Source organism: Streptomyces sp. AgN23 (assembly GCF_001598115.1).
GTDB classification, from domain to species: Bacteria; Actinomycetota; Actinomycetes; order Streptomycetales; family Streptomycetaceae; genus Streptomyces; species Streptomyces antimycoticus.
On record NZ_CP007153.1, the window covers coordinates 6,133,779 to 6,187,316 of the forward strand.

At 71.2% G+C, this 53,538-nt stretch carries 61 protein-coding genes and 2 pseudogenes (2 of these 63 running past the window's edge); 50 read left to right on the forward strand and 13 right to left on the reverse strand.

Annotated features, from left to right (window positions below):
- The 28 genes from rpmC to AS97_RS26750 form a co-directional block, all read left to right on the forward strand.
- On the forward strand, window positions 1-138 hold the 3' portion of the coding sequence (gene rpmC, locus AS97_RS26615) for a 50S ribosomal protein L29 (RefSeq protein ID WP_009715874.1). Its footprint begins 87 nt before the window's first position; 138 of the gene's 225 nt are visible here — the last part of the coding sequence; the start codon falls outside the window, past its left edge; it ends in the stop codon at window positions 136-138.
- On the forward strand, window positions 138-425 hold the full coding sequence (rpsQ, locus tag AS97_RS26620) for a 30S ribosomal protein S17 (RefSeq protein WP_014054172.1): 288 nt from the start codon (window positions 138-140) through the stop codon (window positions 423-425). The genes rpmC and rpsQ overlap by 1 nt, the downstream gene beginning before the upstream one ends.
- A 131-nt stretch (window positions 426-556) precedes the next feature.
- Window positions 557-925 (forward strand): 50S ribosomal protein L14, encoded by a 369-nt coding sequence (rplN, locus tag AS97_RS26625; protein ID WP_003998823.1) that lies wholly within the window; start codon window positions 557-559, stop codon window positions 923-925.
- Window positions 926-928: 3 nt separating this feature from the next.
- The gene (gene rplX, locus AS97_RS26630) at window positions 929-1,252 is read left to right on the forward strand and encodes a 50S ribosomal protein L24 (RefSeq protein ID WP_014054173.1); all 324 of its coding nucleotides are present in this window, start codon (window positions 929-931) and stop codon (window positions 1,250-1,252) included.
- A complete protein-coding gene (rplE, locus tag AS97_RS26635; protein WP_014054174.1) occupies window positions 1,252-1,812 on the forward strand; it encodes a 50S ribosomal protein L5 in 561 nt (186 codons plus the stop codon). The genes rplX and rplE overlap by 1 nt, the downstream gene beginning before the upstream one ends.
- A gap of 3 nt (window positions 1,813-1,815) precedes the next feature.
- The gene (locus tag AS97_RS26640; RefSeq protein WP_003948630.1) at window positions 1,816-2,001 is read left to right on the forward strand and encodes a type Z 30S ribosomal protein S14; all 186 of its coding nucleotides are present in this window, start codon (window positions 1,816-1,818) and stop codon (window positions 1,999-2,001) included.
- Between the two features lie 209 nt (window positions 2,002-2,210).
- Entirely contained in the window at window positions 2,211-2,609 is a 399-nt protein-coding gene (gene rpsH, locus AS97_RS26645; protein WP_055556099.1) for a 30S ribosomal protein S8, read from the forward strand.
- Window positions 2,610-2,629: 20 nt separating this feature from the next.
- On the forward strand, window positions 2,630-3,169 hold the full coding sequence (gene rplF / locus AS97_RS26650; RefSeq protein ID WP_059148969.1) for a 50S ribosomal protein L6: 540 nt from the start codon (window positions 2,630-2,632) through the stop codon (window positions 3,167-3,169).
- A gap of 3 nt (window positions 3,170-3,172) precedes the next feature.
- The gene (gene rplR / locus AS97_RS26655; RefSeq protein WP_059148968.1) at window positions 3,173-3,556 is read left to right on the forward strand and encodes a 50S ribosomal protein L18; all 384 of its coding nucleotides are present in this window, start codon (window positions 3,173-3,175) and stop codon (window positions 3,554-3,556) included.
- A 43-nt stretch (window positions 3,557-3,599) separates the two neighbouring features.
- Window positions 3,600-4,205, forward strand: a complete 606-nt coding sequence (gene rpsE / locus AS97_RS26660) for a 30S ribosomal protein S5 (protein WP_030835127.1) — start codon at window positions 3,600-3,602, stop codon at window positions 4,203-4,205.
- 2 nt (window positions 4,206-4,207) lie between these two features.
- Window positions 4,208-4,390 (forward strand): 50S ribosomal protein L30, encoded by a 183-nt coding sequence (rpmD, locus tag AS97_RS26665; RefSeq protein WP_009715866.1) that lies wholly within the window; start codon window positions 4,208-4,210, stop codon window positions 4,388-4,390.
- A gap of 1 nt (window position 4,391) precedes the next feature.
- The gene (gene rplO, locus AS97_RS26670) at window positions 4,392-4,847 is read left to right on the forward strand and encodes a 50S ribosomal protein L15 (RefSeq protein WP_059148967.1); all 456 of its coding nucleotides are present in this window, start codon (window positions 4,392-4,394) and stop codon (window positions 4,845-4,847) included.
- Between the two features lie 204 nt (window positions 4,848-5,051).
- Window positions 5,052-6,365, forward strand: coding sequence for a preprotein translocase subunit SecY (gene secY, locus AS97_RS26675; RefSeq protein ID WP_059148966.1), 1,314 nt, complete (start codon window positions 5,052-5,054; stop codon window positions 6,363-6,365).
- On the forward strand, window positions 6,365-7,021 hold the full coding sequence (locus AS97_RS26680; protein WP_059148965.1) for an adenylate kinase: 657 nt from the start codon (window positions 6,365-6,367) through the stop codon (window positions 7,019-7,021). The genes secY and AS97_RS26680 overlap by 1 nt, the downstream gene beginning before the upstream one ends.
- An 87-nt stretch (window positions 7,022-7,108) precedes the next feature.
- Window positions 7,109-7,945 (forward strand): type I methionyl aminopeptidase, encoded by an 837-nt coding sequence (gene map, locus AS97_RS26685; protein WP_059148964.1) that lies wholly within the window; start codon window positions 7,109-7,111, stop codon window positions 7,943-7,945.
- Between the two features lie 150 nt (window positions 7,946-8,095).
- Complete coding sequence (gene infA, locus AS97_RS26690) at window positions 8,096-8,317, forward strand: translation initiation factor IF-1 (RefSeq protein WP_003956442.1); 222 nt, start codon at window positions 8,096-8,098, stop codon at window positions 8,315-8,317.
- A gap of 27 nt (window positions 8,318-8,344) precedes the next feature.
- Window positions 8,345-8,458 carry a 50S ribosomal protein L36 gene (gene rpmJ / locus AS97_RS26695; protein WP_003956441.1) on the forward strand — a complete coding sequence of 38 codons (114 nt, stop codon included), beginning with the start codon at window positions 8,345-8,347 and terminating at the stop codon, window positions 8,456-8,458.
- Between the two features lie 196 nt (window positions 8,459-8,654).
- Window positions 8,655-9,035 carry a 30S ribosomal protein S13 gene (gene rpsM, locus AS97_RS26700; RefSeq protein ID WP_014054183.1) on the forward strand — a complete coding sequence of 127 codons (381 nt, stop codon included), beginning with the start codon at window positions 8,655-8,657 and terminating at the stop codon, window positions 9,033-9,035.
- Window positions 9,036-9,101: 66 nt separating this feature from the next.
- Window positions 9,102-9,506, forward strand: coding sequence for a 30S ribosomal protein S11 (gene rpsK, locus AS97_RS26705; protein ID WP_009715860.1), 405 nt, complete (start codon window positions 9,102-9,104; stop codon window positions 9,504-9,506).
- 27 nt (window positions 9,507-9,533) lie between these two features.
- Window positions 9,534-10,160, forward strand: coding sequence for a 30S ribosomal protein S4 (gene rpsD, locus AS97_RS26710; RefSeq protein WP_059148963.1), 627 nt, complete (start codon window positions 9,534-9,536; stop codon window positions 10,158-10,160).
- A gap of 107 nt (window positions 10,161-10,267) precedes the next feature.
- Window positions 10,268-11,290 (forward strand): DNA-directed RNA polymerase subunit alpha, encoded by a 1,023-nt coding sequence (locus AS97_RS26715; protein ID WP_009715858.1) that lies wholly within the window; start codon window positions 10,268-10,270, stop codon window positions 11,288-11,290.
- Window positions 11,291-11,403: 113 nt separating this feature from the next.
- Window positions 11,404-11,934, forward strand: coding sequence for a 50S ribosomal protein L17 (rplQ, locus tag AS97_RS26720; RefSeq protein ID WP_059148962.1), 531 nt, complete (start codon window positions 11,404-11,406; stop codon window positions 11,932-11,934).
- 86 nt (window positions 11,935-12,020) lie between these two features.
- Window positions 12,021-12,887, forward strand: a complete 867-nt coding sequence (gene truA, locus AS97_RS26725) for a tRNA pseudouridine(38-40) synthase TruA (RefSeq protein WP_059148961.1) — start codon at window positions 12,021-12,023, stop codon at window positions 12,885-12,887.
- Between the two features lie 174 nt (window positions 12,888-13,061).
- A complete protein-coding gene (locus tag AS97_RS26730) occupies window positions 13,062-13,940 on the forward strand; it encodes an STAS domain-containing protein (RefSeq protein ID WP_059148960.1) in 879 nt (292 codons plus the stop codon).
- Window positions 13,937-14,347, forward strand: a complete 411-nt coding sequence (locus tag AS97_RS26735; protein WP_059148959.1) for an STAS domain-containing protein — start codon at window positions 13,937-13,939, stop codon at window positions 14,345-14,347. The genes AS97_RS26730 and AS97_RS26735 overlap by 4 nt, the downstream gene beginning before the upstream one ends.
- A 79-nt stretch (window positions 14,348-14,426) precedes the next feature.
- Window positions 14,427-14,810, forward strand: a complete 384-nt coding sequence (locus AS97_RS26740; protein ID WP_308696887.1) for an ATP-binding protein — start codon at window positions 14,427-14,429, stop codon at window positions 14,808-14,810.
- On the forward strand, window positions 14,807-15,826 hold the full coding sequence (locus tag AS97_RS26745; protein WP_063805032.1) for a SpoIIE family protein phosphatase: 1,020 nt from the start codon (window positions 14,807-14,809) through the stop codon (window positions 15,824-15,826). The genes AS97_RS26740 and AS97_RS26745 overlap by 4 nt, the downstream gene beginning before the upstream one ends.
- The gene (locus tag AS97_RS26750) at window positions 15,823-17,031 is read left to right on the forward strand and encodes a PP2C family protein-serine/threonine phosphatase (RefSeq protein ID WP_210565784.1); all 1,209 of its coding nucleotides are present in this window, start codon (window positions 15,823-15,825) and stop codon (window positions 17,029-17,031) included. Before AS97_RS26745 ends, AS97_RS26750 begins: the two co-directional genes overlap by 4 nt.
- Here AS97_RS26750 and AS97_RS26755 read toward each other — a convergent pair.
- Complete coding sequence (locus AS97_RS26755) at window positions 17,025-17,570, reverse strand: hypothetical protein (RefSeq protein WP_210565785.1); 546 nt, start codon at window positions 17,568-17,570, stop codon at window positions 17,025-17,027. The two genes, AS97_RS26750 and AS97_RS26755, sit on opposite strands and share 7 nt — an antisense overlap.
- Before the next feature lie 98 nt (window positions 17,571-17,668).
- Window positions 17,669-19,756, reverse strand: coding sequence for a glycosyltransferase family 4 protein (locus tag AS97_RS26760; protein WP_210565786.1), 2,088 nt, complete (start codon window positions 19,754-19,756; stop codon window positions 17,669-17,671).
- A gap of 306 nt (window positions 19,757-20,062) precedes the next feature.
- Between AS97_RS26760 and AS97_RS26765 the strand changes: the two genes are divergently transcribed.
- Window positions 20,063-20,818: a hypothetical protein gene (locus AS97_RS26765; protein WP_210565787.1), complete on the forward strand. Its 756-nt coding sequence runs from the start codon at window positions 20,063-20,065 to the stop codon at window positions 20,816-20,818.
- Window positions 20,819-20,894: 76 nt separating this feature from the next.
- Here the strand turns inward: AS97_RS26765 and AS97_RS26770 are convergent, their stop codons facing one another.
- Window positions 20,895-21,773 carry a hypothetical protein gene (locus tag AS97_RS26770; RefSeq protein ID WP_210565788.1) on the reverse strand — a complete coding sequence of 293 codons (879 nt, stop codon included), beginning with the start codon at window positions 21,771-21,773 and terminating at the stop codon, window positions 20,895-20,897.
- 359 nt (window positions 21,774-22,132) lie between these two features.
- Here AS97_RS26770 and rplM point away from each other — a divergent pair, with 359 nt between their 5' ends.
- The 3 genes from rplM (at window position 22,133) to glmM (ending at window position 24,620) form a co-directional block, all read left to right on the forward strand.
- Entirely contained in the window at window positions 22,133-22,576 is a 444-nt protein-coding gene (gene rplM, locus AS97_RS26775; protein WP_059148951.1) for a 50S ribosomal protein L13, read from the forward strand.
- 41 nt (window positions 22,577-22,617) lie between these two features.
- Window positions 22,618-23,121: a 30S ribosomal protein S9 gene (gene rpsI, locus AS97_RS26780; protein ID WP_059148950.1), complete on the forward strand. Its 504-nt coding sequence runs from the start codon at window positions 22,618-22,620 to the stop codon at window positions 23,119-23,121.
- Window positions 23,122-23,261: 140 nt separating this feature from the next.
- Window positions 23,262-24,620, forward strand: coding sequence for a phosphoglucosamine mutase (gene glmM / locus AS97_RS26785; protein ID WP_086707238.1), 1,359 nt, complete (start codon window positions 23,262-23,264; stop codon window positions 24,618-24,620).
- Window positions 24,621-24,691: 71 nt separating this feature from the next.
- On the opposite strand, the gene AS97_RS26790 is transcribed toward glmM, so the two are convergent.
- The 3 genes from AS97_RS26790 to AS97_RS26800 all read right to left on the reverse strand — a co-directional run bounded on the left by AS97_RS26790 (window position 24,692) and on the right by AS97_RS26800 (window position 27,558).
- Window positions 24,692-25,612, reverse strand: coding sequence for a DUF389 domain-containing protein (locus AS97_RS26790; RefSeq protein ID WP_059148948.1), 921 nt, complete (start codon window positions 25,610-25,612; stop codon window positions 24,692-24,694).
- Between the two features lie 16 nt (window positions 25,613-25,628).
- Window positions 25,629-26,639, reverse strand: a complete 1,011-nt coding sequence (coaA, locus tag AS97_RS26795; protein WP_059148947.1) for a type I pantothenate kinase — start codon at window positions 26,637-26,639, stop codon at window positions 25,629-25,631.
- An 85-nt stretch (window positions 26,640-26,724) separates the two neighbouring features.
- Window positions 26,725-27,558, reverse strand: coding sequence for a hypothetical protein (locus AS97_RS26800; RefSeq protein WP_086710243.1), 834 nt, complete (start codon window positions 27,556-27,558; stop codon window positions 26,725-26,727).
- Between the two features lie 128 nt (window positions 27,559-27,686).
- On the opposite strand from AS97_RS26800, the gene glmS reads away from it, so the two are divergent.
- The 4 genes from glmS to AS97_RS26820 all read left to right on the forward strand — a co-directional run bounded on the left by glmS (window position 27,687) and on the right by AS97_RS26820 (window position 31,684).
- The gene (gene glmS / locus AS97_RS26805) at window positions 27,687-29,534 is read left to right on the forward strand and encodes a glutamine--fructose-6-phosphate transaminase (isomerizing) (RefSeq protein WP_059148945.1); all 1,848 of its coding nucleotides are present in this window, start codon (window positions 27,687-27,689) and stop codon (window positions 29,532-29,534) included.
- A gap of 16 nt (window positions 29,535-29,550) precedes the next feature.
- The gene (locus AS97_RS26810) at window positions 29,551-29,919 is read left to right on the forward strand and encodes a holo-ACP synthase (protein WP_210565789.1); all 369 of its coding nucleotides are present in this window, start codon (window positions 29,551-29,553) and stop codon (window positions 29,917-29,919) included.
- A 345-nt stretch (window positions 29,920-30,264) separates the two neighbouring features.
- Window positions 30,265-30,630 (forward strand): hypothetical protein, encoded by a 366-nt coding sequence (locus AS97_RS26815; RefSeq protein WP_210565790.1) that lies wholly within the window; start codon window positions 30,265-30,267, stop codon window positions 30,628-30,630.
- Window positions 30,631-31,093: 463 nt separating this feature from the next.
- A complete protein-coding gene (locus tag AS97_RS26820; RefSeq protein WP_247204830.1) occupies window positions 31,094-31,684 on the forward strand; it encodes an NUDIX hydrolase in 591 nt (196 codons plus the stop codon).
- Window positions 31,685-31,874: 190 nt separating this feature from the next.
- Here AS97_RS26820 and AS97_RS26825 read toward each other — a convergent pair whose 3' ends face one another.
- Window positions 31,875-32,183, reverse strand: a complete 309-nt coding sequence (locus tag AS97_RS26825; protein ID WP_210565791.1) for a hypothetical protein — start codon at window positions 32,181-32,183, stop codon at window positions 31,875-31,877.
- A gap of 264 nt (window positions 32,184-32,447) precedes the next feature.
- Here AS97_RS26825 and AS97_RS26830 point away from each other — a divergent pair, with 264 nt between their 5' ends.
- The 3 genes from AS97_RS26830 to AS97_RS26840 all read left to right on the forward strand — a co-directional run bounded on the left by AS97_RS26830 (window position 32,448) and on the right by AS97_RS26840 (window position 35,499).
- Window positions 32,448-33,710, forward strand: a complete 1,263-nt coding sequence (locus tag AS97_RS26830; protein ID WP_059149032.1) for a hypothetical protein — start codon at window positions 32,448-32,450, stop codon at window positions 33,708-33,710.
- The gene (locus AS97_RS26835) at window positions 33,710-34,279 is read left to right on the forward strand and encodes a GNAT family N-acetyltransferase (RefSeq protein ID WP_247204495.1); all 570 of its coding nucleotides are present in this window, start codon (window positions 33,710-33,712) and stop codon (window positions 34,277-34,279) included. Before AS97_RS26830 ends, AS97_RS26835 begins: the two co-directional genes overlap by 1 nt.
- Before the next feature lie 251 nt (window positions 34,280-34,530).
- A complete protein-coding gene (locus AS97_RS26840; protein WP_247204496.1) occupies window positions 34,531-35,499 on the forward strand; it encodes a ferritin family protein in 969 nt (322 codons plus the stop codon).
- 91 nt (window positions 35,500-35,590) lie between these two features.
- Here AS97_RS26840 and AS97_RS26845 read toward each other — a convergent pair whose 3' ends face one another.
- From AS97_RS26845 to AS97_RS26855, 3 genes are all read right to left on the reverse strand, one after another.
- A complete protein-coding gene (locus tag AS97_RS26845; protein ID WP_210565792.1) occupies window positions 35,591-36,145 on the reverse strand; it encodes a DUF2231 domain-containing protein in 555 nt (184 codons plus the stop codon).
- Between the two features lie 123 nt (window positions 36,146-36,268).
- On the reverse strand, window positions 36,269-38,596 hold the full coding sequence (locus tag AS97_RS26850; protein ID WP_210565793.1) for a heavy metal translocating P-type ATPase: 2,328 nt from the start codon (window positions 38,594-38,596) through the stop codon (window positions 36,269-36,271).
- Between the two features lie 114 nt (window positions 38,597-38,710).
- A complete protein-coding gene (locus AS97_RS26855) occupies window positions 38,711-40,216 on the reverse strand; it encodes an NAD(P)H-hydrate dehydratase (RefSeq protein WP_210565794.1) in 1,506 nt (501 codons plus the stop codon).
- Between the two features lie 83 nt (window positions 40,217-40,299).
- On the opposite strand from AS97_RS26855, the gene alr reads away from it, so the two are divergent.
- The 4 genes from alr to AS97_RS26875 all read left to right on the forward strand — a co-directional run bounded on the left by alr (window position 40,300) and on the right by AS97_RS26875 (window position 44,112).
- Window positions 40,300-41,454 (forward strand): alanine racemase, encoded by a 1,155-nt coding sequence (gene alr, locus AS97_RS26860; protein ID WP_086710247.1) that lies wholly within the window; start codon window positions 40,300-40,302, stop codon window positions 41,452-41,454.
- A 2-nt stretch (window positions 41,455-41,456) separates the two neighbouring features.
- Window positions 41,457-42,680: an alpha/beta hydrolase gene (locus tag AS97_RS26865; protein WP_059148938.1), complete on the forward strand. Its 1,224-nt coding sequence runs from the start codon at window positions 41,457-41,459 to the stop codon at window positions 42,678-42,680.
- 487 nt (window positions 42,681-43,167) lie between these two features.
- Complete coding sequence (gene tsaE / locus AS97_RS26870) at window positions 43,168-43,686, forward strand: tRNA (adenosine(37)-N6)-threonylcarbamoyltransferase complex ATPase subunit type 1 TsaE (protein WP_086710258.1); 519 nt, start codon at window positions 43,168-43,170, stop codon at window positions 43,684-43,686.
- A gap of 189 nt (window positions 43,687-43,875) precedes the next feature.
- Window positions 43,876-44,112, forward strand: a complete 237-nt coding sequence (locus AS97_RS26875; protein ID WP_125758270.1) for a hypothetical protein — start codon at window positions 43,876-43,878, stop codon at window positions 44,110-44,112.
- Window positions 44,113-44,160: 48 nt separating this feature from the next.
- Here the strand turns inward: AS97_RS26875 and AS97_RS26880 are convergent, their stop codons facing one another.
- Window positions 44,161-44,727: a hypothetical protein gene (locus tag AS97_RS26880; RefSeq protein WP_079059894.1), complete on the reverse strand. Its 567-nt coding sequence runs from the start codon at window positions 44,725-44,727 to the stop codon at window positions 44,161-44,163.
- Between the two features lie 179 nt (window positions 44,728-44,906).
- Between AS97_RS26880 and tsaB the strand changes: the two genes are divergently transcribed.
- The 4 genes and pseudogenes from tsaB (at window position 44,907) to AS97_RS26900 (ending at window position 47,647) form a co-directional block, all read left to right on the forward strand.
- Window positions 44,907-45,575: a tRNA (adenosine(37)-N6)-threonylcarbamoyltransferase complex dimerization subunit type 1 TsaB gene (gene tsaB, locus AS97_RS26885; protein WP_125758268.1), complete on the forward strand. Its 669-nt coding sequence runs from the start codon at window positions 44,907-44,909 to the stop codon at window positions 45,573-45,575.
- Between the two features lie 26 nt (window positions 45,576-45,601).
- A pseudogene (gene rimI, locus AS97_RS26890) lies at window positions 45,602-46,042 on the forward strand (ribosomal protein S18-alanine N-acetyltransferase); the annotation flags it as partial.
- Window positions 46,043-46,268: 226 nt separating this feature from the next.
- A complete protein-coding gene (tsaD, locus tag AS97_RS26895; RefSeq protein ID WP_059148933.1) occupies window positions 46,269-47,387 on the forward strand; it encodes a tRNA (adenosine(37)-N6)-threonylcarbamoyltransferase complex transferase subunit TsaD in 1,119 nt (372 codons plus the stop codon).
- The gene (locus AS97_RS26900; protein WP_059148932.1) at window positions 47,384-47,647 is read left to right on the forward strand and encodes a hypothetical protein; all 264 of its coding nucleotides are present in this window, start codon (window positions 47,384-47,386) and stop codon (window positions 47,645-47,647) included. The genes tsaD and AS97_RS26900 overlap by 4 nt, the downstream gene beginning before the upstream one ends.
- Window positions 47,648-47,970: 323 nt before the next feature.
- On the opposite strand, the gene AS97_RS26905 is transcribed toward AS97_RS26900, so the two are convergent.
- The gene (locus AS97_RS26905; protein ID WP_210565795.1) at window positions 47,971-50,670 is read right to left on the reverse strand and encodes a BTAD domain-containing putative transcriptional regulator; all 2,700 of its coding nucleotides are present in this window, start codon (window positions 50,668-50,670) and stop codon (window positions 47,971-47,973) included.
- Window positions 50,671-50,764: 94 nt separating this feature from the next.
- On the opposite strand from AS97_RS26905, the gene AS97_RS26910 reads away from it, so the two are divergent.
- Both AS97_RS26910 and AS97_RS26915 read left to right on the forward strand, forming a co-directional pair.
- Complete coding sequence (locus AS97_RS26910; protein WP_125758280.1) at window positions 50,765-51,670, forward strand: alpha/beta hydrolase; 906 nt, start codon at window positions 50,765-50,767, stop codon at window positions 51,668-51,670.
- A gap of 27 nt (window positions 51,671-51,697) precedes the next feature.
- Window positions 51,698-51,886: pseudogene (locus AS97_RS26915) on the forward strand (histidine kinase dimerization/phospho-acceptor domain-containing protein); the annotation flags it as partial.
- 69 nt (window positions 51,887-51,955) lie between these two features.
- Here AS97_RS26915 and AS97_RS26920 read toward each other — a convergent pair.
- Complete coding sequence (locus AS97_RS26920; protein WP_210565796.1) at window positions 51,956-52,813, reverse strand: polysaccharide deacetylase family protein; 858 nt, start codon at window positions 52,811-52,813, stop codon at window positions 51,956-51,958.
- A gap of 208 nt (window positions 52,814-53,021) precedes the next feature.
- Between AS97_RS26920 and AS97_RS26925 the strand changes: the two genes are divergently transcribed.
- Window positions 53,022-53,538 carry the 5' portion of a hypothetical protein gene (locus AS97_RS26925; protein ID WP_059148929.1) on the forward strand. The gene runs 194 nt beyond the window's last position, so only the first 517 of its 711 coding nucleotides appear in the window; its start codon is at window positions 53,022-53,024; the stop codon falls past the right edge of the window.

Genomic DNA, 53,538 nt, shown 5'->3' on the forward strand with positions numbered 1-53,538 from the left:
TTCAACCTCCGCTTCCAGGCGGCGACCGGACAGCTTGAGAACCACGGCCGGCTGAAGGCCGTCCGCAAGGACATCGCCCGGATCTACACCCTGATGCGGGAGCGCGAGCTCGGCATCGAGACGGTGGAGAGCGCCTGATGAGCGAGACGAATGTGACTGAGAACGCAACGCAGAACCGCGGCTTCCGCAAGACCCGTGAGGGTCTGGTCGTCAGCGACAAGATGGACAAGACCGTCGTCGTCGCCGTCGAGGACCGCGTCAAGCACGCGCTGTACGGCAAGGTCATCCGCCGTACGAACAAGCTCAAGGCGCACGACGAGCAGAACGCCGCGGGTGTCGGCGACCGTGTCCTCCTGATGGAGACCCGGCCGCTGTCCGCGACCAAGCGCTGGCGCGTCGTCGAGATCCTCGAGAAGGCCAAGTAGGTAATTCCCGTAAGGGAATTCCACGTAATGCAGCCTGCGGGCAATAGTCCGCAGGACAGTTCCGCCAGGCTCGGCAGGGGCTGGGAGTATCCAGCCCCTGCCGGGAACCGGCAGACGATCAGGAGATAGACGTGATCCAGCAGGAGTCGCGACTGCGCGTCGCCGACAACACGGGCGCGAAGGAAATCCTTTGCATCCGTGTTCTCGGTGGCTCCGGTCGCCGCTACGCGGGCATCGGTGACGTCATCGTCGCCACCGTCAAGGATGCGATCCCCGGTGGCAACGTGAAGAAGGGTGACGTCGTCAAGGCGGTCATCGTGCGCACCGTCAAGGAGCGCCGCCGCCCGGACGGTTCGTACATCCGCTTCGACGAGAACGCGGCCGTCATCCTCAAGAACGATGGCGACCCCCGTGGCACCCGTATCTTCGGCCCGGTGGGCCGTGAGCTGCGCGAGAAGAAGTTCATGAAGATCATCTCGCTCGCGCCGGAGGTGCTGTAACCGATGAAGATCAAGAAGGGCGACCTGGTCCAGGTCATCACCGGTAAGGACAAGGGCAAGCAGGGCAAGGTCATCGCGGCCTTCCCGCGCGAGGACCGTGTTCTGGTCGAGGGTGTCAACCGGGTCAAGAAGCACACCAAGGCCGGACAGACCGCTCGTGGTTCGAAGACCGGCGGCATCGTGACGACCGAAGCCCCGATCCACGTGAGCAACGTGCAGCTCGTGGTGGAGAAGGACGGCAACAAGGTCGTCACCCGCGTCGGATACCGCTTCGACGACGAGGGCAACAAGATCCGCGTTGCCAAGCGGACCGGTGAGGACATCTGATGACTGCCACCACCACTGCACCGCGCCTCAAGGCGCGCTACCGCGAAGAGATCCAGGGCAAGCTGCAGGAGCAGTTCTCCTACGAGAACGTCATGCAGATCCCGGGTCTGACCAAGGTCGTGGTCAACATGGGTGTGGGCGACGCCGCCCGCGACTCCAAGCTGATCGAGGGCGCCATCCGCGACCTCTCCACGATCACCGGCCAGAAGCCCGCCGTCACCAAGGCCCGTAAGTCCATCGCGCAGTTCAAGCTGCGTGAGGGCCAGCCGATCGGCGCCCACGTCACCCTCCGCGGTGACCGCATGTGGGAGTTCCTGGACCGACTGGTGTCGCTCGCGCTGCCGCGCATCCGCGACTTCCGCGGTCTGTCGCCGAAGCAGTTCGACGGCCGGGGCAACTACACCTTCGGTCTCACGGAGCAGGTCATGTTCCACGAGATCGACCAGGACAAGATCGACCGCGTCCGGGGTATGGACATCACCGTGGTGACCACGGCGACCAACGACGACGAGGGCCGCGCCCTGCTGCGTCACCTCGGCTTCCCGTTCAAGGAGGCGTGAGCCGTGGCGAAGAAGGCTCTCATTGCCAAGGCCGCCCGCAAGCCCAAGTTCGGCGTGCGTGGATACACGCGCTGCCAGCGTTGCGGACGTCCGCACTCCGTCTACCGCAAGTTCGGCCTGTGCCGCGTGTGCCTTCGTGAGATGGCTCACCGTGGCGAGCTGCCGGGCGTGACCAAGAGCTCCTGGTAATCAACCCTTACGGGTTGATACCGGGCTCTCGGTAAGCAAATGGATGGCGAGCCCCGCCCGTCCACTCCCGTAGAGTGGAACGGTTGGGCGCTCGCCGCCCAGAATCCTTACTACGCCGTAGGTCCCCGCGCCGCACCCGTGCCCGCCTTTGAGCGGGTGAGAGGGATGGCGCATACAGGAAACCCCGGCGAGAGAGGCCGAAGGCCATCATGACCATGACCGATCCGATCGCAGACATGCTGACGCGTCTGCGAAACGCGAACTCGGCGTACCACGACTCCGTCGTGATGCCCCACAGCAAGATCAAGTCGCATATCGCGGAGATCCTCCAGCAGGAGGGCTACATCACCGGCTGGAAGGTCGAGGACGCCGAGGTCGGCAAGAACCTCACCCTCGAGCTGAAGTTCGGCCCGAACCGCGAGCGCTCGATCGCCGGCATCAAGCGGATTTCGAAGCCGGGCCTGCGGGTCTACGCAAAGTCCACCAACCTGCCGAAGGTGCTCGGCGGCCTGGGCGTGGCGATCATCTCCACGTCGCACGGGCTCCTCACCGACAAGCAGGCCGGCAAGAAGGGCGTGGGTGGGGAAGTCCTCGCCTACGTCTGGTAACCAGGGAACGGAGGAAGCACATGTCGCGCATTGGCAAGCTGCCCATCCAGGTTCCCGCTGGTGTGGACGTCACCATCGATGGCCGCACGGTCGCCGTGAAGGGCCCCAAGGGTTCTCTCTCGCACACCGTCGCCGCGCCGATCGATGTCGCCAAGGGTGAGGACAACACGCTCGTTGTCACCCGCCCCAACGACGAGCGTCAGAACAAGGCCCTGCACGGCCTGTCCCGCACGCTGGTGGCGAACATGATCACCGGCGTGACCCAGGGCTACAGCAAGGCGCTCGAGATCAGCGGTGTGGGTTACCGCGTCCAGGCCAAGGGCTCCAACCTGGAGTTCGCCCTGGGCTACAGCCACCCGATCGTGGTCGAGGCCCCCGAGGGCATCACCTTCAAGGTGGAGTCCCCGACCAAGCTGAGCGTCGAGGGCATCGACAAGCAGAAGGTCGGCGAGGTCGCCGCGAACATCCGCAAGCTGCGCAAGCCCGACCCGTACAAGGCCAAGGGCGTGAAGTACGCGGGCGAGGTCATCCGCCGCAAGGTCGGAAAGGCTGGTAAGTAAGCCATGGCATACGGTGTGAAGATCGCCAAGGGCAACGCCCGTAAGGCGGCTGCCGTCAAGCGGCGTCACATCCGCGTCCGCAAGCGGGTCTCCGGCACGCCGGTCCGTCCTCGCCTCGTGGTGACGCGGTCCAACCGGCACATGGTGGCGCAGGTCATCGACGACATCGCGGGCCACACGCTGGCCTCGGCGTCGACGCTGGACAGCGCCATCCGGGCGGCCGAGGGCGACAAGAGCGCCCAGGCGCAGCAGGTCGGCGCGCTGGTGGCCGAGCGGGCGAAGGCCGCGGGTATCGAGGCCGTCGTGTTCGACCGTGGTGGCAACAAGTACGCCGGGCGGATTGCCGCTCTGGCGGACGCCGCCCGCGAGGCCGGGCTGAAGTTCTGAGCCCCGGTTCCAACGCAAAGCGGAAACGAGAGAGGTAAATCCAATGGCTGGACCCCAGCGCCGCGGTGGCGGCGCCGGTGGCGGCGAGCGGCGGGACCGGAAGGACCGGCGGGACGGTGGCGCTGCCGCCGAGAAGACCGCTTACGTCGAGCGTGTTGTCGCGATCAACCGTGTCGCCAAGGTTGTGAAGGGTGGTCGTCGCTTCAGCTTCACCGCGCTGGTCGTGGTGGGCGACGGTGACGGCACCGTGGGTGTCGGTTACGGCAAGGCCAAGGAGGTGCCGGCCGCGATCGCCAAGGGCGTGGAGGAGGCCAAGAAGCACTTCTTCAAGGTCCCCCGGATCGCCGGCACCATCCCGCACCCGATCCAGGGTGAGGAGGCCGCGGGTGTCGTGCTGCTGAAGCCGGCGTCCCCCGGTACCGGTGTGATCGCCGGTGGCCCGGTGCGCGCCGTGCTGGAGTGCGCGGGCATCCACGACGTGCTCAGCAAGTCGCTCGGTTCGTCGAACCCGATCAACATCGTGCACGCCACGGTGGCCGCTCTGCAGGGCCTTCAGCGCCCCGAGGAGATCGCCGCTCGCCGTGGTCTGCCGCTGGAGGACGTCGCCCCCGCCGCTCTGCTGCGGGCGCGTGCCGGGGTGGGTGTGTGAGCATGGCCCGCCTGAAGATCACGCAGACGAAGTCCTACATCGGCAGCAAGCAGAACCACCGCGACACCCTGCGTTCGCTCGGGCTGAAGAAGCTCGGCGACGTGGTTGTCAAGGAGGACCGCCCCGAGTTCCGCGGCATGGCGACCACCGTGCGGCACCTCGTGACGGTCGAGGAGGTCGACTGAGATGGCGGAGAACAACCCGCTGAAGGTCCACAACCTCCGGCCCGCCCCGGGCGCCAAGACCGCCAAGACCCGTGTCGGTCGTGGTGAGGCGTCCAAGGGTAAGACCGCTGGTCGTGGCACCAAGGGCACCAAGGCCCGCTACCAGGTTCCGGAGCGCTTCGAGGGTGGGCAGATGCCCCTCCACATGCGGCTCCCGAAGCTCAAGGGCTTCAAGAACCCGTTCCGCACCGAGTACCAGGTCGTGAACCTGGACAAGCTGGCCGCGCTCTACCCGCAGGGTGGCGAGGTCACGGTGGCCGATCTGGTCGCCAAGGGTGCGGTGCGCAAGAACCAGCTCGTCAAGGTGCTGGGCTCCGGTGAGGTCTCCGTGGCGCTCCAGGTGACGGTCGACGCCGTCTCCGGCTCCGCCAAGGAGAAGATCACCGCTGCCGGTGGCACCGTCACCGAGCTCGTCTGAGCACGGTGCACACCCGACCGGGGATGCTCCAGATACGGGGCATCCCCGGTTGGTCGTTCCAAGCGGGGCCAGGTCGCCGGTAAGGTGGCGTGCGTTGTTACCTTCCGCGCGGTACGCCTCCGCGCGGGTCCTGGCTGATAAGTATTCGTCGATCCTCAAGACCGTCACCTCTCGCGCACGCACGCGGGGGGCGCAGGAGGCACCGTGCTCACCGCGTTCGCCCGGGCGTTCAAGACGCCCGACCTGCGCAAGAAGCTGCTGTTCACGCTGGGCATCATCGTGCTCTTCAGGCTCGGGCAACATATCCCGATCCCGGGCATCGACTACAAGAACGTCCAGACGTGCATGGACCTCGCCAAGGGCCAGCAGGGGCTGTTCGGCCTGGTCAACATGTTCAGTGGTGGCGCACTGCTCCAGATCACCATCTTCGCGCTCGGGATTATGCCGTACATCACGGCGAGCATCATCCTGCAGCTGCTGACCGTGGTGATCCCGCGTCTCGAGGCCCTCAAGAAGGAGGGTCAGGCCGGGCAGTCGAAGATCACGCAGTACACCCGCTATCTGACGATCGCGCTGGCGATTCTGCAGGGCACCGGCCTGGTGGCCACCGCCCGCAGCGGCTCGCTCTTCCAGAGCTGCCCCGTCGGCGGCCAGATCGTCCGGGACGACTCGATCTTCACTACCGCCGTGATGGTCATCACGATGACCGCCGGCACCGCGCTGATCATGTGGCTCGGTGAGCTGGTCACCGACCGCGGCATCGGCAACGGCATGTCGATCCTGATGTTCGTCTCGATCGCCGCCGGTTTCCCGAGCGCGATGTGGAGCATCAAGCAGCAGGGCAAGATCATGGGGGGCTGGCTGGAGTTCGGCCTGGTGATCCTCTGTGGTCTGGCCATGGTCGGCCTGGTGGTCTTCGTCGAGCAGGCCCAGCGCCGGATCCCGGTGCAATACGCCAAGCGCATGATCGGCCGTCGCAGTTACGGCGGTACGTCCACCTACATCCCGATGAAGGTGAACCAGGCGGGTGTGATCCCCGTGATCTTCGCCTCATCGCTGCTGTACATTCCGGCGCTGATCGTCCAGTTCTCCAATTCGAAGGCCGGCTGGGCGACCTGGATCTCGCAGAACTTCGTCAAGGGCGACCACCCGATCTACATCGCCACGTACTTCCTGCTGATCGTCTTCTTCGCATTCTTCTATGTCGCCATCAGCTTCAACCCCGAAGAAGTTGCCGACAACATGAAGAAGTATGGTGGGTTCATCCCGGGTATCCGGGCTGGTCGTCCCACCGCGGAGTACCTGAGCTACGTGCTGAACCGCATCACGTGGCCCGGTGCGCTCTATCTGGGCTTGATCGCCCTGGTGCCCACGGTGGCACTGGTGACGCTCAACGCCAATCAGAACTTCCCGTTCGGCGGCACGAGCATCCTGATCATCGTGGGTGTCGGCCTGGAGACTGTGAAGCAGATCGAGAGCCAGCTTCAGCAGCGACACTACGAAGGGTTCCTCCGCTGATGCGAATCGTCCTCGTCGGGCCTCCGGGAGCCGGCAAGGGTACGCAGGCCGCGTACCTTGCCGAGAAGCTGTCGATCCCGCATATCTCCACAGGCGACCTGTTCCGCGCGAACATCAGCCAGGGCACCCCCCTCGGCAAGCAGGCGCAGGAGTACATGCGGGCCGGACAACTGGTACCGGACGAGGTCACCATCGGCATGGCGGAGGACCGGCTGGGCCAGTCGGACGCGCAGTCGGGCTTCCTGCTGGACGGGTTCCCGAGGAACCAGATCCAGGCCGAGGCCCTGGACACCTACCTGGGCGAGCGCGGTGTCTCGCTGGACGCGGTGCTGGACCTGGAGGTCCCCGAGTCCGAGGTGATCAAGCGCATCGCGGGCCGTCGTACCTGCCGTCAGGACAGCTCGCACACGTTCCACGTGGAGTACAAGCCGCCGAAGGCCGCGGGCGTGTGCGACGCCTGTGGCGGCGAGCTGTACCAGCGCGAGGACGACAGCGAGGAGACGGTTCGCAAACGACTCGAGGTCTACCACCGGGAGACCGAGCCGATCATCGACTACTACAAGGCCAAGGGCCTGGTCGTGACGATCTCGGCGCTCGGCAAGGTGTCCGAGGTCACGCAGCGGGCGATGGACGCCCTGGCGGCCAAGGCGGCCTAGAGAACAGAGCTGATCGGCCGCGATGCCCCGCCCGGGGTGTCGCGGCCGTACTGTTGAGCAGAACCGATGGACGCGGAAGGCTGAGTGATGGTGGAGATCAAGACTCCCGAGCAGATCGCGAAGATGCGTGAGGCGGGACTGGTCGTCGCCGCCATCCACGAGGCGACACGGGCGGCCGCCGTCCCCGGCGCCACCACCAAGGACCTGGACGACGTCGCCCGTAAGGTCATCGCCGACCACGGCGCCAAGTCGAACTTCCTGGGCTACGGCGGCTTCCCCGCCACGATCTGCACCTCGGTGAACGACATCGTGGTGCACGGCATCCCGGACCAGGAGACCGTCCTCAAGGACGGCGACATCATCTCCATCGACGCGGGCGCGATCGTGGACGGCTGGCACGGCGACGCCGCCTTCACCGCCTTCGTGGGCACCGGTCACGCCCCGGAGCTGTACGAGCTCAGCCGGGTGACTGAGGAGTCGATGTGGGCCGGGATCGCGGCGGTCCGCAAGGGGCACCGGCTCATCGACATCTCCAAGGCGATCGAGGGCTACATCCGCCGCCAGCCCCGCCCGGCCTCCGGCAAGTACGGGATCATCGAGGACTACGGCGGCCATGGCATCGGCACCCAGATGCACATGGACCCGCATCTGCTGAACTATGTCTCCAAGAAGCGCGGCAAGGGCCCGAGGCTGGGCCCGGGCTTCTGCATCGCGATCGAGCCCATGGTGAGCCTGGGCACCGCGAAGACGCATGTGCTGTCCGACGACTGGACCGTCAAGACGGACGACGGGACCTGGTCCAGCCACTGGGAGCACTCGGTCGCGCTGACCGAGGAGGGCCCGCTGGTGCTGACCGCCGTCGACGGCGGCAAGGCCAAGCTGGCCGAGCTGGGCGTGGAGGCCGCGCCCGATCCCCTGGCCTGACGATCTCCGTGGGCATAAAGATCTCGATTCCGGGGCATCATGCCCCCGATTCGTGTTTCGGGATGCCCTGACGTAGACTGACACGTCGGCTCACGCATGCCCTCCCGCATGTGGCGGGCCGATCAAGGTAGCCGATCCCGAAAGCAGGACATGGCCAAGAAGCAAGGCGCCATCGAAATCGAGGGCACCGTGATCGAGTCTCTGCCGAACGCGATGTTCAAGGTGGAGCTTCAGAACGGTCACAAGGTCCTCGCGCACATCAGCGGCAAGATGCGCATGCACTACATCCGCATTCTGCCCGATGACCGGGTCGTGGTGGAGTTGTCTCCGTACGACCTCACGCGCGGACGGATCGTCTACCGCTACAAGTAGATCTCACGACCCGGAGAACCTCACACCATGAAGGTCAAGCCGAGCGTCAAGAAGATCTGCGACAAGTGCAAGGTGATCCGCCGCCACGGCCGGGTCATGGTCATTTGCGACAACCTGCGCCACAAGCAGCGCCAGGGCTGACGCACACCGGCCGGATATCCTGCACCACTCGCAGCATCTTCGCGCGACGTCATAACTTTGCGTACATACGCAGTCACCCGTTCCCGCCTCGCGGGGACGACACCCCCGGTCGGAGGCCGGGGACCCGGCAGCCGTGCGAACGGTGGCCGGGAGTGGTGCTGCGGAAGACCTCCGACAACCATCTGGAGCCAGATTCATGGCACGCCTCGCAGGCGTTGATCTCCCGCGCGAAAAGCGCGTCGAGGTCGCCCTCACCTACGTCTTCGGCATCGGTCGCACCCTTGCCCAGCAGACGCTCGCCAACACCGGTGTGAACCCGGACACCCGCGTTCGTGACCTGGGCGAAGAAGACCTGGTCAAGATCCGCGAGTACGTGGACAACAACATCAAGACCGAGGGTGACCTCCGTCGCGAGATCCAGGCCGACATCCGCCGCAAGGTCGAGATCGGCTGCTACCAGGGTCTGCGCCACCGCCGCGGCCTTCCGGTCCACGGCCAGCGCACCAGCACCAACGCCCGCACCCGCAAGGGCCCGCGTCGCGCCATCGCCGGTAAGAAGAAGCCGGGCAAGAAGTAGTCCGCACCGGACGCTGTCAAGCGGTCCGAGCTGTAGGACCGACCACCTCCACGGGAGATTTCAGGAATGCCTCCGAAGAGCAGGACGGCCGGCGCCAAGAAGGTGCGCCGCAAGGAGAAGAAGAACGTCGCCCACGGGCACGCTCACATCAAGAGCACGTTCAACAACACCATCGTCTCGATCACGGACCCGACCGGGAATGTGATCTCTTGGGCCTCTGCCGGCCACGTCGGCTTCAAGGGCTCGCGCAAGTCCACTCCGTTCGCCGCGCAGATGGCCGCCGAGTCGGCCGCCCGCCGCGCGCAGGAGCACGGCATGCGCAAGGTCGACGTGTTCGTCAAGGGTCCGGGCTCCGGCCGTGAGACCGCGATCCGCTCGCTCCAGGCCACCGGCCTGGAGGTGGGTTCGATCCAGGACGTCACTCCGACTCCGCACAATGGATGCCGCCCGCCCAAGCGTCGGCGCGTCTGACCGGCTGAAGTAGGAGACAACAGAAACATGGCGCGTTACACCGGGGCCGACTGCAAGCGTTGCCGTCGGGAGAAGCAGAAGCTCTTCCTCAAGGGGAGCAAGTGCGAGAGCGCGAAGTGCCCGATCGAGATCCGTCCTTACCCCCCGGGTGAGCACGGTCGCGGGCGCACCAAGGACAGCGAGTACCTGCTGCAGCTCCGTGAGAAGCAGAAGGCGACCCGCATCTACGGCGTCCTTGAGAAGCAGTTCCGTGGCTACTACGCGGAGGCGAACAAGAAGTCCGGCAAGACCGGCGAGAACTTGCTTCGCATCCTCGAGACCCGCCTCGACAACGTGGTCTACCGGGCCGGCTTCGCCAAGTCCCGCGACCACGCCCGTCAGCTGGTCCGCCACGGCCACATCAACGTGAACGGCCGCAAGACCGACATTCCGTCGGCCCGCGTCACCGTGAACGACATCATCGAGGTCCGCACGAAGTCCCGGACCCTGACCCCCTTCCAGGTGGCTCAGGCCGAGGCGGGCGAGCGCACGGTGCCGGCGTGGCTTGAGGCCATTCCGTCGCAGCTGCGGATCCTCGTGCACTCCATGCCCGAGCGCCAGGTGATCGACACCCAGGTGCAGGAGCAGCTCATCGTCGAGCTCTACTCCAAGTAGTAGACCGCTGGACGATACGGGCGGTACGGAGCCGTTTGGCGCGTACCGCCCGTACCATTGAAGGGTTCGGCGTCAAATAGCGGGCGCCGAAGACTGGAGGCAAACCCATGCTGATCGCTCAGCGTCCCTCGTTGACCGAAGAGGTCGTCGACGAGTTCCGCTCCCGGTTCGTGATCGAGCCGCTGGAGCCGGGCTTCGGCTACACCCTCGGAAACTCCCTGCGTCGTACGCTCCTCTCCTCGATCCCCGGTGCGGCCGTCACCAGCATCCGGATCGACGGGGTCCTGCACGAGTTCACCACCGTGCCGGGCGTCAAGGAGGACGTCACCGACCTGATCCTCAACATCAAGCAGCTGGTCGTCTCCTCGGAGCACGACGAGCCGGTCGTGATGTACCTGCGCAAGCAGGGCCCGGGTCTGGTCACCGCCGCCGACATCGCCCCGCCGGCCGGTGTCGAGGTGCACAACCCCGACCTCGTCCTGGCCACGCTGAACGGCAAGGGCAAGCTGGAGATGGAGCTCACGGTCGAGCGTGGCCGCGGTTACGTCTCCGCCGTGCAGAACAAGCAGGTCGGCCAGGAGATCGGCCGGATCCCGGTCGACTCGATCTACTCGCCGGTGCTCAAGGTCACCTACAAGGTCGAGGCGACCCGTGTCGAGCAGCGCACCGACTTCGACAAGCTGATCGTCGACGTCGAGACCAAGCAGGCCATGCGGCCGCGTGACGCCATGGCGTCGGCCGGTAAGACCCTGGTCGAGCTGTTCGGCCTGGCCCGCGAGCTGAACGTGGACGCCGAGGGCATCGACATGGGCCCGTCCCCGACGGACGCCGCCCTGGCCGCCGATCTGGCGCTGCCGATCGAGGAGCTCGAGCTCACCGTCCGCTCGTACAACTGCCTCAAGCGCGAGGGCATCCACTCCGTGGGTGAGCTCGTGGCGCGGTCCGAGGCGGACCTGCTCGACATCCGCAACTTCGGCGCCAAGTCGATCGACGAGGTCAAGGCGAAGCTGGCGGGTATGGGCCTGGCGCTCAAGGACAGCCCGCCCGGATTCGACCCGACCGCCGCCGCTGACGCCTTCGGCGCCGACGACGACGCGGATGCCGGTTTCGTGGAGACCGAGCAGTACTAGAGACCTGCTGGTCCGCTGTGGCTGAGGCGTTGCCCTCCATCGCCGGACGGGCTGGATTTTGTTCACTGACACCGGTACCTCATACGGCCGGTGCAGACATCTAGGAGAGACACATGCCGAAGCCCACCAAGGGCGCCCGTCTGGGCGGCAGCGCTGCGCACGAGCGGCTCCTGCTGGCGAACCTCGCCACCGCGCTGTTCGAGCACGGCCGGATCACCACCACCGAGGCGAAGGCCCGCCGCCTGCGCCCGGTCGCGGAGAAGCTGGTCACCAAGGCGAAGAAGGGCGACCTTCACAACCGCCGTCTGGTGCTGCAGACCATCCGCGACAAGAGCGTCGTGCACACCCTCTTCACCGAGATCGGCCCGCGCTACGAGAACCGGCCGGGTGGCTACACCCGTATCACCAAGATCGGTAACCGTCGTGGCGACAACGCCCCGATGGCGGTCATCGAGCTGGTCGAGGCGCTGACCGTGCAGCAGGAGGCGGTCGGCGAGGCCGAGGCCGCCACCAAGCGCACCGCCAAGGACGCTGCCGGTGACGCGGCCGCCGCGAACCTCAAGAAGGACGAGGCCACCGAGGCCCCGGCCGCCGAGGCCGAGGCGACTGAGGCTCCGGCCGCCGAGGAGTCGAAGGACGCCTGAGGCGTCGCTACGGCTTTCGTTGTCACGGACGGGCCCGCCCCCAGAATCTGGGAGCGGGCCCGTTCCGCATGGAGAGGAACGCCCCAGTGAGTGACGAGGCGGCGCCCGGTTTCGTCCGGGTCCGGCTGGATCTTTCGTACGACGGCAAGGACTTCTCGGGCTGGGCCAAGCAGCGCGAGCGGCGCACCGTGCAGGGCGAGCTGGAGAGCGCGCTGCGGACGGTGACGCGCTCCTCGGAGACCTTTGAGCTGACCGTCGCGGGCCGCACCGACGCGGGGGTCCATGCCCGTGGCCAGGTGGCGCATGTGGATCTGCCCGAGGCGCTGTGGGCCGAGCACCGGGACAGGCTGCTGCGGCGGCTCGCCGGCCGGCTGCCCCATGACGTACGGGTCTGGAAGGTCGAGCAGGCCCCGCCCGGGTTCAACGCCCGCTTCTCCGCGATCTGGCGGCGCTATGCCTACCGGGTCACCGACCACCCCGGCGGGGTCGATCCGCTGCTGCGCGGCCATGTGCTGTGGCATGACTGGCCGCTGGATGTGGACGCCATGAACGCGGCCTCGACACGGCTCCTGGGCGAGCACGACTTCGCCGCGTACTGCAAGAAGCGCGACGGCGCCACCACCATCCGCACCCTCCAGCGGCTGGACTGGGTGCGCGGGGCGGACGGGGTCATCACGGCGACGGTTCGGGCCGACGCCTTCTGCCACAACATGGTGCGCTCGCTGGTGGGCGCCCTGCTCTTCGTCGGGGACGGCCACCGCCCCGCGGACTGGCCGGCCAAGGTGCTCTCCGCGGGGGTGCGCGACTCCGCCGTCCATGTCGTCCGTCCGCACGGGCTGACCCTGGAAGAGGTCGGCTATCCGGCAGATGACCAACTCGCCGCCCGTAACCGGGAGTCCCGCAACAAGCGCTCCCTGCCGGGTGCGACGGCGATGGGTTCCGGCTGCTGCTGAAATCGGCGGGTGTGGGCGGCCGATCATGGGGTACTCGCCGCGCGCTTCGTGTGCCGACGACTGGGCGAGTGGGTCAAGGCGGCGGGGCTATCGGCATGATGCGACTTCCGGGGCCTCCGGAAGATCGATAAAATTCGCCAACCGACAACGGTCGCCGACCGCGAAGGGATCCGCGTGAGTACCAGCGAGGCCGCTGTACGAGAGCGCCTGACCAGGGCTCTTCAGGAGCGCGACGAGGAAATCGCCGATCGCTGGGTCGAGCTGCAGATGGAGCAGGCCCTGCTTGACACCGACATCGGCGAGGCCGAACTGCGCGAGGAGGCCGATTCCTTGATCGAGGCGCTGGTTCCGGGCCTGCAGAGCGGTGTGCCGGTGGACCGGGTGGTGACCTCCACCCCGGGGCTGCACGAGGCCGTGGTGGGGCTGTCGATGCGCCGGGCGCGGGCGGGGGCCACGCCGACGGCGACCTCGCTCGCGGTGCTCGCGCTCAAGGAGGCGCTGCTGAAGGCGGTGCAGCGGGACACCCGGGACGCCGAGGAGCTGTTCGCCTCGGCCGTCTTCATGAACCGGCTGCTGGATGTGGCCGGGGCGCTGTCCTTCGAGACGTATGTGGAGGGCCGGGAGGAGATCATCCGCCGGCAGAGCCAGCAGTTGATGGAGCAGTCGACACCGGTGGTGCGGCTGTGGCGGCAGGTGCTGGCGGTGCCGCTGATCGGCACGCTGGACACCGCCCGGACCCAGGTGGTGATGGAGAATCTGCTCCAGGCCATCCAGGACCATGAGGCGCTGGTCGCGATCATCGACATCACGGGTGTGCCGACGGTGGACACCGCCGTCGCCCAGCATCTGATGCAGACCGTGAACGCGGTGCGGCTCATGGGCGCGGACTGCGTGATCAGCGGGGTCCGCCCCTCGATCGCCCAGACCATCGCCCAGCTCGGCATCGATCTGTCCACCATCCTCACGCGGGCGACGCTGGCCGACGCGCTGGCCACCGCGATCAAGATGATCGACGGGCCCGGTCCCGACGGTGACGAAGGAGATGGTCGGTGAACGGTCATCGCTCGCCCGGCGTTCCGATTCTGCGGCTGGGAGATGTCCTGGTCACGGGGCTGCTCAATGAGCTCGACGATCGGACCGCCATCGCCTTCACCGAGGAGCTCACCGAGCGGATCTCGGCCGAGGGCGCCCGTGGGGTGCTCATCGACATCTCCCGGCTGGAGGTCATCGACTCCTTCGTGGCCCGGACGCTGATGGAGCTGACCACGGTGGCCCGGCTGCTGGGTGCCCGGGTGATCGTGGCCGGGATGCGACCGCCGGTGGCGATCACCCTGGTCGAGCTGGGGATCGAACTGGTCGGTGTGGAGACCGCACTCAATCCGGAGCAGGGGTTGGCCGCGCTGGGGTGGCGTCAGGCCCAGCAGCCCCTGGAAGGGGCCCGACGTGGCACTGCCCGGTGAATCCACCCTCGCCTCCCACGGGCCCAAGCGGCCCGCGCGGGCGGAGAGCCGGCGCCCGCCCGCGTCGGCCACCTATCCGGTGCGCACGGAGGAGGACCTGCTGACGGTCCGCCATGCGGTGCGCGCGGCCACCGTCGAGGTGGGCTTCGGCCTGGTGGACCAGACCCGCGTGGTCACGGCCGCCAGCGAGCTGGCCCGTAACGCCTATGTCCACGGGGGCGGCGGCACCGTCACCCTCGACTATCCGCGCGAGCCCTCCGGGCGGCGGGGGCTGCGGCTGACCGTCAAGGACGAGGGGCCGGGCATCGCGGACCTCGACGCGGCGCTCACCGACGGCTTCACCACCGGCTCGGGCCTGGGCCACGGGCTGGGCGGCGCCCGGCGGCTGATGGACGAGTTCACCGTGCGCACCGGCCCCGGCGAGGGCACCGTCGTGGTGGTCACCCGCTGGGCGGTCCGGTGACCCGCACGTTCACGGTGCCCACCGCCCAGGTGCGCGTCGACCACCACAGCGCCGTGCATCTGGCCGCCGAGACGGCGCGTGCGGTGGCCCGGGAGTGCGAGCTCCCGGGGGCGCTGCCCGATCAGGCGGCGGTGATCGCCTCGGAGCTGGCGACCAACCTGGACAAGCACGCCAGCGACGGCACCCTCTACGTCCAGCCGCTGCCGCTGGGCCACGGGGTGGAGATCCTCGCCGCCGACCGCGGCCCCGGTATGCACGACCCCGAGCGCTGTATGGCCGACGGCTACACCACCTCCGGAACGCTGGGGGTCGGGCTCGGCGCCGTCAAGAGGATGGCGACCCACTTCACCATGCGCAGCGCGGACGGCACCGGCGCGGGCACCTGGGCCTGCGCCCGCCTGACCGCGACGGGCGAGCAGCGGCCGGAGTGGCAGGGGGTGGGCGCGATCTGTCTGCCCGCCGAAGGGGAGGAGGGCTGTGGCGACGCCCGCGGGATCGTCGACACGGACGCCGCCCGCACCGCGGTCGTCCTCGACGGCCTCGGCCACGGCCGCGCGGCCGAGGAGGCGGCCCAGGCGGCGCTGCGGACCTTCCACACCGACCCCGACCGGCCGCTGCCGGAGGTGCTGACCCGGATGAACCGGGCCCTGCGGCACACCCGCGGGGCCGCCGTGGGGCTGCTGCGGCTGCACCACGACCGCGCCGACTACTGCGGCATCGGCAACATCCGCGCCCTCGCCCTGACCCCGGGCGGGGTCGAGCACCGGCTGACCGGACAGCCCGGGATCGTCGGCTGGGGCATGCCCACCCCGCGCGTCCACGGCTTCCCGCTGTCCCAGGGCGCCACGGCGGTGCTGCACAGCGACGGTATAGACGCCCGCTGGGCGCTGGACCCGCCCCCTTCCGTGCTCCGTCTTCCGCCGTCCCTGCTGTCCGCCGCACTCGCCCATGGCCATCGCCGCGTCCGCGACGACGCCACGGTGCTCGCGGCCAGGTCACCCTTAAGGCTTCCATGACGACGAGGAACCTCACCTGCGCCACGACGGCCGGGCTCAGCCGGGCCGTTCGGGCGCTGGCCCGGGAGCACGCCCTGGACCCGGAGGTCCGGGGGCGCCTTGTGCTGTCCGCCGCCGAGGCCGCCGGGGCGGCGCTGCGCGCCGGGCGTCAGGCGGGTCTTGAGTGGGCGTACGACCCGGGCGCCGGGCTGCTCACGGTGGTGCTGCGGACGCCGGGCGATACGGGCCCCTCGGCGGCGGATCTGCCGATGGCCCCCGAGGCGGTGACCGAGGACGAGGTGGTCTGGCGCCTCCCGGCGGGCCCGCCGGCGGACGCCGCCGAGGAGGCGCCCGGCGACGAGGCCCTGGCCGCGGAGGAGTTGCGCGCCGTGCTGGCCGCCGCCGACGCGCTCACCGCCGAGCACCGCCGCCTCAAGGACGAACTCGAGGAGACCAACAGCGGGGTGCTCGCGCTCTACGTCCAGCTCGACGAGCGGGACAAGCAGTTGCGCACCGCGCACGGCCAGACCCTGCGGGAGCTGGAGGACGCGCTGCGCCCGCCGCTCATCAAGGCCGACGGTCTCGAACTCGCCGTGCACTACGAGCCGGCCGGCACCGACGCGCCGACCGGCGGGGATCTGTACGACTGGTTCGTGCTGCCCGACGGCACCGTCCACATCACCATCGTGGACGCGCTGGGCCATGGGGTGACCAGTACGCGCAGCGCGCTCAACGTCACCCACGCGGTGCGCACCCTGGCCCTGGAGGGCCACCGCCTCCAGTCGATCGTGGCCCGCACCGACGAGATCCTGCACCCCTTCGACCGGGCCGTGATGGCCACCGTGCTGCTCGCCCGGATCGATCCGGTCACCGGTGAGCTGTGGCTGGCCAACGGGAGCCATCCGCCCGCGCTGCTGCTGCGCCGCGACGGAACGGCCCGCTATCTGGACGCCCGGGGGCGTGGGATCGGCTTTCCGCTGCCCGGGAGCGAGACACCGCTGACCGAGCGGCTGGCCCCCGGGGACCTCCTCCTGCTCTACACCGACGGGCTCACCGAGAGCCGCCGGGACCCGATCGAGGGCGAGAGGCGCCTGATCGAGGCCGCGCACAAGCATCTGCAGAGCCCGATCGAGGAGGTCCCCGGCGCCATCGCGGAGGATATGCACACGGTGATCCTGCATCCGGATGACACCCTCGCGCTGGCGGTGCGGCTCACCGGTCAGTGATCGGCGGCCGGGCCGAGGCGCTGCCGCGGGATACGGCCCTGCTGAAGATCCCGCTGACGGGGGACCGGGGGCGGGAGCGGGCGCTCGTCGTGCGGCTGTGCGCGCACGAGTTGCTCGAACAGGGGCCGCGCCGCGACCAGCGCCTCCCGCATCCGCTCGGTGGCGGCGTCGGCGGCCTGGGCCGCCTCGCTTTCGGGTACCTGCGTCGCCATGGCGTGCAGTCGGCGGTAGCCCTCGACCTCCCCGGGGTGACGGATGGACAGCGCGTCCATCCGCTTGGCGTCGGACTCGGCCGGATAGCCGCGGTCGACGGCTAAGGCGCCCAGCAGCCGGTCGGCTTCGCGCAGCGCCCACGCGGGAGAGTCCACGAATCGCTCCTGCAGGCCCGCCCACCGCGCCGCGTACTGCTCCCTGGCTTCCGAGGGCAGGCTTCGGACCGGCAGTTCGCCCTTGCGGCCCTGCCGGACCGAGGGGGCGATCACCAGGCCGGCCATGGCGGCCAGGGCCGCCACCAGGATGATGAGCGTGACTGTTGACATCGCTGTGCCTTCCGCAGAGTTTTCCTCGCTCGAGGCTGGTATCACCGAGTGTTACCGGTGATCTCCGCGGCAAACACCGCACGGATGACTCATGTCTCTCAATTGTCTGTGATGGGGCAGATGATGGTGAGGTCGCCGGTGCGGGTGAGGTGGGGTCGAACACCGTGGGTGACCGGGAAGAGGTCCGTTTTGTCGCGGTCCACGATGTCGCCCACGATACGGCCGATCGGGATCGCGGTCTCGGATCCGGCGGACTTATGGAGCGTCAGGGTCCAGGCCGCGGCGCCCGCGTCGTCCGTACGGGCCCGCTGGATCCGCTCGTACGGGACGGTGAAGCGGAACCGGCCGCCGTCCAGCGCCGTGACGCCGGTGAGGAACGGGCGGGCCGGGCCGCGGGACGGGGTGGCCACCGCGGTCGGCGCCGCGTCGGGCCCGAAGCGCGCCCCGTACAGGGTGCCTTCGACGGCGAGCCCCTCGGCGTCCATGCGGATCACCCGGGCCTCGGCATGGACCGGGCGCCGCCAGGCACGCAGCGCGAGATAGCCGTCGACCGTGGAGTAGGGGATCCACCAGGCGACGGGCGAGCCGGGCAGCGGCTCCAGGTCCAACAGCCCGCGCCCCTCGGCGAAGCGGCAGCCGACCCGGCGGCGGACGCCGTCGGAGCGGCGGACCACATGCAGATCCCAGCGGCCCTCGGCGAGATCGAGCGTCGCGCGGTCGAGCGTGGCCGTCCAGGGCGCGGACGGCGCGATGCTCGCCGGGGGCAGCAGCGGGACGCGGAGGGAAGGCTCGTCGCTCTTCCGGCGGGTGACGGTCAGTTCGAGTTCGCCGCCGCGCACCTCGGCGGGCTCCACCAGCACCGACAGATTGCCCTCGGCGGTGACCCGGCAGGACGCGACGGGCCGCAGCGGCCTGCGGATGAGCTGCTTGACCGCGCCCTTGAGGGTGGCGGTCAGCGGCGTCCCGGCCGCCCGGGCCCGCAGGGGCGCGATCGTACGGCGCCGGTGGGCCGGGGCCTCGGTGCCGCGGGCGGTGTGGAGTTCCTCGATGAGCCGCTCGTAGGCGGCCGCCACCCGCTCGGGGGCGTACCGCCGGGCCGAGATACGGGCCGCCTCGCCCATCGAGCGGCGCAGTTCGCCGTCCTCGATCAGGGTCAGCAGCCCCTTGGCGATCCCGTCGGCGTCGCCGGGCGGCACCAGCAGCCCGTCCCGGCCGTCGGTGATGATCTCGCCCGGCCCGTGCGGGCAGTCGGTGGCGACCACGGGCACCCCGCAGTGCATCGCCTCGACGATCGTCATGCCGAAGGACTCCTCGCGGGAGGTGACGGCGGCGATCGCGCCCTTGGCCCATTCGGTCTCGATGGGGGAGTGGGCGCCCATCAGGGTGATCTGGCCGGCCAGCCCGAGCTCGTCGATCTGGCGGCGCAGCGCGGCGAGTTGGGGGCCGCGGCCGTAGATGCGCAACCGCCAGTCGGGGTGTTTGGCGGCGACCGTCTCCCAGGCGGCCACCAGCAGGTCGTAGCGCTTGACCGGGATCAGCCGGCCCGCGGCCACGACCAGTTTGGCGCGGCCGTCGGAGGGCTCGATCCCGGTGGCGGGCACCCCGTTGGGCAGGGCGGTCAGCCGGGTGGTGATACCGGGGAGGTGGGCCCGGTGGGTGGCCGCGTCGGCCTCGGAGACCGAGGTGTACGCGTCGAGATGGGGGATGGCGGCGTCGCAGGCGGCGCGGATCTCGGCGCGGTGGGTGCCGTAGAGGCGGTGCTCCTGGCCGATCCGCAGAAAGCGGCCGGTGCGGCCCAGTGCGGCGAGGTAGATGACCAGGCCGGGGCGGGTGGCGATGACGACATCGGCGTCGGTGCGGTCGAGATGGCCGGCGACGCGTTCATCGGTGAGGGCGTTGAAGTTGGTGGTGCCTTTGGCCTCGGCGTCCGGGATATGGGCGCTGGGCCGCGACAGCAGCGGGTGGCCGAGGTCGCCCGCCCGGGCTCCGTCCTCGTGCGGGCGCAGGTCGATCAGGGGTCTGAGCCGTACGGCGGGGTGGAGGGGGAGGTTCGGGGTGTCGATGGTGCGGATCAGGGAGACGATCTCCACGGTGTGGTGGGCGGCGAGCGCCCCGGCCACATTGAAGGTCGACCGGATGGTGCCACCGATGCCATAGGCGTTGTGGAGCAGGAAAGAAATCTTCACGGTGATGTACGCCCGGCGCAGCCGATCCGCCGCGGCGTGCCCTCCCCTCCGAGTCCGTGCTTCGTTCTGGTTCCGAACCAGGCTGCATTGGGCCGATATGGGGCCGGTGTGATGCCGGTATGAAGCCAGTAAGGACTGATCGGTCCGTAAGACTGGTCTGGGCCCGGAAGGTTGCTTATGCGCATGGTGATATGGGATCAGCCACATTCGGGAAAGGGAGTACAACCCTCCCGGCGTTCTGGGAGTCTGCGGGGTGTCCGTGCGGTGGCCGTACGGGCCCGTTATCGACCAGGGGTGGACAGAGAAATGAACGAGTCCGGTGCGAAGCGGACCATGGGTGTGGCCATCGCGGCGGTGGCGGCGCTGGGGCTGATGACCGGATGCGGCAGCGACTCCGGTGACGGCGAGTCCGCCGGTGCCAAGCAGGACGACAAGCCCGCGAGCACCGCCCCGGCCGCGAAGCCGCTGTCCGCGTCCGCCCTGGAGCGGGCCGCCCTGACCAAGAGCGAGGTCACGGGGCTCGAAGTCCAGAAGATGACCGACAAGGAGATCAGCGAGGGCGGGTCGGCCAAGTCGGCGAAGGCCGAGTGCCAGCCGCTGGCCGCGCTGATGGGCACCCACTACGACCCGGCGCCCAAGGCCAGCGTCCACCGCGCCTACGCCACCGACCTCACCAAGGCGAAGGTCGGCGGCGCCGGCCTGATCCGCATCTCCTCCTACGGGCCGGGCGACGCCGAGCGGACGGTGAAGGACCTGCGCGAGGCGGTGACCGTCTGCCGGGGCGGCTTCCCGGCCGAGGACGGCACCGGGGCGAAGGCGGACGTCACGAAGGTGACACCGCTCGACGCGCCCGAGCGCGGGGACGAGGCGGTGGCCTTCAGCCTGCATGACGCGGGCAAGGACAACGCCGTCATCAAGTTCACGGTCGTGCGGACAGGGCCGCAGGTGACGGTGTTCTTCGGGGTCAACATCGCGGACCCCGCGAAGTCCGAGATCCCGGCCGCGCTGGTGGACGCGCAGGTGGCAAAGGTGGAGAAGGCGACGCGGGGCGCCGCGTCGTAGCGGATCCCCGATCCCCCGGCGGGCGCCGCCCGGCGGGACCGGCGTCTCAGCCGGCGGTTCGGTTGCCGGTGGCGGCTCAGTCGGCGGTCGTCGCGGCCGCCTCCGCCGATGCCTGGGCGCTGCCGCGGGCCAGGATGCGGCGGAAGGTGTAGTCGGCCACATCGCGCCCGGCCTGGAGGGCCGCGGTGTCCGACGCCGTGACCGCCTTGCCCGAGGTATAGCCGGAGATCGTGAAGTAGGCGTACCGCCCGATCGCGTTCGCCGAGCTCTGGCAGGCGGTCCGGCGGCAGAAGGCCGGCACGCCTCCGCCCGTCAGCGAGGCGATGTTGGGCTTGTACTGGTCCTTGGCCTTCTCGGCCGCCGCCTTGCCGTCGAAGACGGCGACGCCGACCGTCACCGCGACGCCGTCCCGGGAGAAGGTGGCCCGCAGCAGCTTGCGGCAGCCGTTGTTCGTCAGGACCGAGCCGAGCGCACCCTGGGTGGCGGCGGCGCAGCTCGTCGTGGAGGCGGACGCCGCCTTGGTGTACGAGCGGTCGTCCTTCGCGGCGCGCTGCTCCGGGAAGAGGGTGGCCGCGGACAGCGGCGCCTTGTCCCGCCGCGCGCTGGAGATGATGTCCAGCGGCTTCGGCGGCGCGGGCGGGGCGACATCGGAGAAGGTGGGCTCGGGCGTCGCCGACTCGCTGGGGAGGTCCTGGGGGGTGGGCAGCCCGCCGGCCGAGTCGCCGCCGCCGGCCGAGTCGCCGCCGCTCTTGTCCTTGTGGCCGCTGCTGACCACGGCGGTGGCGACGATCGCGGCGACGGCGGCGGTGGCCAGCACCCCGCCGCCGATGAAGAGCAGCCTGCGGCGCCGGTTGCGCGCGGCGGACTGGTCGGCGAGCGCCGCCCAGTCCGGTGTCGACGGCTGAGGCGGCTGAGATCCCCCGGGCCCGTAAGGCCCCCCTTGCCCAAAGCTCATGGCGCGCATCTTAGACCGGCCGGGTGACGCCGGGGAGCCGTCGGCGGGGCGCGGGCCCGGCCGGTGGTCCGGCCCGGTGTGGGCCGCGGGCGGGTGCGCGGCGAGGCGGGGGCGTTTTGACCCGCGGTGGGGCGGGCCGGTATTCTGCCAGTTCGTTATGCGTATTGGCTTGCTCGTTCTCACGTGAGAGGCCGTTACGCCGGTCCACCGGGCCGATGACCAGCGGCAGGCACTCGGATGCGTCACCGAGGTGCGGCCAAGGCTGTCGTGATCGTCCGGGTGGCCTTGTCCGGACCCGTCCCCTCGGTCCTAGCGGATCCGGGGAGACCCCACTCACTGAAGAAGCGAAGGCTACGACCGTGCGTACGTTCAGCCCCAAGCCCGGCGACGTCCAGCGTCAGTGGCACGTCATCGACGCCACCGACGTTGTTCTCGGCCGTCTGGCCACTCAGGCCGCCACCCTCTTGCGGGGCAAGCACAAGCCGGTGTACGCGCCGCATGTCGACACTGGTGACTTCGTCATCATCATCAACGCCGACAAGGTGCACCTCTCCGGTAACAAGCGGACCCAGAAGATGGCGTACCGCCACTCCGGCTACCCGGGTGGTCTGCGCTCCATCCGCTACGACGAGCTGCTGGAGAAGAACCCGGAGAAGGCCGTCGAGAAGGCCATCAAGGGCATGCTCCCCAAGAACACCCTGGGCCGTCAGATGCTCTCGAAGCTGAAGGTGTACTCGGGTGACCAGCACCCGCACACCGCTCAGCAGCCGGTCCCGTTCGAGATCACCCAGGTCGCGCAGTAGTCCCGGCCACCCCTTACGACGAAAAGAATCTGAGGAGCATCGTGGCCGAGACCACCGCCGAGACCCCCCTCGATGTCGAGGAGTACACCACCGAGAGCGTTGAGACGGTCGAGTCGGAGTACACCTCCGAGTCGCTCGCTTCCCGCTTCGGTGACCCGCAGCCGGCCGCCGGCACCGGGCGTCGCAAGAACGCCGTGGCGCGCGTCCGCATCGTGCCGGGCAGCGGGCAGTGGAAGATCAACGGTCGTACTCTCGAGGAGTACTTCCCCAACAAGGTTCACCAGCAGGAAGTCAACGAGCCCTTCAAGGTGCTCGAGCTGGACGACCGCTACGACGTGATCGCCCGCATCGCGGGCGGCGGCGTGTCCGGCCAGGCCGGTGCGCTCCGTCTGGGCATCGCCCGCGCGCTGAACGAGGCGGACGTGGACAACAACCGCGCCCCGCTCAAGAAGGCCGGCTTCCTGACCCGTGACGACCGCGCCACCGAGCGTAAGAAGGCCGGTCTGAAGAAGGCCCGCAAGGCGCCTCAGTACAGCAAGCGCTGACGCCCATCGCGGCACCGCTGCTTCACCCGAACGCCCCGGCGGCACCACCTGTGCCCCCGGGGCGTTCGGCTATCGCCACCAGGGGGCGTATACCTACAAGCAAGCTTCTGCCCCCCAGCTCGTAACTTCGGAGGACACCAGTGGGACGACTCTTCGGTACGGATGGTGTGCGCGGCGTCGCGAACGCCGATCTGACGGCTGAGATGGCGCTCGGCCTGTCGGTAGCGGCGGCGCATGTGCTCGCCGAGGCGGGAACCTTCGAGGGCCATCGGCCGGTGGCGGTGGTCGGGCGGGATCCGCGCGCGTCCGGGGAGTTCCTGGAGGCGGCCGTGGTGGCGGGGCTGGCCAGCGCCGGAGTGGACGTCCTGCGGGTCGGCGTGCTGCCCACGCCGGCCGTCGCGCATCTGACCGGGGCGCTGGACGCGGACCTCGGGGTGATGCTCTCCGCGAGTCACAACCCGATGCCCGACAACGGGATCAAGTTCTTCGCCCGCGGCGGCCACAAGCTGGCCGACGAGCTGGAAGACCGTATCGAGACCACCTACCGCTCGCATGCCTCCGGCGAGCCGTGGGACCGGCCGACGGGCGCCGGAGTGGGCCGGGTCCGGCCCTACGAGGAGGGCTTCGACGCCTACGTGGCCCACCTGGTCGGCGCCCTCCCGGGCCGGCTCGACGGCCTCAAGGTCGTCATCGACGGCGCGCACGGCGCCGCCGCCCGGGTCTCCCCGGAGGCGTTCGCGCGGGCCGGGGCCGAGGTCGTGACGATCGGCACCGACCCGGACGGCCTCAACATCAACGACGGCTACGGCTCCACCCACCTCGCCCGGCTCCAGGCCGCCGTCGTGGAGCACCGCGCCGACCTCGGCATCGCCCACGACGGGGACGCCGACCGCTGTCTCGCGGTGGACGCGACCGGCCGCGAGGTCGACGGCGACCAGATCCTCGCCGTCCTGGCCCTGGCCATGCGCGAGGCGGGCGAGCTGCGGGGGGACGCGGTGGTCGGCACCGTGATGTCCAACCTCGGCTTCAAGCTGGCCATGAAGCGCGAGGGCGTCGAGCTGGTCCAGACGGCGGTCGGGGACCGCTATGTGCTGGAGGAGATGAAGACCCGCGGCTACGCGCTGGGCGGCGAGCAGTCCGGCCATGTGATCGTCCTCGACCACGCCACGACCGGTGACGGCACGCTCACCGGTCTGCTGCTGGCGGCCCGCGTCGCCGCGACCGGCCGCACCCTGGCCGATCTCGCGGCCGTCATGGAGCGGCTGCCCCAGGTCCTGGTCAACGTCCCCGACGTGGACAAGTCCCGCGTCGCCTCCAGCGCCGACCTGGCCGCGGCCGTCTCCGAGGCGGAGCGCGAGCTGGGCGAGACCGGCCGAGTACTTCTCCGGCCCTCGGGCACGGAGCCGCTGGTGCGGGTCATGGTCGAGGCGGCCGACATCGAACAGGCCCGCTCGGTCGCCGGCCGCCTGGCGGACGCGGTGAAGTCGGCCCTGGGCTAGCGGCTCCTTCCCCTCCCCGCCCTTTCCCGCATGCCGATGCCGCGGGACGGGGCGGGGTGGGGTGGGGGAAGCTACCCCCGCCGCCCCCACAAAACCTTCTGCACCCCCAACGTCAGCGTCCCCGCCACCACAATCCCCACCAGATTCAGCAGCAGCTGCTCCGTAGAGCCCCACATCTGGTCGATCTCCCCGTATCCCAGCGCCACCGCCGCATTGGCCGCCGCCGGCACCGTCGTCACCGAGATCGCCACCCCCACCAGCGCACCGGACTTCGCCGACGTCAGCGAGAGCGTTCCCGCGATCCCCGCGAGCACGGCGACCGCGAACGAGAACATGTCCGGCTTCCAGATGAAGTCCGTGTTCGGCCGGGCGCGCTCCAGCATGTCCCTGCCGAAGAGCCCCACCGCGTCCATCGCGATGCTGAAGCCGGTGGTCAGCGCCATCGCCGCGGCGAACCCGACCAGCAGCGCGATCGCCGAGCGCGCGGCCAGCCGCGGCGCGCGCCGCACCAGCGCGGTGCACAGTCCCGCCAGCGGCCCGAACTCCGGGCCCACCGCCATCGCGCCGACGATCAGGATCGCGTTGTCCAGCACCACACCGCATGCCGCGATCATCGTCGCGATGACGAGGAAGGCGAGATAGGTCGCCGAGAGCGTGGACTCCTCATGGGTGGCGTCCGCCAGCTGCTCCCACAGGACCGCGTCCGCCCCCTCGCCGGGCGCCTCCTCCTCCGCCGTGTCGGCGCGCTTGGACAGCGAGAGGTCGATGTTCTCCACCGCGATGGACCCGGTCTCGTCAAGACCCAGCCCGCGCAGCTCGCCGAGCAGGCCGTCCCCGGCCTCGCGTGCCACGTCGCACATGACGACGTCCCCCGCGGGGTCGCGGGCGGCGCCCGGCAGTACCACCAGATGGGTGGTGCCGACCGTCTTCTCGATGGTGCGCACCACCGCCTCGGTACGGTCAGCGGGGACGATCAACCGCAAGTGCAGCATGGCGTGCGTACGCTCCTCACAGCTTGCGCAGGGACAGCCGCTGCACCTTGTGGTCCGGCCCCTTGCGCAGCACCAGCGTCGCCCGGCCCCGCGTGGGCTGGACGTTCTGCTTCAGATTGGGCTTGTTGATGGTGGCCCAGATCATCCGGCCGTAGTCCAGCGCCTCCTCCTCGGAGACCTGGGTGTACTTGCGGAAGTACGAGGAGGGGTCCTGGAAGGCCGTCTCCCGCAACTTCCGGAAGCGGCCCAGATACCAGCGCTCGATGTCCTCGGTCCGGGCGTCCACGTACACGCTGAAGTCGAAGAAGTCCGCGAGCCCCACCCGGGTCAGCCCGTCGTTCCCCGGCAGCGCGGGCTGCAGCACATTGAGCCCCTCGACGATCAGGATGTCGGGGCGGTGCACGGTCAGCCGCTCGTCCGGCACGATGTCGTAGATCAGGTGCGAGTAGACCGGCGCCGACACCTCCGCCCGGCCCGCCTTCACATCGGCGACGAAACGGGTCAGCGCCCTGCGGTCGTAGCTCTCGGGGAACCCCTTACGGGACATCAGCCCGCGGCGCCGCAGCTCGGCGTTGGGGTACAGAAAGCCGTCCGTGGTGATCAGCTCCACCCGCGGATGCTCGGGCCAGCGGGCCAGCAGCGCCTGGAGCAGCCGGGCGGTGGTCGACTTGCCGACCGCGACGCTGCCCGCCACGCCGATGACGAAGGGCGTACCGGGCTGGGCGCCGTTGCCGTGCTTGGTGTCGCCGAGGAAGGTGTTGAGCGCGCCGCGCAGATTGCCGGTGGCGGCCACATAGAGGTTGAGCAGCCGGGACAGCGGCAGATAGACGTCCCGCACCTCTTCGAGGTCGATGACGTCGCCCAGCCCGCGCAGCTTCTCCACCTCCTCGGCGGTCAGCGGCAGCGGGGTCTTGTCCCGCAGCGCGCTCCACTCGGCGCGGGACAGATCCACATACGGGGTCGCCTCGCCGCTCCGCCGCTGCGGGCCGCCCACGGTGCGCGCCGCGCGCGCGGTTGACGTGATCACCCTCTCATTGTCATGGCAGGGACCGGCCGAGTGACCGGGGTTGAGGCGTGGGGTCGGTCACCCCGGCCGGGGGCCGGGGACAAGATCAGCCGGGGAGCACGCCCGAGACGGCGTCGGTCGGGATGGTCCTGGACGGGTCCGGGACCGTCACCTCCACGGGCTTCCCGAAGTCGGTGAGGTCCATGGTGGCGGTGACGGTTTGCGTGTTCAGCGCGGCGGACAGCTCGACCCGGGCCGGCCGTCCCTCCTCGTCCACCCAGACCCGCGCGGACGAGGGCAGCCCGCCGCCCATCGCCTTCCGGACCGCGTCGAGCCGCTCGCGGTGCTCGTCCACCAGGCCGAGGGTGAGCGTCCGGTAGTCGAGCGTGCCGCGGTAGAGGTGCGCCGGGCGGCCGTCGATCGTGGTGGTGCCCTGGTCCGACACGCCGCGGATGGCCGCCACCTGGCGCAGGACGAGTTCGGGGTCGTTCAGCGGGGCCCGCAGCAGGGAGTGGGCCCTGGCCTCGGCACGGTCGATGACCGCCCAGTGGCCCTTGGGCACGGTGCGGGTGAGATAGACCTTGCCACCGTTGAAGATCTCGTCCATGTGGTCGACCGCGCCGCCCGGGAAGTCGACCGACAACTTGCCCCGGTCGGCGGCCAGGTCGAACGGTCCCGCGACGGAGAGGATGAATTCCTTGCCCGCGCCACGGGTCACCACGGTCTCCTCGATGCGCGCGCTGGTGGCGCGGGCCTTCGCCACGGCGGTGCGGATGATGTCGACGGGTCTGCCGTCCGTGCCCTTCGTCGCGGACGCTTTCGCCCCGGCCTTTCCGCCCGGTTCCTCCGCGACGCGGGCCTTCTCGCTCGAAGCCGATGAACAGCCGGTGCCGAGCGCTAAGAGCAGCACGGCGACGGACGGCATGGTGATACGGCGCACGATCCCCCCAGGGAAGTGAAAGTCAAAGGGCGGCCCCCCAGCCGCTCGTGCGCATTATGCACGGCATGCGAGGGGCCTGGGCGTGGCCGGTGGTCGGCCTGCCGCCCCGGGGGTCGTACGCTGCGTCCATGTGCGGAATCGTTGGTTATGTGGGAGGGCAGTCGGCCCTCGATGTCGTCCTCGCCGGACTCAAGCGGCTGGAGTACCGCGGCTATGACTCGGCGGGCGTCGCCGTGCTGGCCGATGGCGGGCTGGCGGCCGCCAAGAAGGCGGGCAAGCTGGCCAACCTCGAGAAGGAGCTGGCCGACCGCCCGCTGCCCACCGGCAGTACCGGCATCGGCCACACCCGCTGGGCCACCCACGGCGGCCCCACCGACGCCAACGCCCATCCGCACCTGGACAACGCGGGCCGGGTCTCGGTCGTCCACAACGGCATCATCGAGAACTTCGCCGCGCTCCGCGCCGAACTGGCCGAGCGCGGCCACGACCTGGTCTCCGAGACCGACACCGAGGTCGTGGCGCATCTGCTCGCCGAGTCGTTCTCCTCCTGCGGCGACCTCGCCGAGGCGATGCGCCAGGTCTGCCGCCGCCTGGAGGGCGCCTTCACCCTGGTCGCGGTGCACGCGGACGCGCCCGATGTGGTGGTCGGGGCGCGCCGCAACTCGCCGCTGGTCGTCGGCGTCGGCGAGGACGAGGCGTTCCTCGCCTCCGATGTGGCCGCCTTCATCGCCCACACCCGCGAGGCCATCGAGCTGGGCCAGGACCAGGTCGTGGAGGCCCGCCGGGAGGGTGTGGTCGTCACCGACTTCGAGGGGGCGCGGGCCGAGGTCCGCCCGTACCACGTGGACTGGGACGCCTCCGCCGCCGAGAAGGGCGGCTACGACTACTTCATGCTCAAGGAGATCGCCGAGCAGCCGAAGGCCGTCGCGGACACCCTGCTCGGCCGGATCGACCTGGCCGGGAACCTCTGCCTGGACGAGGTGCGCATCCCCGCCTCGGTGCTGCGCGAGGTCAGCAAGGTCGTGATCGTCGCCTGCGGCACCGCCTACCACGCGGGCATGATCGCCAAGTACGCCATCGAGCACTGGACCCGGATCCCCTGCGAGACGGAGCTGGCCAGCGAGTTCCGCTACCGCGATCCGATCCTGGACCAGCGGACGCTGGTGATCGCCATCTCCCAGTCCGGCGAGACCATGGACACCCTGATGGCGCTGCGGCACGCGCGGGAGCAGGGCGCCAAGGTGCTGGCCATCTGCAATACGAACGGCTCCACCATCCCGCGTGAGTCGGACGCGGTGCTCTACACCCACGCCGGGCCCGAGGTCGCCGTCGCCTCCACCAAGGCGTTCCTCACCCAGCTGGTGGCCTGCTACCTGGTGGCCCTCTACCTGGGCCAGGTGCGCGGCACCAAGTGGGGCGACGAGATCCTGTCCGTGATCCGCGAGCTGTCGGAGATCGCGACCCAGGTGGACCAGGTCCTGGAGACCATGGAGCCGGTACGCGAGCTGGCCCGCAGCCTGGCGGACAAGAACACCGTCCTGTTCCTGGGCCGTCATGTGGGCTACCCGGTTGCCCTGGAGGGCGCGCTCAAGCTCAAGGAGCTCGCGTACATGCACGCCGAGGGCTTCGCGGCGGGCGAGCTCAAGCACGGGCCGATCGCGCTGATCGAGCAGGACGTGCCGGTCGTCGTGGTCGTGCCGTCGCCGCGCGGGCGGTCCGTGCTGCACGACAAGATCGTCTCCAACATCCAGGAGATCCGGGCGCGCGGCGCCCGCACGATCGTCATCGCCGAGCGCGGCGACGAGACGGTGGCCCCCTACGCCGACCACTTGATCGAGATCCCCGCCACGCCTACGTTGCTGCAGCCCCTGGTCGCGACGGTGCCGCTGCAGGTCTTCGCGTGCGAGCTGGCCACGGCGCGCGGCAACGAGGTCGACCAGCCGAGGAACCTCGCCAAGTCGGTGACCGTGGAGTGACCCGACGGATGACGGCGTGATCGTCGGCGTGGGCATCGACGTGGCCGGTATCGACCGTTTCGCGGAGGCGCTGGAGCGCACGCCCGGGATGGCGGACCGGCTCTTCGTCGAGCGCGAGCTGTGGCTGCCCAGCGGGGAGCGTCGTGGCATGGCCTCGCTGGCGGCCCGGTTCGCAGCCAAGGAGGCCCTGGCCAAGTCCCTGGGCGCCCCCGGCGGCCTGCGCTGGACGGACGCCGAGATCCTCACCGAACCCAGCGGCCGCCCCCGCCTCTCCGTCCGCGGCACGATCGCCGTACGCGCGGAGCGGCTGGGGGTGCGGGGGCTGCACGTCTCCCTGAGCCATGACGCGGGGGTCGCGTCGGCGGTGGTGATCGCGGAGGGGTGACCCGGTGCTCCGGTGACCCCGGTGGCCGTGGTGACCTGGTGAGTGGCCCGGTGCTCCGGTGCTCCGCGCGGTGGGCCGGTGCTCCGCGCGGTCGGCGAAGCGGCGGGCGCGTGGGTGGTACACCCGCTGTTGGCGGCGGGTTCCGGTGGCGGGGCCTGAAGGAGCGGCGCCCTGGACCGCACCTTTACGGCGCCGACGACGGTGAAGCGTCGGGTTGGTCGGGTACGTCGCTCGTAGACTCCAAGCCCTGCGTATGGACTTCGGCTCCCTCGCTCGCGATGTGCGGGTTGGCGAATCGGATGCCGAGATCAAGGCACTGAGCGTGAACTGACGAAAGGGGCAGGGATGTCGCGGACCGAGGGTGCCCGGCTGTTCCGGGAGGCGTGGATCGCGGGGGTGCGGCGGCACTTTCCCGGGGAGCCCAAGCCAGGTTATGTGAACCCCTGGGAGGAGACCCCGGAGTGGGAGCGCGCGGCCGCCGGGGCGGTGCACGAGCAGGTGCGGCAGTTCCTTGAGCTGAGTGAGGGGCACGCGGGGCGACTCACGCGAGAGCAGAAGGGGCGCTTCGTCGCGACGTGCTGGACCGCGCAGATGTACCGGCACTTCGAGGACCCGAAGCCCGGGTACGTCGCCGACTGGCCGGATCTTCCCGGCTGGCAGCGGGAGACGGACGCGGACATCTTCGAAGCGATCGAGAGGGACGTCAGCTGACACACACTCTCTTCCTGCTTCTGCTTGCCCTCTCCGCCGCCCGCAGCACACATCGCGCAGTGCCGCACAGAGCCGGTCCGCGCAGAGCCGGTCCGCGCGGAGGCGTAGCTTCCTCGCGTCGGCCTCGCGGTCGCCAGGCCGAACGGTTCTCGCCCACGCCCTTCGGCTGACTGGCTTATCGGGGGTTCGGAAGCCGGCGGTCGTGCCTACGACCAGCCGGTGACCGATCCGCAACCGCAGTCCGCTCCCGTCGCGTTCTGGGCACCTCGTCGACTCCGTCTGATCCGGGCCGACCCGCCGCGGGTCCCGCCCGAGCACCAGCGGGCCGCCGATCGGATCTGGGGCGAGATGGCTCGCGCCAACCCGACCGGTCTGTTCGACGGGCCTGCCGTCGCCTGTACCTCACTGGACTGGGACGACCCTCACCACGTCGTCCTGTCCTGGGCGCCGGTGACGTACCGGCATTACGCTCTGCGCCGCGTGCCGGGGGCGTCCGCACTGTCGTCCCTGTTCGTCGCCGTCCTGCAACCCGCGGACGACGGACGGCTGCTGGTGGGGCGCATGTCGTCGTGGACGGCCGCCTCCCGGCCGCTGGCAGCTCCCGGGCGGATCGGCCGAGCCCCCCGCCGACCACGAACGGCTGGATGAGGCAGCCCTGCGCCGCCACGCCGCTCGGGAACTGGCCGAGGAGACCGGCGTCGACACCGCGCCGCACGAACTCCGACTGTGGGCCGTCACGCGCGGCAGGCGCGGGAGCACCGGCGTCTACTTCCGCGCCCCGGCCCGGCCCGCGTCGGTGCTGGCCGAACGATTCATGGCCGCGGTGGCCGCGGAGACCGCACTCGGCCGCGAACCGGAGTTCGCCGAGACCGCACTCGGCCGCGAACCGGAGTTCGCCGAGACCGCACTCGGCCGCGAACCGGAGTTCGCCGAGACGGCTCTCGTCCGCTCACCCGCCGACCTGGGCACCCTCCCCGGCTCCCACGCCGACTACCTCGAAATCGTCCTCCGGCGGTACGCGCACCGCCCCGACGACTGGCCGGAGCGGGCATAGGACGTAGCGCGTCCGCTCACCGGGCCAGTCTTATCGTCCGGGGACCGGCGGCACACCTCAAGGGAAAGGAACCCGGCAGCCCGGACCGCTTCCGGTGCGGTGCTGTCGCGCGATCGCCCGGGACCGGAGCGGCTTGTCGAGAACCGGCCGTGCCAGGCCGCCTCGCACGCGAATCGGCCGGTGGGCCCGGTCATGGTGCGTCGCCGTCCTCGTCGTGGACGGCCAGTCGTCTGCCCCTGCTCTCGGCCACCCGCAGCGCATCGCGCAGTGCCTCACAGAGCCGGTTCGCGAGGAATCGGAGCTCTCTGGCGTCTGCCTTGCGGTCGTCCAGCAGCGCTCGAGCGTGGCCGAGGAGCTCCGTCCCCATGGACAGCTGGAGTGCCTCGATCTGATCCGCCCGCCGGTTCATAGGACTGTCCTCACGGTCCGATGCCAGATAGCACGGCCTGCCCTCCGGGTCGGACCAGGGCAGTAAGCGCAGGCGGGTCATCGTGTCCATCCGGCCACCTCTCGGAGAGGGCCGAGAATCGCTCTCACCCATTCGAGGGCATCGGTCATCAAGTGGTTCATGTTCATCAGTTCCTGTCAGCTGATGGGCCACGCCCCCGGACGTCCCACAACGTCGCGGGGGTCTTGCGCAAGTCCACCGTTTCGGCGGGAGCCGCAGGCCATCCGTGAGCGGACGTTTGGGCGGACGTTTCCGTCTATGCCGGGCGGATGAAGTCGCTACGGTGAGGCGTTCAGCGCGAGTTGGGGGATGTGGATGGCAAGCAAGCTGGCATCGCTGCGCGGTATGGCCGGTTACACGCAAGCGACCTTCGTCGCCGCCTTTGCCCGCGAGGCCGCCCGGCTGAGTATCGGCGCCTCGGTGAGCGTCCGCCAGCTCAGGCGGTGGGAGAGCGAGTCGCCTCCGCCATTGCCGCATCCGAGTCAACAGGTGGTGTTGGAGGCGATGTTCGGTCTTCCGCTCGCCGAGATGGGATTCGACGTCCCGTCTCATCGCTATTCGACTGTCGAGCGGATCGGCGACGATGGAGAGGTGAAGCGTCGATCGTTCGTCACGGGGGCGGGTGCGGTCGCGGCGTCGGCGGCCCTCCCGAGCCGGCAAGGGCCGCGTGTCGGTGCGAGTGAGGTGGCGGCGTTCCATGCACGGCTGGCCGACCTCTATACCGTCGATCACCAGTCGGGTGGCATTCCCGCGAAGGCGCGTGCCGCGCAGCTTGAGCAGGAGATCACGCAGGTGCTGAGCCGCAGCATCTATACGAGCCGAGTAGGCCGCGCCTTACAGGCCGCGCTTTCCGAGCTGCACAGTAATCAAGCGTGGTACGGCTACGACAGCGGGCCGATCGGGCAGGCACGTACCGCCGCCATGGAGGCGTTGACCGCCGCTCAACTCATCGGTGACGGTCTCTTGCAGCTGTCCGCACTGGAGACGCTTGTCCTGATCGATATCAAGGCGGACCGACTGTGGGAGGCCGCATCAGCGGTCGAGTTCGCTTATGACGTGGCCCGCAGGAGCGGGGCCGGGCCGACCGTGCATCTCGTCGTCGCTCTTCGCGAGGCGAATGTGGCCACGCAGGCCGGGGACACGACCGCTGCCCGGCGAGCACTCAGCCGCGCCCTTTCGTATCAGAGCCGCGCCGACACGGACACAGATGTGCCGCACTGGGCTCGGTTCGCCGGCCCGATCGAGATCGACTACGCCACAGCGGATATGTACGTGGCGGCTGGCGAACCACGACGCGCCGTGCCATTTATGCGGGCCGCCGTCGATGGTCTGGCTCGGGGTTATGCCCGCAACACGGCCTGGTACCGGTCGAAGCTCGCCTGCACGCTCCTCGATGCGGGGGACATCGAGGAGGCGTGCGCCGAGATGGGCAGTGTGCTCGATGTCTATGAGGAGATCGGTTCCGATCGACTGACACGCCGGATGCGCGCTTTCGATAAGACCGCCATCGCTCTGGACACCGCGATGACACATGACATGTCCGCCCGTATCCATGAGGTCGTACGAGGAGGCTGTTGATGACCGGGACGTTCGCCGTCGAGCGCATGGATGGCGCGGCCGCCGCGCGGGCCGAGCCGGAGTTCAGGCTTGTCTATGCCGAGGTCTTCGCGGAGGAGCCGTACGAGGAGACTCCTGGGTCGGTGGAAGCGAATTTCCGGCGGTTCCGCTCGCAGGTCCGCAAGAAGACCTTCTCCGCCGCCCTGGCCCGCACGGGCGCCGGTGAGCCGGTGGGCATCGCCTACGGCTACCCGTTGAGCCCGAGCACCGGCTGGTGGGACCGGCTCACCACGCCCGTGGACGACGCACTGCGCCGCGAGGACGGGCGGCGGACGTTCGGGCTGATGGAGCTCGCTGTACGGGCCCCGTGGCGGCGGCTGGGGGCGGCACGCCGGATGCACGAGGCGGTGCTCACCGACATCACGGCGGAGCGCGTGCTGCTCAACGCGCGGCCGGATGCCGAGGCCGCCCAGGCCGCGTACCGGTCGTGGGGGTACCGCAAGGTGGGGGAGGCCCGCCCGTGGGAGGGCGCGGTGCTGCATGACGTGATGGTGCTCGATCTGGGCACCGCGGGGCGTTCCGGGCGCTGACGTCGCACCACTACATCAGCCAGAGTCCTGTCCGCCGCAGGCCGCAGGGGAGCGGCGACGAGGCCGGAGCCGGCGCGGCGCGGGGCGGCGGAGGGGGCGTGGCCTGTGAAAGCGGGCGCGGCGCGTCGGCGAAAAGGCGCGCGATGACTGTGCGTATTCACTCGGACGCGTTCCCGAAGGGGCGGTGGAGCGCCCGTGCGGGTGGCATGAGGAGGGGCACTCGCACCCAGAAGCGCCCCGGAGGAGGACTCATGTTCCGTCGCTCGATACGCACGCTCGTGATCGGCCTGTGCGCGCTGACAGCGGCCACGCCGGCTGCCACGGCCGTGGCCCTCACGGTGCCGGTCGAGGGGCAGCAGGCCGCCCACGCCGCCGCCCGGGTTCTGAACCCGCAGACCCTCACCGACCTGGACACCACCATGAAGGGGGAGGCGTTCGCCTACGCCTCCTACAGCCTTTTCGCCATCGAAGCCGACCGCCAGTCCTACCCGGCCGTCGCCAAGCTCTTCCGCGGCACGGCGCGGACCGAGCTCAACGAGCACTTTCGCGAGGCCGCCGCCCTGGCCGGAACGGTCGGATCGAACGCGGCCAACCTGCGCCAGGCCATCAATGGCGAGACCTACGAGCACCAGGTCATGTACCGCCGGTTCGCGGCCGAGGCCCGCGCGGACGGGGACCTGAAGGCTGCCGAGCTGTTCACCGAGATCGCCGCCGACGAAGGCCGTCACCGCGACGCCTACCGCGCCGCGCTCAAGGTCGTGACCACCGGTCACGGCACCATCCCGGCGCCGCCGAAAGCCGACGTGGTGCCGGTGCCCGCGGGGCCGCCGAAGGTGAAGGCCGCCCGGACCAAGGCCAATCTCGACACCGCGATGCACGGTGAGGCACTGGCCTACGGCAAGTACCAGCTCTTCGCCGCCCGTGCGCGGCAGACCGGCAACACCGCGCTGGCCCGCCTGTTCGAGGGCACCGCCAACGTGGAGCTGCACGAGCACTTCGCCGGCGAGGCCGTCCTGGCCGGCCTGGTCCGTACCACGAAGACGAACCTGCGCAAGGCCATCGCCGGAGAACGCAACGAAGCCACCGTCGTCTACCCGGGCTTCGCCAAGCAGGCCGCCGCCGTCGGCGATACGGCCGCCGCCCGGTTCTTCCGCGACACCGCCGCCGACGAAGCCAAGCACGCGGCGGCCTTCCAGCGGGCGCTCGACCGGCTGCAGTGACCACCTGGGTGTGGTGTCCGGGGACCGGCGGCACACCTCATGCGAGGGCGGTCGGCGCGTCGCACCGGGTGCACGGGCCGCTTTTGGCGCGTCACCGCCCGGGGCCGGACCGGCTTGTCGAGAACCGGCCCTGCCAGGCCGCCCTCGCACCCGAGTCACCGATCCGGTACACCTGGACGACCGCGCCGACGGCCACGACCAGGGCGATCACCAGCGCCGCGACGCGCACCGGCAGGGAAGAGGCCAGCCGGACCACTGTGGACGCCGCGCCCCCGGTGGGGCCGTCGTCCTCCTCACCGCGCTCTCGTCCCCGGCGGGGGCCGACACATCCGAGCAGCCATACGGCGACGGTGAGCACCAACAGGGCGATCGTCCATGGGGTGAGACCGGGCCCCATTTCGGCGTGCTCCTCCACCAGCGAACTCTCCCGCACCCGCTCCTCCAGCCACTCGCCGGACTCGGTGGTCAGCACGACCAGAGCGAGAGTGACCAGCGCCATGACCGGCAGCACCGGGCCGAGCCTGCGTGCCGCCGAACGCCACAGCGCGCAGACCACGAGCGCCAACGCTGTCAGCGGGACCAGCACCGCCGCGCCGTGAACGAATAGCGGATGGCCGGGAACGCCGTTGATCAGCCCAACATCCACGGGACCTCCTCCAGCAGATGCGCGTTAAGGCGCATTCGGTAAGAAGTCATTGTTTCGGGCGTGCGTGGCGAATATGTCCATGCGCGGAGGGCGTACCGCGCGTATGGAGCAGTGCCCAGGCGGTCACGGGGCCAGGGAGAAGTAGCTCTCCTCTTCCTGGGAGAAATGCAGCCGCAGGACAGTGTGCAGTCCGTAGAGACAGGAGCGCAGGTCGTCGAGTTGACCGGCGTCCAGCCCGCCGCGGGCGTGAGCCAGACGCAGGTGCGTGGCGACGCGCCGGGAAAGGCGCTCGATCTCGGCATGGGCGCGGCTCATGGTGGCGGTGGCCTCGGGGCCGCCGAGCGCGGGGGCGAGCGCGGGGTAGAGCTGGTGCTCCTCGGCGTACTCGTGCGGCAGGAGCCGTTCGGTCAGCAGCCGGTGCGTCTCCTCGACGGCCGCCAGGGCCTGGGGGTCGTCGCCGGCGGAGAGGCGGTCGGCGGCGGCGCGTACCGCGTCGAGCACGTCCTGCAGATCGTCATGTTCGGCCGCGAAGCGGTGGATGAGCGCTTCGGCGGCCGGTGCGAGAGCCGGCCGCACCGTCTGGTCGACGCGCAGGGCCCGCAGGGCGTTGAGGATGACCGCGACGTCGATGCCCTCCTGGAGCAGGGCACCGGCGGCGGGCGGGAGCAGGCCGAAGGCGGCTGCGGCCATGGCGGCGAGCGACAGCAGCATGCCGCCGAGCGCGCTCTGTACGGCGATGCGCCGGGAGCGTTCGGCGATGGCGACGGCATCGGCGAGGCGGTCCACCCGGTCGGTGGTCAGGACGATGTCGGCGGCTTCGGAGGAGGCGGTGGAACCACGGGCACCCATGGCCACCCCAATGTCCGCCGCGGCGAGCGCGGGGGCGTCGTTGACACCGTCGCCGACCATGACGGAGACGGCCCGGTCGCGCTCGGCGCGGACCGCGGCGACCTTGTCCGCGGGGCTGAGCTCGGCCCGTACGCCGTCGAGGCCGAGGACGGCGGCGACTTCGTGCGCGGGCTCGGTCCGGTCACCCGTGAGCATCATGATCCGCTGGATGCCCGCCGTCCGCAGGTGGCGCAGGGTTCTGGGGGCGTCGGAGCGTATGGGATCGCGCAGCAGCACGGCGCCCGCCACGTGCCCGTCGACGGTCAGCCAGGCGACGGCCGCTCCGTCGAGCAGTGCGCGGTTCTCCACCCCGCCGGCCCAGGACGGCGCGGCACCCGCGGTGTCGATCCGGCCGATGGCCGCCCGCCGCCCGTCCACGGTGCCCGAGGCGCCCCGCCCGGGGTCCTCGGTGACGTTCGACACCGCAGGCAGTTCCAGTCCGCGTTCCCGGGCGGCGTCGACGATGGCGTGGGCCAGCACATGCGGGGAGTACTGGTCGAGTGCGGCCGCCAGGCGCAGCACCTGCGTCGGCTTCCACCCCGGCGCGGCAGCGACGTCGAGGACACGAGGACGGCCGCCGGTGAGGGTGCCGGTCTTGTCCAGCAGCAGAGTACGGGCTCGGCCGAGGTTCTCCAGCGCGCCGCCACCGCGGATCACCATACCCAGGCGTGAGGCGCGGGACAGGCCGGAGACGATCGCGACCGGCGCGGCCAGCAGCAGCGGGCACGGGGTGGCGACCACCAGCACCGCCACCGCCCGTACCGCGGAGCCGCTCAGGAGCCAGGCCAGCCCGGCCACCGCGAGGGACAGGGGCAGGAACCAGGCCGCGTACCGGTCGGCCAGGCGGACCACGGGAGCGGATTCCGCGCCGGCCTGCCGAGCCAGCCGCACGATCTCGGCATAGGTGCTGTCCCGCTCGGTGGCGGTGGCTCTCAGGTCGAAGGCGCCGCCGGCGTTGATCACCCCGCTGCGTACCGTCTCGTCCTTCGCCCGCTCGATGTGCGGGGCCTCCCCGGTGAGCGCCGACTCGTCGAATACGGCGATGGGGCTCTCCACGCGGCCGTCGACCGGGACCACTTCGCCCGGGGCCACCACGAGCAGGTCACCGACTTCCACCTCGGCGAGTGGCACCGTGCGCACTCCGGCGTCGGTGAAGCGCCGGGCCGTGCGCGGCGCGCGTTCCACAAGGGCCCGCATATCGTGGGAGGCCCGTCGCCCGGCCGCGGCTTCGAGAGCGCGGCCGGTGGCCAGCATCAGAGCGATCAGCGCTCCGGCCAGGTACTCGCGCACGGCCAGGGTCCCGCCGAGGGCCAGAACCGCGATCAGGTCCACGCCCGCCCGACCACGCCGCAACGCGACCACGACCCACACCACCGCCGGGACGATGGCGAACACGGTCCCCAGGCCCCACACCAGGTTCGCGAGGCTGTCGGCGCCGACGGCCCAGGCCACACCGCCGGCCATCAGAGCCGCCGCCGTGACGGCGAGGAGGAACGGCTCCAGATGAGCGGAGACGGCGGCTGTCGAACGGCGAATCGGCTGTGCGGCGGCGAAGTCGTTCATGGACACACCTCTGCTGTCCATCTTCCTCCCCGACGGCGCGTTCGCAGCGCGGGCGCACCGTCCACGCCGCCGGGATGGCGGTGCCCCCGCATCCGCTCTCGCGGGCCGCGCCCGTCAGGCCAGCACGTCCCGCCACGTGTCCGTCAGCGCCGCCGAGACGTCGTACGCGGCGATGGGGGCGCCCTGCGGCGTCGTGGCGCGGCGCGCGGCCAGGCCGTGGAGGTAGGCGCCGACGGAGGCGGCATCGCGGGCGGGGAGGCCCGTGGCGAGCAGGGAGCCGATCAACCCGGAGAGCACATCGCCGCTGCCCGCCGTGGCCAGCCAGCCGGTGCCGGTGGGGTTGACGCGCACCGGCTGGTGTTCGGCGGCGATCAGCGTGGTGGACCCCTTCAGGAGCACGGTCGCGCCGTAGCGCTCGGACAGGGCCCGCACGGCGGCGAGGCGGCCCGACTCGACCTCTTCGCGGCTCACGCCGAGGAGCGCCGCCGCCTCGCCCGCATGCGGGGTCAGGACGGTCGCCGCCTCGCGTTTGCGCAGGTCGCTCCCGGCGGGCAGCAGGTGGAGCCCATCGGCGTCGACCAGGACCGGGACGTCGGAGGCGAGAACGTCGTCCAGGGAGTGCTTGGCCGCCGCGCCGTCGCCGAGGCCGGGGCCGACGACCCATGACTGGACGCGGCCCGCCTTGGCCGGGGGACCGGTGTGGACGAGGGTCTCGGGGAAGCGCGAGATGACGTCGTCGGCCGCGGGGCCGACGTAGCGCACCGCCCCCGCACCGCCCCGCAGCGCGCCCGAGACGGCCAGCACGGCCGCGCCCGGGTAGCGGGCGGAGCCCGCGACGACGCCCACCACGCCGCGCCGGTACTTGTCGCTCTCGGGCAGGGGCCGGGGCAGCAGCGCCGCCACGTCCTCGTGCTGGAGCGCCGCCACGTCGGGGTCGGCCGGAAGATGGGCGTCCAGGCCGATGTCGATCAGCCGCAGGGCGCCCGCGTGGGTGTGGGCGGGGTCGATGAGCAGCCCCGGCTTGTACGCGCCGAAGGTGATCGTGGCGTCCGCGCGCACGGCGGAGCCGCGCACCTCGCCGGTGTCGGCGTCGACCCCGCTGGGCAGGTCTACGGCGACGGCGATGCCGCGCACCGCCCGGACCAGCCGCTCCGCGTCGGGCCGCAGCCCGCCCTTGCCGCCGATGCCGACGATGCCGTCGATGACGAGATCGGCGCGGGCCACGGCCGCCTCGCCCCAGTCGGCGGCCACGTCGCCGTCGTCGGAGGCCGCCGGGCCCCCGTCAGCGCCGGCCCGGCCGCTCTCGGCCGAAACCGTGCGCCCGCCGGCGGCCCGCAGCGCGGCGAGCCCGCCCTGGTGCGCCCGGTCGGGGTTGAGCAGCACCGCCGTGACCCCGGCGCCGCGCCGGGCCAGCCGGGCGCCCGCGTAGAGCGCGTCACCGCCGTTGTCGCCGCTGCCGACGAGCAGGGCCACCCGGGAGCCGTACACCCGGCCCAGCAGATCGGCGCACGCGGCCGCGAGCCCCGCCGCCGCGCGCTGCATGAGCGCTCCTTCGGGCAGCCGCGCCATCAGTTCGCGCTCGGCGGCCCTTACGGTCTCCACGCTGTAGGCAATCCTCATGCTCTTAGTCTCCCGAACGGAGGGCACTCCGTGCGTGGAAGCACACACTCCGGTGGGCTGATCGGCCTGAGAGACTGACGGAGATGGACGAGACACCGATGCGCGCCCGTGCCGTGGTCGATCTGGCCGCCCTACGGGCCAACGTGAGGGCGCTGCGCGCCGCGGCACCCACGGCAGAGCTGATGACCGTGGTCAAGTCGGACGCCTATGGCCACGGCATGGTCCCGTGCGCGCGTGCCGCCCGTAAGGCGGGCGCGAGCTGGCTGGGCGCGGCCACGCCCGAGGAGGCGCTCGCGCTGCGGGCGGCGGGGGACACGGGCCGGCTGATGTGCTGGCTGTGGACGCCCGGCGGCCCCTGGCGGCAGGCGATCGAGGCGGACATCGACGTCTCGGCCAGCGGGCTGTGGGCGCTGCGCGAGGCCGTCGCGGCGGCGCGTGCGTGCGGCCGTACGGCGCGGCTCCACCTGAAGGCGGACACCGGGCTCGGCCGGAGCGGCTGCCAGCCCGCCGACTGGCCCGCCCTGGTCGACGAGGCCCGCGCGGCCGAGGCGGAAGGGGCCATTCGGGTGACGGGGCTGTGGTCCCACTTCGCCTGCGCGGACGAGCCGGGCCATCCGTCCATCGGCGCCCAGCTGTCGGTCTTCCGCGACATGGTGGCGCACGCCGAACGGGCGGGGCTGCGGCCGGAGGTGCGCCACCTGGCCAATTCCCCGGCGACCCTGACCGTGCCCGAGTCCCACTTCGACCTCGTACGGACCGGCATCGCCACCTACGGGATTTCCCCGAGCCCCGAACTCGGCGCGGCCGCCGACTTCGGCCTGCGGCCGGTCATGACGCTCTCCGCCGCGCTCGCCTCCGTCAAGCGGGTGCCGGGCGGGCACGGCGTCTCCTACGGGCACCGCTATGTGACCCCCGGCGAGACGACCCTCGCGCTGGTGCCCGTCGGGTACGGGGACGGCATTCCGCGCCATGCCTCGGGCACCGGCCCGGTGCTGGTCGCGGGGAAGTGGCGGACCATCGCGGGTACGGTCGCCATGGACCAGTTCGTGGTGGACTTGGGCGGGGACACCGCCGCCCCGGGGGACGAGGCGGTGCTGTTCGGCCCGGGGGACCGGGGCGAGCCGACCGCCGAGGACTGGGCACGTGCCGTGGGCTCGATCGCCTATGAGATCGTGACGCGAATCTCGGCCCGGATTCCCCGCGTTTATGTAGGTGAGGACGGGGGCACAGGGAACTGACCATGGGCGACGAGAGCACGGCCGGCAGTACGGCAGAGATGGCGACACGAGTCGCGGCGGGGGCCACAGCCGTGAGCTGGCGCCGGGGCGCCGGATTCGCGGGAGCCACGATCGGCGTGCTCGCGGCGGGGGCGGCCGCGGGCGTCGCGCTGGAGCGGCTGACGGTCGGCCGCGGTGTACGGCGCAAGGCCCGCCTCGCACTGGACGCCGAGGGCCCTTACGGCACCCTGCGCGGCACCCCGGGCACGGCGGTCGCCGACGACGGCACCGAGCTGTACTACGAGGTCGAAGAGGTGCGGGAGAACGCCGCCGCGCCCTCGCCGCGGCGCAAGCGGCGGTTCGGGCGCCGCACCCCCATCCCCGTCACCATCGTCTTCAGCCATGGCTACTGCCTCGGCCAGGACTCCTGGCACTTCCAGCGCTCCGCGCTGCGCGAGGTCGTCCGCACCGTCTACTGGGACCAGCGCTGCCACGGCCGCTCGGCGCGCGGCTGCGCCCAGGCGGACGGCGAGGCGATCAGCATCGACCAGCTCGGCCGCGATCTGAAGGCGGTCATAGACGCGGCCGCGCCCGAGGGCCCGCTGGTGCTGGTCGGCCACTCCATGGGCGGGATGACGATGATGGCGCTCGCCGCGCAGTACCCCGACCTGGTGCGCGAGCGCGTGATCGGCGCGGCCTTCATCGGCACCTCGGCGGGCCGGCTGGGCGAGGTCAGCTTCGGCCTCCCGGTGGTCGGGGTGAACGCGGTGCGGCGGGTGCTGCCCGGACTGCTCAAGGCGCTGGGCTGGCAGGCCGACCTGGTCGAGCGCGGGCGGCGGGCCACCGCCGATCTCTTCGCGGGGCTGATCAAGCGCTATTCGTTCGGCTCGAAGGACGTGGACCCGGGGGTCGCGCGGTTCGCCGAGCGACTGATCGAGGCCACGCCGATCGATGTGGTCGCGGAGTTCTATCCGGCGTTCATCGCCCATGACAAGGCGGCCGCGCTGCCGCACTTCGACGGTCTGCCGGTGCTGGTACTCGCGGGCGACAAGGACCTGATCACCCCGATGGAACACAGCGAGGCGATCGCGGAGCTGCTGCCCGGGGCTGAGCTGGTGATCCTCGAAGAGGCTGGGCATCTGGTGATCCTCGAGCATCCCGAGGTGGTCAACGGCCATCTGACCGAGCTGCTCTCGCGGGCCGTGGACGGGACGGGCGACCGGGCGAAGCGAGGCGTATCGGGCTGAGGGGGCCGCCGTGGCCGCCTGGTGCTCGTGCTGGGTGGAGCGGTGCTCGTGCCCGGCGGCGGCTCGGTGCCCGTCCGTGGCCGACCGGTGCTCGGTGCGTGCGTGCCCGCGTTGGCCTGGTGGCGGTTTCCGGTGGTCCGGTGGCCCGTTCCTGGCGGTCCGGCGTCTGCTCCCGGTGGTCCGGCGGCCCGTAGCCGGTGGCTGGGTGTGCGTTCCCGGTGGTCCGCTGGCCCGTTCCAGGCGGTCCGGTGGCCCGTAGCCGGTGGTCCGGCGTCTGCCCCCGGTGGTCCGGCGGCCCGTAGCCGGTGGTCCGGTGGCCCGTAGCCGGTGGCTGGGTGTGCGTACCCAGTGGCCGGGTGCCCGTAGCTGTTGGCCCGGTGCCTGTCCTGACGGTGTCCGCGTGGCTTCCGCCCGACTGATCGACCGTCCGGCCAGGGCGTTCGTACCGGTCCGCACCGGGCTTTTGCTGCCCGTACCATCGGCGAGTATGGACGTAGGCACGCGCATCACCGTCACCTCTCCCGACCAGATGCGGGACCTGGGCCGCAGACTCGCCAAGCTGCTGCGCCCCGGCGATCTGATCCTGCTCACCGGTGAACTCGGCGCGGGCAAGACGACCCTGACACGGGGCCTGGGCGAGGGCCTCGGCGTTCGTGGCGCCGTCACCTCCCCCACCTTCGTGATCGCCCGGGTGCACCCCTCGCTGGGCGACGGCCCGCCGCTGGTCCACGTCGACGCGTATCGGCTGAACGGCGGCCTCGACGAGATGGAGGACCTGGACCTCGACGTCTCCCTGCCGGATTCGGTGGTGGCCGTGGAGTGGGGCGAGGGGAAGGTCGAGGGGCTGGCGGAGGACCGGCTGCATGTGGTGATCCAGCGGACGGTGGGCAGCGACATGGCGGTCACGGACGTGATGGCCGCCGATGTGGACGACGTACGGGACGTGGTGGTGACGGGCGTCGGCCCCCGCTGGGCGGGGGAGGACCTGGCGTCGCTCGCGGGGTAGCGCCGCGGAGCCCTCCAGCCGTGCGGTTTGTCGCCGGGTAGAGCTCGCGTGCAGATGCCGGGTAGTTTCCGACAAGCCGTCGGCATGCTGTTGCATTCCGGGCATCGCCCGTGGTCACATGGGGGGAGAAAGCGTGGGTTAGGTCTGCCTAACTCCGCTCGACTGCCCCAGCACCCTCAGGAGGCATCCATGTCGGCCCACGACCCCGTGGCCGGGACCGGCGCGCGCGAGGACCGGTCACCGTCGATGTCGGAGCTCCTGGCGGCATGTGCGGCGGCGAGCGCGGTCTCGACGCCCCCGCGGCCGGCCGAGGAAGAGACGCCCGCGTCCGCTGAGACGCCCGCGTCAGCCGAGACGCCCGCGTCAGCCGAGCCCGAGTCCGAGCACGAGCACGAGGCGGACGACGAGGAGCGCGACGCGGCATAGCGCCCGGCGGGCCGCGTCATCTCCGCTACGGGACTACCGACTGCCGGACTACGGGATGACGACGACCTTCGTGTCCACCTGGGCGAACTCCCACATCGCCGCACTGTCCGCCCGGCTCTCCCGGACGGCCCCGGTCCGCTTGCGCGCGTTCGGGTCCGGCATCGACCCGTCCACCGCCGCGCTGAAACCGAACACGACCCCCCCTTCCGAGTGGAAGACGACGACGTGCTCGACCTGCACTCCGTCCGATCCGACCCCGCCCTTGTTGCGCGAGGTCACGGAATAGGTCCCCGGGTCGGGGCTGGCCGGGCTGGGGCCCACCCGGAAGGTGTGGCTGGCTTTACCGTCGGCACCGACCAGCCAGACCCGCTTGTCGCCCAGTGCGTAGACGACCCGTACGCCGGTGCCGGAGCCGGCCGGAAGGGCCGTGGACTTCTGCTTCGACCCCGCGTCGTTTTTGTCCTTCTTCTTGGACTCGGCGCCGTGCGACCCGGGCCGGGCCTGGGTCGGATGGTCGGGCGCGGTCGCGGCGGCCTGGTAACCGAGGAACCCGACGACGCCCAGCGCGGCGGCGGTGAGTACGGCCACAGCTGGCCCGGTACTGCTCCTTGGCACGGCGGCAACCCTCTCCTGAAGTCAGTACGTGCTGACGGCCCGTACACACTTACGGCGACGGTAGCACCGGCGCCCAACGCCCCGCCGCGCTCCGGCCGACCGGTGACCGAGCTGTTCCACCGTCGGTACGAAAGGGCGGTACGAAAGAACGACCTCCCGGCGCGCCGTAGGCTGTTCTCGTGCTGTTGCTCGCTCTTGATACCGCAACCCCCGCCGTGACCGTCGCCCTGCACGACGGCTCCGCAGTGATCGCCGAGTCCTCGGACGTGGACGCCCGGCGCCACGGCGAGCTGCTGCTGCCCGCCGTGCACCGGACGCTGAGAGAGGCGGGCACCGAGCTGGCCGCGGTGACAGAGATCGTCGTCGGGGCGGGCCCCGGCCCGTACACCGGACTGCGCGTGGGCTTGGTGACCGCGGCCACCTTCGGCTCGGTCCTCGGCGTGCCCGTCCACGGGCTGTGCACCCTGGACGGGATCGCGTACGCCGCCGGTCTGGACGGTCTGGACGGCCCCTTCGTGGTGGCCACGGACGCGCGGCGCAAGGAGGTCTACTGGGCGCGCTACGACGACGCCCGGACCCGCGTCACCGAGCCCGCCGTCGACCACCCCGCCGATCTCGCCGAGCGGGTCGCCGGGCTGCCCGCGGTCGGCGCGGGCGCGCTGCTCTACCCGGCGGCCTTCGCCGACGTACCGCCCGGGATGCCGAAGTACCAGTCGGCCGGGGCGCTCGCCTCGCTCGCCGCCGAGAAGCTGGCGCGCGGCGAGGAGCTGCCGCCGCCCCGGCCCCTGTATCTGCGCCGCCCCGACGCCAAGGTGCCCGCCAACTACAAGGTGGTCACCCCGAAGTGAGCGGCGCGACCGTGACGCTGCGCGAGATGCGCTGGTGGGACCTGGACCGGGTGATGGAGCTCGAAGAGGAGCTGTTCCCCGAGGACGCCTGGTCGCGGGGGATGTTCTGGTCCGAGCTCGCCCACGCCCGGGGCCGGGACGCCACCCGGCACTATGTGGTGGCGGAGAGCGGGCCCCGGCTGGTCGGATACGCCGGGCTCGCCGTCTTCGACCGCACCGGCGACGTCCAGACCATCGCCTCCGCCCGCGACCACTGGGGCACCGGCCTCGGCGCCCGCCTCCTCACCGACCTCCTTACGGCCGCCACCGCCTTCGAATGCCGTGAGGTGCTGCTGGAGGTGCGGGTCGACAACGCCCGCGCGCAGCGGCTGTACGAACGCTTCGGCTTCGAGCCGATCGGCATACGCAGGGGCTACTACCAGCCCGGCAATGTGGACGCCCTGGTCATGCGGCTGTCCGACCCGGCGGCGCCGGGTGTGACGACGGCGGGCATGGCGACTGCCGCGGACAGCGGGACGGGTGTGTCCCTTGAGACGGGCATGTCTCCTGGCACCAGGGCGTCCCCCGAGACCGGTGCGCCCCCCGAGACCAGAGCCCCCACCGCGCACGCGGCGAACTCCGCGCACGCGGCGAACACAGCGAACCCCGCGAACACAGCGAACCCCGCGACCTCAGTACAAGGAACCGAGACCCATGGCTGACGAACCCCTCGTCCTCGGCATCGAGACCTCCTGCGACGAGACCGGCGTCGGCATCGTCCGCGGCCACACCCTCCTCGCCGACGCCGTCGCCTCCAGCGTGGACGAGCACGCCCGCTTCGGCGGCGTCGTCCCCGAGGTCGCCAGCCGCGCCCATCTGGAGGCGATGGTCCCCACGATCCAGCGTGCGCTGAAGGAGGCCGGGGTCGCCGCCTCCGACCTCGACGGCATCGCCGTCACCGCGGGCCCCGGGCTCGCGGGCGCGCTGCTGGTCGGCGTCTCGGCCGCCAAGGCGTATGCCTACGCCCTCGGCAAGCCGCTCTACGGCGTCAACCACCTCGCCTCGCACATCTGCGTCGACCAGCTGGAGCACGGGCCGCTGCCCGAGCCGACGATGGCGCTGCTGGTGAGCGGCGGCCACTCCTCGCTGCTCCTCGCGCCCGACATCACCTCCGACGTCCGCCCGCTCGGCTCGACCATCGACGACGCGGCGGGGGAGGCGTTCGACAAGGTCGCCCGGGTGCTGAACCTGGGCTTCCCCGGCGGCCCCGTCATCGACCGCATCGCCCGCGAGGGTGACCCGGACGCGATCGCCTTCCCGCGCGGGCTGACCGGTCCGCGGGATGCCGCGTACGACTTCTCCTTCTCGGGGCTGAAGACCGCGGTCGCCCGCTGGATCGAGGCGAAGCGGGCGGCGGGCGAGGAGGTCCCGGTCGCCGATGTCTCGGCCTCCTTCCAGGAGGCGGTGGTGGACGTGCTGACCCGTAAGGCCGTCCGCGCCTGCAAGGACGAGGGCGTGGAGCATCTGATGATCGGCGGCGGCGTCGCCGCCAACTCCCGGCTGCGGGCCATGGCCGAACGCCGCTGCGAGGACGCGGGGCTCACCCTGCGGGTGCCGCGGCCGAAGCTGTGCACGGACAACGGGGCGATGGTGGCGGCGCTCGGCGCGGAGATGGTGGCGCGGGGGCGGTCCGCCTCGGCGTGGGACCTGTCGGCGGATTCCTCCCTTCCGGTGACCGATCCGCACGTCCCGGACCCGAACGGGCACGCCCACTCCCACGGTCACTCTCATGACCATGTGCACGAGCTGAGCCGGAAGAACCTGTACGCATGACCGTCGCGTTGATGTGGGAAGCCCGAGCCGTGGCGGGGAAGGGCGAGGAACTGCTGGCCTGGGCCACCCGCCAGCCCCTCGACCCTGCCCCGCTGCGCCGCGAGACCTTCCGCGCACCCGAGGACCGCGTCCTCGTCATCACCTGGTGGGACGGCGCCTACGACACTCCGGGCCTGCCGGAACTCCCCGAACCGGGGGAGGACTTGGTCCGCCGCGCGGTGCACCGCTGGCGCTTCGAGACGGTCACGGACGAGAACTGAGCCGCACGGGGCGCCCTGGCTGTGCCTCGCGCCTTGGCTTGTAGGGCGAGGCGGTCGTGGTCGTGCCGCGTGTCTTGGCCGTGCGACGTGCCCTGGTCGTGTCGCGTGCCCTGACTGTGCGGCCTCCGGGCCTACCGCGCGCCCCGGCTGTGTGGCCCCCGGCCGTACTGCGCCCTGGCGGTGCCCGCCCCGGCCGTACCCGGTGCCCCGGGCCTACCGCGCACCCTGGCCGTCATGCTGTCCCGGGCCGTGCCGTCCCGGCCGTACGCCTCTCGGCCTTACCGCTCTCGGCCTTACCGCTCCCGCCCCTGCCCTCACCCTCCTCACCGGAGGGCATCGGTGAGATCGGCCAGGTGCCGGGAGACCGGGCCCAGGGTGAGCAGGCCGCTGCCCGCCCCGGCCAGTTCCGCCGCCGCTGGGGCCAGCGCGGCGCGGGCGCGTGCCATCGTCTCCCGGTCGCCGACGGCGATGGCCGCCCGGCCGGTGAGGCACCACAGGGCCTCCAGCAGCAGATCGCGGGGCGGCTCCGGGACCGTGCGTAGCGCCGCCGCGGCCTCAGTGCGGTGGTCCTGGGCCAGCATTACCAGCGGGCGGGCCCAGGGCGCGTACGGCCCCCAGTCGAGGTCCGCGTCGGTCGGGGCGGGGCGCCCCTGTTCCACGCGCAGACAGAGCAGCGCGAGCGGCAGCAGACCATGCGCCAGACCGGGCATCCCGGCGCCGTCCAGCCGTGTGGCCGCGTCCCGGTAGGCCGCCTCGGCCTCGGCGGCCTGCCCGGTCGCCGCCAGCCGCAGTGCCCGGTACCACTCGGTGAACACGCTGACCAGCGGCCGCTCATGGCGCTCGCCCAGACGGTCGGCGGCGGTCGCGTGCCGGTCGGCCGACGCGAAGTCCGCGAGCGCGCTGCGGGCCTGGAGCCGGATGAGATGGCCGAGCACCTCGAAGGCGACCAGGCCGTGCCGTTCCGACAGGGCGATCAGCTCGGCCCCGGTCGCGTCCCGGCGCGGCGCCAGCCCCGCGCGGTCGAAGGTCTGCATGAAGACGCCGTTGAGGGCGAACGCCAGCAGCGCGGGATCGTCCAGCCGCCGGGCGATCTCCTCGGCCTGCCGGGCCGCCTGGCGGCCACGTTCGGAGCGACCACCACGCGACTCGACGGCAATCGTGGCCAACAGCCGAGCCCGCACCGCCTCATGACGCGGCGCCGCCTCGCCCCTAGGCGCGTGCCTCAGCGTGCTGAGCGTGCTGTGGTCGGGCGCGTCGAGGTCTCCCCCAGGGACGGAGCTCCCACGCGCGACGGCCGCGTAGCCGGAGGTCCGGCGGCTGGGCAACTCGTGCCCGGTCACCGCGCGCTCGGGCGCGCCGTGGCCGAGCGTGCCGCGGCCAGGGGCCTCGTGAGCAGGGCCCTCGTGCCCCGGTGCCCCGTGGTGGGACGCCCCGCGGCCGGTTGCCGCGTGGCTGGGCGCTCCCTGGCCGGGGGGCTCAAGATCGTGCGTCTCGTGGTCGGGTGCCCCGTGGCCGGTTGCCGCGTGGCTGGGCCCTCCCTGGCCGGGTGCCTCGTGGCCGGGGGCCTCAGGACCGGGTGCCCCGTGGCCGGTTGCCGCGTGGTCGGGTGCCGCGTGGTTGGGCGCTCCCTGGCCGGGGGCCTCAGGGCCGGGCGTCTCGTGGGCAGGTGCCGCGTGGCTGGGCCCTCCCTGGCCGGGTGCCTCGTGGCCGGGGGCCTCAGGACCGGGTGCCTCGTGGGCAGGTGCCTCGTGGCCGGTTGCCGCGTGGTTGGGCGCTCCTCGGCCGGGGGCCTCAGGGCCGGGCGTCTCGTGGGCAGGTGCCCCGTGGCCGAGGGCCTCAGGGCCGGGCGTCTGGTGAGCAGGTGCCCCATGGCCGGGCGCCCCGTGGTCGGGGGGCTCAACGGCAGGGGCCCGATCGTCCGGCGCCCCGAGACCGGCCGCGAGCGCGGCCAACGTGCGTTCGGCCGCGGCGACGATCGACGCCGCCTGTTCCGGGTCGTCCAAGCGGGTCCAGATCGCCGGGACGTCGTAGGAGCCGATCACCCGGGCGGTCAGTTCCGGGTCGCCCAGTTCCTCCGCTGCCGCGACCGCCGCCACGCGTTGCTGCCGGGCCGTTCGCAGGCCGCCGCCTCCGGTCATCGAGAGGTCGCGGAGCAGGCCGACCGTGGACTCCAGACGGGTCCGCGCGCCGGAGGCCACCGTGCGGTCGTAGGCGGCGGCCGCTTCCGCCCATACCTGGGCGGCCGCTCCGCCCCGGGCCGTGGCGGGGTCGAGGTGGGGCGCCTGGCCGAGGATGTCCGTCTCCAGGCGGCGCAGTTCCGGGCCCGGGTCCACGCCCAGCTGCTCGACCAGCAGCGTCCGGGCCCGCCGCAGCACCGCCAGCGCGTCGCCCTGGCGGCCGGTGCGGTACAGCGCGAGGGCCAGTGCCCGCCAGGCGCCCTCGCGCCAGGGGTGCTCGGCCAGATGCGCCTCCAGGTCCGGCACCGCCTCGGCGGCCCGGCCCAGCGCCAGGCGGGCCTCCGCCTGCCGTTCGACGGCGTGCAGCCGCAGCTCCGCCAGCCGGGAGCGCTCGCCCCGGGCCCAGTCCTCGTCGGCGAACTCCGCGTACGCGGGCCCGCGCCACCGGCTCAGCGCCTGCTCCAGCCGGGGCAGCGCGCCGTCCGGCGGCAGGGTCGCGGCGGCGGACACGTCCTGTTCGAAGCGCCAGGCGTCCACCGTGTCCACATCGGCGCGCAGCGCGTATCCGGGCCCCTCGGTGACCAGCAGCCGGGCCGGGGTGCGGGGCGGGCGCTGCGGCTCCAGCGCGCGGCGCAGCGCGGCCACGAACGTACGCACCGCGCCGACCGCCGCCGGAGGCGGCTCCGTCCACAGGTCGTCGACCAGTCGGGATACGGGTACGACGCGACGGCGGGCGACGATCAACCGGGCCAGCACGGCGCGGTGCCGTGGCCCCTTCAGCGCGATGGCGTGCCCGTCGGCGTCCCAGGCCACCACCGGCCCCAGCACCCCGAACCCGACCCGCATGCGGCCACCGTAGCGCGCTGATCGGATGCTCATCCGCACCCGGCAGGCTGACAGCCACCTGGTCACCTCCATCATTCAGAGCAAGGGCGGAAACATGGGCCTTCTCATCCCCGGCTTCGACTACCGGCGCGTCCCCGTCGCCGACGGCGTGTCCCTGAACGCGGCCGTCGCGGGCTCGGGCAGCCCCCTCGTGCTGCTGCACGGCTTCCCGCAGACCCACCTGATGTGGCGGCATGTCGCCGCCGACCTCGCGGCCGACCACACCGTGATCTGTCCCGACCTGCGCGGCTACGGCGCCAGCGACAAACCGGCCGCCGACGCCCGCGCCGACGCCGACACCGATGCCGACAGCGCCGCCTACTCCAAGCGCACCATGGCCGCCGACATCGTCGCCCTGGCCCGCGCCCTCGGCCATGACCGCTTCGCCCTGGCCGGACATGACCGCGGTGCCCTGGTCGCCTTCCGGGCGGGCCTCGACCACCCCGCGGCGATCACCCATCTCGCCTGCCTGGACGTGCTGCCGACCCTCGACATGTGGGACGTGATGCGCGGCACCACCGCCGCGGTCGGCTTTCACCTCTATCTGATGGCCCAGCCCCCGGGGCTGCCCGAGCGGATGATCGCCGCCTGCTCCGACGACTTCTTCGGCCACTTCCTCGACCTGTGGGCAGGCGACCCGGGGGCCATCCCCGTCGAGGTCCGCACCGCCTATCTGGACGCCTGCCGCGCCGCGGTGCCCTCGATCGTGGCCGACTACCGCGCCTCCGCCGGTGTCGACGTCGACCACGACCGTGCCGACCGGGACGCCGGGCGCCGGCTGACGATGCCGCTCACCGTGCTCCAGCAGGACTGGGGCGCCGCCCTCGGCTATGACGCGGCGGAGGTGTGGCGCGCCTGGGCCGACGACCTGGAGCACCGCACCGTCGGCTACGGCCACTTCATGGCCGAGGAGGCACCCGCCGACATCGCCAAGGCGCTGCGGGCGCTCCTCTCCCGCTAGGAGTTGTCGTCTGCCTGAGAGGACTCGGCGGGGCCGCCCGGGGAACTCAAGGCGCTGGCCGACACCTTCGACCAGATGCTGGGTCGGCTGGAACAGCTGGTGACGGCCCTGCAGCGGTGCGCGGCGAACGCCGCGCACGAGCTGCGCACACCGCTGGCCGTCCAGCGGGCCGCCGCCGAGATCGGCCTGGCCGACGCCGACCCCGAACGCGTGGCGTGATCCGGGCTGATCTGCTTCCCGTAAGGGGTGTGGTCCCGACCGGCCTCGGCGCACGCGGTCACGCCGTCACGCCGTCCGGGCGTAATGCTCGGCGATCTCGTCGCTGGTCGTCACCCACACCCCGGGGTGGTTCACGACGTACTCCAGCGCCTGGTCCACGTATCGGTGCCGGAACGGCTGGTTGATCACGAACGGATGCAGCACCAGGGACATCACCCGGCCGCTGGTGGCCGCGTCGGCGTAGAGCTGGTCGAGCTGGTCCTTGACGATCCGGACGAAGTCCGGCCCGCTGAGGCTCTTGCCCACGAACATCTGGACGTCGTTGACCTCGATCGAATACGGCACGCTCAGCATGCCCGGCACGTTCAGCGGGTACGGCTGATCGTCGTTGGCCCAGTCCAGCACGTACCCCAGCCCCAGCTCGGCCAGGAGCTCCGGGGTCCGGAAGGTCTCGGTCAGCGCCGGTCCCAGCCAGCCGCGCGGCCTGCTGCCGGTGGCCTTCTCGATGGTGTCGATCACCTCGGTGAGGTAGGCGCGCTCCTCCTCGGGGGACATGTCCGCCTGGAGGATCGAGTTGTTCTTGCCGTGCGCCGCCCACACCCAGTTCCGCTCCCGGCCGGCCCGGACGATCTGGGGGTAGCGCGCGGCGACATCGGAGTTGAGCATCACGCTCGCCCGCACTTGGTGCCGGTCCAGGCTCTCGATCAGCCGCCAGATGCCCACCCGGGGGCCGTAGTCCCGCCACCCGTAGTTCAGCGGGTCGGGTGCCAGCGCCCTGGTGTCGGCGAAGATACTCGTCGAGGGGCGGTCGACCTGGTAGTGCTCGACGTTCAGTCCGAGGTAGAAGGCCACGCGGGCGCCGTCCGGCCAGTGGATCGGTGCGCGCTCGACGATGGGGCTGTAGTCGAAGAGCTGGTTGTCCATCAGAGCTCACCTCAGGTGTGCGGTGCGGCGGTTCGGTTCGCTTGATGGACATCGTGAAACCCTCACACCAGTGAGAAGGTCAAGCGGGGGCTTCGCATGAGGAGTGACCATGCGAGCTGAAAGACTGCGTAGGCCAACCCGCTGTGCTGTGAGTGCCACGTGTGACGTGTGCGCCAGCAGTGCCATGAGTGCCATGAGGAAGGACGTCATGACGCCGCCCATCGAGCTTCCGTCACCGCCGCCCGGCCCGGACGAGCGGCCGTGGAAGGACCGCGCCGGATTGCTCGAGGAGCGGGCGCGGGCGATGGGAGCGCTGGCGCGGTGGTACCTGGCGCCGCATCGGGCGCTGCTGCTGTGGCTGTCCACGCTCGTCTTCGCGCTGGGGTGGAGCCTCGCGGTCTCGGGGTTCCAGTTCCTGGTGAAGGGCGAGATCATCGAGCATGTGCTGGGCGTGATCTTCCTGGGTCTCGCCCTGGGCGCCACGGTCCCCTCCAGCCTCGGGGTGGCGTCCGGCATCCGGCGCGACGTCTTCGTGGGCGCGTGCCTGCGCGACTGGGCGGAGCTGGAGCGTGACCCCCAGACGCTGCCGCACTGGCGCGTCTCCGGCGGAGCGCTCCTGTGGCTGGGCCCGTCCATCGTGCTGACCTGCCTCGGGCTGGCGCTGGGCGGGTTCGCCGTCTTCGCGGACATCGGTACGGAGAGCTTCGGCACCGTCGCCGGTATCG

What these genes read in the sequence shown, in the direction of transcription:
- rpsQ (WP_014054172.1), top strand. Translation starts at nt 138, where the DNA reads ATGAGCGAGACGAATGTGACTGAGAACGCAACGCAGAACCGCGGCTTC.
- rplX (WP_014054173.1), top strand. Translation starts at nt 929, where the DNA reads ATGAAGATCAAGAAGGGCGACCTGGTCCAGGTCATCACCGGTAAGGAC.
- rplE (WP_014054174.1), top strand. Translation starts at nt 1,252, where the DNA reads ATGACTGCCACCACCACTGCACCGCGCCTCAAGGCGCGCTACCGCGAA.
- rpsH (WP_055556099.1), top strand. Translation starts at nt 2,211, where the DNA reads ATGACCATGACCGATCCGATCGCAGACATGCTGACGCGTCTGCGAAAC.
- rplF (WP_059148969.1), top strand. Translation starts at nt 2,630, where the DNA reads ATGTCGCGCATTGGCAAGCTGCCCATCCAGGTTCCCGCTGGTGTGGAC.
- rplR (WP_059148968.1), top strand. Translation starts at nt 3,173, where the DNA reads ATGGCATACGGTGTGAAGATCGCCAAGGGCAACGCCCGTAAGGCGGCT.
- rpsE (WP_030835127.1), top strand. Translation starts at nt 3,600, where the DNA reads ATGGCTGGACCCCAGCGCCGCGGTGGCGGCGCCGGTGGCGGCGAGCGG.
- rpmD (WP_009715866.1), top strand. Translation starts at nt 4,208, where the DNA reads ATGGCCCGCCTGAAGATCACGCAGACGAAGTCCTACATCGGCAGCAAG.
- rplO (WP_059148967.1), top strand. Translation starts at nt 4,392, where the DNA reads ATGGCGGAGAACAACCCGCTGAAGGTCCACAACCTCCGGCCCGCCCCG.
- AS97_RS26680 (WP_059148965.1), top strand. Translation starts at nt 6,365, where the DNA reads ATGCGAATCGTCCTCGTCGGGCCTCCGGGAGCCGGCAAGGGTACGCAG.
- map (WP_059148964.1), top strand. Translation starts at nt 7,109, where the DNA reads ATGGTGGAGATCAAGACTCCCGAGCAGATCGCGAAGATGCGTGAGGCG.
- infA (WP_003956442.1), top strand. Translation starts at nt 8,096, where the DNA reads ATGGCCAAGAAGCAAGGCGCCATCGAAATCGAGGGCACCGTGATCGAG.
- rpmJ (WP_003956441.1), top strand. Translation starts at nt 8,345, where the DNA reads ATGAAGGTCAAGCCGAGCGTCAAGAAGATCTGCGACAAGTGCAAGGTG.
- rpsM (WP_014054183.1), top strand. Translation starts at nt 8,655, where the DNA reads ATGGCACGCCTCGCAGGCGTTGATCTCCCGCGCGAAAAGCGCGTCGAG.
- rpsK (WP_009715860.1), top strand. Translation starts at nt 9,102, where the DNA reads ATGCCTCCGAAGAGCAGGACGGCCGGCGCCAAGAAGGTGCGCCGCAAG.
- rpsD (WP_059148963.1), top strand. Translation starts at nt 9,534, where the DNA reads ATGGCGCGTTACACCGGGGCCGACTGCAAGCGTTGCCGTCGGGAGAAG.
- AS97_RS26715 (WP_009715858.1), top strand. Translation starts at nt 10,268, where the DNA reads ATGCTGATCGCTCAGCGTCCCTCGTTGACCGAAGAGGTCGTCGACGAG.
- rplQ (WP_059148962.1), top strand. Translation starts at nt 11,404, where the DNA reads ATGCCGAAGCCCACCAAGGGCGCCCGTCTGGGCGGCAGCGCTGCGCAC.
- AS97_RS26750 (WP_210565784.1), top strand. Translation starts at nt 15,823, where the DNA reads ATGACGACGAGGAACCTCACCTGCGCCACGACGGCCGGGCTCAGCCGG.
- AS97_RS26755 (WP_210565785.1), bottom strand. Translation starts at nt 17,570, where the DNA reads ATGTCAACAGTCACGCTCATCATCCTGGTGGCGGCCCTGGCCGCCATG.
- AS97_RS26765 (WP_210565787.1), top strand. Translation starts at nt 20,063, where the DNA reads ATGAACGAGTCCGGTGCGAAGCGGACCATGGGTGTGGCCATCGCGGCG.
- AS97_RS26770 (WP_210565788.1), bottom strand. Translation starts at nt 21,773, where the DNA reads ATGAGCTTTGGGCAAGGGGGGCCTTACGGGCCCGGGGGATCTCAGCCG.
- AS97_RS26790 (WP_059148948.1), bottom strand. Translation starts at nt 25,612, where the DNA reads ATGCTGCACTTGCGGTTGATCGTCCCCGCTGACCGTACCGAGGCGGTG.
- glmS (WP_059148945.1), top strand. Translation starts at nt 27,687, where the DNA reads ATGTGCGGAATCGTTGGTTATGTGGGAGGGCAGTCGGCCCTCGATGTC.
- AS97_RS26815 (WP_210565790.1), top strand. Translation starts at nt 30,265, where the DNA reads ATGTCGCGGACCGAGGGTGCCCGGCTGTTCCGGGAGGCGTGGATCGCG.
- AS97_RS26825 (WP_210565791.1), bottom strand. Translation starts at nt 32,183, where the DNA reads ATGGACACGATGACCCGCCTGCGCTTACTGCCCTGGTCCGACCCGGAG.
- AS97_RS26830 (WP_059149032.1), top strand. Translation starts at nt 32,448, where the DNA reads ATGGCAAGCAAGCTGGCATCGCTGCGCGGTATGGCCGGTTACACGCAA.
- AS97_RS26835 (WP_247204495.1), top strand. Translation starts at nt 33,710, where the DNA reads ATGACCGGGACGTTCGCCGTCGAGCGCATGGATGGCGCGGCCGCCGCG.
- AS97_RS26840 (WP_247204496.1), top strand. Translation starts at nt 34,531, where the DNA reads ATGTTCCGTCGCTCGATACGCACGCTCGTGATCGGCCTGTGCGCGCTG.
- AS97_RS26850 (WP_210565793.1), bottom strand. Translation starts at nt 38,596, where the DNA reads ATGAACGACTTCGCCGCCGCACAGCCGATTCGCCGTTCGACAGCCGCC.
- AS97_RS26855 (WP_210565794.1), bottom strand. Translation starts at nt 40,216, where the DNA reads ATGAGGATTGCCTACAGCGTGGAGACCGTAAGGGCCGCCGAGCGCGAA.
- alr (WP_086710247.1), top strand. Translation starts at nt 40,300, where the DNA reads ATGGACGAGACACCGATGCGCGCCCGTGCCGTGGTCGATCTGGCCGCC.
- AS97_RS26865 (WP_059148938.1), top strand. Translation starts at nt 41,457, where the DNA reads ATGGGCGACGAGAGCACGGCCGGCAGTACGGCAGAGATGGCGACACGA.
- tsaE (WP_086710258.1), top strand. Translation starts at nt 43,168, where the DNA reads ATGGACGTAGGCACGCGCATCACCGTCACCTCTCCCGACCAGATGCGG.
- AS97_RS26875 (WP_125758270.1), top strand. Translation starts at nt 43,876, where the DNA reads ATGTCGGCCCACGACCCCGTGGCCGGGACCGGCGCGCGCGAGGACCGG.
- tsaD (WP_059148933.1), top strand. Translation starts at nt 46,269, where the DNA reads ATGGCTGACGAACCCCTCGTCCTCGGCATCGAGACCTCCTGCGACGAG.
- AS97_RS26900 (WP_059148932.1), top strand. Translation starts at nt 47,384, where the DNA reads ATGACCGTCGCGTTGATGTGGGAAGCCCGAGCCGTGGCGGGGAAGGGC.
- AS97_RS26905 (WP_210565795.1), bottom strand. Translation starts at nt 50,670, where the DNA reads ATGCGGGTCGGGTTCGGGGTGCTGGGGCCGGTGGTGGCCTGGGACGCC.
- AS97_RS26910 (WP_125758280.1), top strand. Translation starts at nt 50,765, where the DNA reads ATGGGCCTTCTCATCCCCGGCTTCGACTACCGGCGCGTCCCCGTCGCC.
- AS97_RS26920 (WP_210565796.1), bottom strand. Translation starts at nt 52,813, where the DNA reads ATGGACAACCAGCTCTTCGACTACAGCCCCATCGTCGAGCGCGCACCG.